The sequence below is a fragment of the Colwellia psychrerythraea genome, from assembly GCF_000764225.1.
GTDB lineage: Bacteria > Pseudomonadota > Gammaproteobacteria > Enterobacterales > Alteromonadaceae > Colwellia > Colwellia psychrerythraea_D.
Window position 1 is genome coordinate 57,672 of the sequence record NZ_JQED01000040.1, and the last position, 57,671, is coordinate 115,342.

General features: G+C 36.3%; 37 protein-coding genes and 3 pseudogenes (2 of these 40 cut by a window edge). 17 read left to right on the plus strand and 23 right to left on the minus strand.

All coding sequences use genetic code 11. The annotated features are described in order from the left end of the window. On the minus strand, positions 1-580 hold the 5' portion of the coding sequence (gene zigA / locus ND2E_RS07160; protein WP_033094617.1) for a zinc metallochaperone GTPase ZigA. It extends 626 nt beyond the left edge of the window; 580 of the gene's 1,206 nt are visible here — the first part of the coding sequence; its start codon is at positions 578-580; the stop codon falls past the left edge of the window. A gap of 305 nt (positions 581-885) precedes the next feature. Between zigA and ND2E_RS23620 the strand changes: the two are divergent. After that, positions 886-1,151: pseudogene (locus ND2E_RS23620) on the plus strand (IS3-like element ISCps2 family transposase); the annotation flags it as partial. 81 nt (positions 1,152-1,232) lie between these two features. Here ND2E_RS23620 and ND2E_RS07155 read toward each other — a convergent pair. Then, the gene (locus ND2E_RS07155; protein WP_033094618.1) at positions 1,233-1,934 is read right to left on the minus strand and encodes a hypothetical protein; all 702 of its coding nucleotides are present in this window, start codon (positions 1,932-1,934) and stop codon (positions 1,233-1,235) included. A 790-nt stretch (positions 1,935-2,724) separates the two neighbouring features. Between ND2E_RS07155 and ND2E_RS07150 the strand changes: the two genes are divergently transcribed. Further along, positions 2,725-3,057, plus strand: a complete 333-nt coding sequence (locus ND2E_RS07150) for a DUF3135 domain-containing protein (RefSeq protein WP_033094691.1) — start codon at positions 2,725-2,727, stop codon at positions 3,055-3,057. Positions 3,058-3,363: 306 nt separating this feature from the next. After that, entirely contained in the window at positions 3,364-4,308 is a 945-nt protein-coding gene (ttcA, locus tag ND2E_RS07145; protein WP_033094620.1) for a tRNA 2-thiocytidine(32) synthetase TtcA, read from the plus strand. A 149-nt stretch (positions 4,309-4,457) separates the two neighbouring features. Here the strand turns inward: ttcA and ND2E_RS07140 are convergent, their stop codons facing one another. The 6 genes and pseudogenes from ND2E_RS07140 to ND2E_RS07115 all read right to left on the minus strand — a co-directional run bounded on the left by ND2E_RS07140 (position 4,458) and on the right by ND2E_RS07115 (position 12,955). Beyond that, positions 4,458-5,336: a glucosaminidase domain-containing protein gene (locus tag ND2E_RS07140; RefSeq protein WP_033094621.1), complete on the minus strand. Its 879-nt coding sequence runs from the start codon at positions 5,334-5,336 to the stop codon at positions 4,458-4,460. A 25-nt stretch (positions 5,337-5,361) separates the two neighbouring features. Next, positions 5,362-6,189 (minus strand): hypothetical protein, encoded by an 828-nt coding sequence (locus ND2E_RS07135; protein ID WP_033094622.1) that lies wholly within the window; start codon positions 6,187-6,189, stop codon positions 5,362-5,364. Positions 6,190-6,318: 129 nt separating this feature from the next. After that, complete coding sequence (locus ND2E_RS07130) at positions 6,319-7,005, minus strand: LysE family translocator (protein WP_033094623.1); 687 nt, start codon at positions 7,003-7,005, stop codon at positions 6,319-6,321. A gap of 360 nt (positions 7,006-7,365) precedes the next feature. Next, complete coding sequence (locus ND2E_RS07125; RefSeq protein ID WP_317628128.1) at positions 7,366-7,989, minus strand: DUF1415 domain-containing protein; 624 nt, start codon at positions 7,987-7,989, stop codon at positions 7,366-7,368. A 16-nt stretch (positions 7,990-8,005) separates the two neighbouring features. Further along, a pseudogene (locus ND2E_RS22195) lies at positions 8,006-9,145 on the minus strand (ATP-binding cassette domain-containing protein); the annotation flags it as partial. A gap of 1,224 nt (positions 9,146-10,369) precedes the next feature. Further along, entirely contained in the window at positions 10,370-12,955 is a 2,586-nt protein-coding gene (locus ND2E_RS07115) for an AAA family ATPase (protein ID WP_033094624.1), read from the minus strand. Positions 12,956-13,614: 659 nt separating this feature from the next. Here ND2E_RS07115 and ND2E_RS07110 point away from each other — a divergent pair. Next, positions 13,615-13,827, plus strand: coding sequence for a hypothetical protein (locus ND2E_RS07110; protein WP_033094625.1), 213 nt, complete (start codon positions 13,615-13,617; stop codon positions 13,825-13,827). 839 nt (positions 13,828-14,666) lie between these two features. Here ND2E_RS07110 and ND2E_RS07105 read toward each other — a convergent pair. Further along, positions 14,667-15,902 carry a hypothetical protein gene (locus ND2E_RS07105; RefSeq protein WP_033094626.1) on the minus strand — a complete coding sequence of 412 codons (1,236 nt, stop codon included), beginning with the start codon at positions 15,900-15,902 and terminating at the stop codon, positions 14,667-14,669. A gap of 380 nt (positions 15,903-16,282) precedes the next feature. Here ND2E_RS07105 and ND2E_RS23130 point away from each other — a divergent pair, with 380 nt between their 5' ends. Next, entirely contained in the window at positions 16,283-16,441 is a 159-nt protein-coding gene (locus ND2E_RS23130; RefSeq protein ID WP_190277843.1) for a hypothetical protein, read from the plus strand. Positions 16,442-16,569: 128 nt separating this feature from the next. On the opposite strand, the gene ND2E_RS22445 is transcribed toward ND2E_RS23130, so the two are convergent. Continuing rightward, positions 16,570-16,980 (minus strand): DUF6957 family protein, encoded by a 411-nt coding sequence (locus tag ND2E_RS22445; RefSeq protein WP_052056706.1) that lies wholly within the window; start codon positions 16,978-16,980, stop codon positions 16,570-16,572. Between the two features lie 377 nt (positions 16,981-17,357). Further along, positions 17,358-18,311 (minus strand): hypothetical protein, encoded by a 954-nt coding sequence (locus tag ND2E_RS07095; protein WP_033094628.1) that lies wholly within the window; start codon positions 18,309-18,311, stop codon positions 17,358-17,360. A gap of 271 nt (positions 18,312-18,582) precedes the next feature. On the opposite strand from ND2E_RS07095, the gene ND2E_RS07090 reads away from it, so the two are divergent. Genes ND2E_RS07090 through ND2E_RS07065 form a run of 6 tightly spaced genes read left to right on the plus strand, consistent with a single transcriptional unit; the run spans position 18,583 to position 28,358 of the window. Then, complete coding sequence (locus ND2E_RS07090) at positions 18,583-20,853, plus strand: hypothetical protein (protein WP_033094629.1); 2,271 nt, start codon at positions 18,583-18,585, stop codon at positions 20,851-20,853. Between the two features lie 13 nt (positions 20,854-20,866). Beyond that, on the plus strand, positions 20,867-22,996 hold the full coding sequence (locus tag ND2E_RS07085) for a hypothetical protein (RefSeq protein WP_033094630.1): 2,130 nt from the start codon (positions 20,867-20,869) through the stop codon (positions 22,994-22,996). Beyond that, positions 22,989-23,948 (plus strand): AAA family ATPase, encoded by a 960-nt coding sequence (locus tag ND2E_RS07080; RefSeq protein ID WP_033094631.1) that lies wholly within the window; start codon positions 22,989-22,991, stop codon positions 23,946-23,948. The genes ND2E_RS07085 and ND2E_RS07080 overlap by 8 nt, the downstream gene beginning before the upstream one ends. After that, positions 23,948-24,727: a hypothetical protein gene (locus tag ND2E_RS07075; protein ID WP_033094632.1), complete on the plus strand. Its 780-nt coding sequence runs from the start codon at positions 23,948-23,950 to the stop codon at positions 24,725-24,727. Before ND2E_RS07080 ends, ND2E_RS07075 begins: the two co-directional genes overlap by 1 nt. Then, entirely contained in the window at positions 24,727-26,883 is a 2,157-nt protein-coding gene (locus tag ND2E_RS07070) for an AAA family ATPase (RefSeq protein ID WP_033094633.1), read from the plus strand. Before ND2E_RS07075 ends, ND2E_RS07070 begins: the two co-directional genes overlap by 1 nt. Then, positions 26,877-28,358, plus strand: coding sequence for a site-specific integrase (locus tag ND2E_RS07065; RefSeq protein ID WP_033094634.1), 1,482 nt, complete (start codon positions 26,877-26,879; stop codon positions 28,356-28,358). Before ND2E_RS07070 ends, ND2E_RS07065 begins: the two co-directional genes overlap by 7 nt. 240 nt (positions 28,359-28,598) lie before the next feature. Here ND2E_RS07065 and ND2E_RS07060 read toward each other — a convergent pair whose 3' ends face one another. The 3 genes from ND2E_RS07060 to ND2E_RS07055 form a co-directional block, all read right to left on the minus strand. Beyond that, on the minus strand, positions 28,599-29,222 hold the full coding sequence (locus ND2E_RS07060) for a VRR-NUC domain-containing protein (RefSeq protein WP_033094635.1): 624 nt from the start codon (positions 29,220-29,222) through the stop codon (positions 28,599-28,601). A gap of 114 nt (positions 29,223-29,336) precedes the next feature. Next, the gene (locus ND2E_RS22450) at positions 29,337-30,164 is read right to left on the minus strand and encodes an HNH endonuclease signature motif containing protein (RefSeq protein ID WP_395858442.1); all 828 of its coding nucleotides are present in this window, start codon (positions 30,162-30,164) and stop codon (positions 29,337-29,339) included. A 322-nt stretch (positions 30,165-30,486) separates the two neighbouring features. Beyond that, positions 30,487-30,714 carry a helix-turn-helix domain-containing protein gene (locus ND2E_RS07055; protein ID WP_033094636.1) on the minus strand — a complete coding sequence of 76 codons (228 nt, stop codon included), beginning with the start codon at positions 30,712-30,714 and terminating at the stop codon, positions 30,487-30,489. A 135-nt stretch (positions 30,715-30,849) separates the two neighbouring features. Here ND2E_RS07055 and ND2E_RS07050 point away from each other — a divergent pair, with 135 nt between their 5' ends. The 3 genes from ND2E_RS07050 to ND2E_RS0121670 are packed head-to-tail and all read left to right on the plus strand — an operon-like array spanning position 30,850 to position 33,285. Then, complete coding sequence (locus tag ND2E_RS07050; RefSeq protein ID WP_033094637.1) at positions 30,850-31,359, plus strand: hypothetical protein; 510 nt, start codon at positions 30,850-30,852, stop codon at positions 31,357-31,359. A gap of 19 nt (positions 31,360-31,378) precedes the next feature. Continuing rightward, positions 31,379-32,824: a DEAD/DEAH box helicase gene (locus tag ND2E_RS07045; protein WP_033094638.1), complete on the plus strand. Its 1,446-nt coding sequence runs from the start codon at positions 31,379-31,381 to the stop codon at positions 32,822-32,824. A 41-nt stretch (positions 32,825-32,865) separates the two neighbouring features. Beyond that, entirely contained in the window at positions 32,866-33,285 is a 420-nt protein-coding gene (locus tag ND2E_RS0121670) for a DUF6957 family protein (protein WP_052056710.1), read from the plus strand. A gap of 137 nt (positions 33,286-33,422) precedes the next feature. On the opposite strand, the gene ND2E_RS07040 is transcribed toward ND2E_RS0121670, so the two are convergent. From ND2E_RS07040 to ND2E_RS07015, 6 genes are all read right to left on the minus strand, one after another. Beyond that, positions 33,423-36,620: a type I restriction endonuclease subunit R gene (locus tag ND2E_RS07040; protein ID WP_033094639.1), complete on the minus strand. Its 3,198-nt coding sequence runs from the start codon at positions 36,618-36,620 to the stop codon at positions 33,423-33,425. Next, complete coding sequence (locus ND2E_RS07035; protein WP_033094640.1) at positions 36,617-38,047, minus strand: hypothetical protein; 1,431 nt, start codon at positions 38,045-38,047, stop codon at positions 36,617-36,619. Before ND2E_RS07035 ends, ND2E_RS07040 begins: the two co-directional genes overlap by 4 nt. Next, the gene (locus ND2E_RS07030) at positions 38,047-43,050 is read right to left on the minus strand and encodes an AAA domain-containing protein (protein WP_033094641.1); all 5,004 of its coding nucleotides are present in this window, start codon (positions 43,048-43,050) and stop codon (positions 38,047-38,049) included. The genes ND2E_RS07035 and ND2E_RS07030 overlap by 1 nt, the downstream gene beginning before the upstream one ends. 93 nt (positions 43,051-43,143) lie before the next feature. Further along, positions 43,144-45,873, minus strand: a complete 2,730-nt coding sequence (locus ND2E_RS07025; RefSeq protein WP_033094642.1) for a TrlF family AAA-like ATPase — start codon at positions 45,871-45,873, stop codon at positions 43,144-43,146. Continuing rightward, the gene (locus ND2E_RS07020; RefSeq protein ID WP_033094643.1) at positions 45,870-47,096 is read right to left on the minus strand and encodes a restriction endonuclease subunit S; all 1,227 of its coding nucleotides are present in this window, start codon (positions 47,094-47,096) and stop codon (positions 45,870-45,872) included. Before ND2E_RS07020 ends, ND2E_RS07025 begins: the two co-directional genes overlap by 4 nt. Then, positions 47,096-48,733 (minus strand): class I SAM-dependent DNA methyltransferase, encoded by a 1,638-nt coding sequence (locus ND2E_RS07015; RefSeq protein ID WP_033094644.1) that lies wholly within the window; start codon positions 48,731-48,733, stop codon positions 47,096-47,098. Before ND2E_RS07015 ends, ND2E_RS07020 begins: the two co-directional genes overlap by 1 nt. Before the next feature lie 376 nt (positions 48,734-49,109). Here ND2E_RS07015 and ND2E_RS07010 point away from each other — a divergent pair, with 376 nt between their 5' ends. Continuing rightward, entirely contained in the window at positions 49,110-50,921 is a 1,812-nt protein-coding gene (locus tag ND2E_RS07010) for an ABCB family ABC transporter ATP-binding protein/permease (RefSeq protein ID WP_033094645.1), read from the plus strand. Between the two features lie 161 nt (positions 50,922-51,082). On the opposite strand, the pseudogene ND2E_RS07005 reads toward ND2E_RS07010, so the two are convergent. The 3 genes and pseudogenes from ND2E_RS07005 to ND2E_RS06995 form a co-directional block, all read right to left on the minus strand. After that, positions 51,083-51,769 (minus strand): annotated as a pseudogene (locus ND2E_RS07005) (ABC transporter transmembrane domain-containing protein); the annotation flags it as partial. A gap of 249 nt (positions 51,770-52,018) precedes the next feature. Continuing rightward, entirely contained in the window at positions 52,019-53,734 is a 1,716-nt protein-coding gene (locus ND2E_RS07000) for an alkaline phosphatase family protein (RefSeq protein ID WP_033094646.1), read from the minus strand. 349 nt (positions 53,735-54,083) lie between these two features. Next, entirely contained in the window at positions 54,084-55,058 is a 975-nt protein-coding gene (locus ND2E_RS06995) for a helix-turn-helix domain-containing protein (RefSeq protein WP_033094647.1), read from the minus strand. 361 nt (positions 55,059-55,419) lie between these two features. On the opposite strand from ND2E_RS06995, the gene ND2E_RS06990 reads away from it, so the two are divergent. Together ND2E_RS06990 and ND2E_RS06985 are read left to right on the plus strand one after the other, a co-directional pair. After that, positions 55,420-56,988, plus strand: coding sequence for an arylsulfatase (locus ND2E_RS06990; RefSeq protein WP_223303641.1), 1,569 nt, complete (start codon positions 55,420-55,422; stop codon positions 56,986-56,988). A gap of 295 nt (positions 56,989-57,283) precedes the next feature. Further along, positions 57,284-57,671 carry the 5' portion of an arylsulfatase gene (locus tag ND2E_RS06985; RefSeq protein ID WP_033094649.1) on the plus strand. The gene runs 1,151 nt beyond the window's last position, so the window shows 388 of its 1,539 coding nt (coding positions 1-388); the start codon lies at positions 57,284-57,286; its stop codon lies beyond the right edge, outside the window.

Consider the following 57,671-nt stretch of genomic DNA (forward strand, 5'->3'; position numbering starts at 1 on the left):
AACTGATTAAATCCGTTTTACTGATCAGAATCACATCAGCAAACTCCACTTGGTCAACCAATAAATCGGCGACGCTACGCTCATCTTCTTCACCTAATGATTCACCTGTCTCTTGTAGATACTTTGCCTCTTCATAATCTGTTAAAAAATTAACGGCATCAACGACAGTCACCATGGTATCAAGGTCCGCAACATCAGATAGTGAAACACCCTCTTCATCGGCAAATGTAAACGTTTCTGCGACAGGTAGTGGTTCAGAAATTCCTGTTGATTCAATTACTAGGTAATCAAAACGTCCTTCCTGTGCTAGCTTAGTCACTTCTTCCAGTAAATCTTCACGAAGCGTACAACAAATACAGCCGTTGCTCATTTCTACCAGTTTTTCTTCACTGCGATTTAAAGAAACATCATTCTGAACAATCGCCGAATCTATATTAATTTCACTCATATCGTTGACGATAACAGCAACTTTCTTTCCATCACGATTATTCAATATATGGCTTAGTACAGTTGTTTTACCCGCACCCAAAAATCCAGAAAGTACAGTGACTGGCAGTTTGTTAATTTTTTTACTTTGCATTTACTTTGTTCCAGGACGTCAATTAAACTGTTATGTTATAACATAACAGTTTAAATGTGAATTTAGTATTAGTTTTTAAAAGCTAGTTTTTCAACAAAAGAAGTTTTATGGCAAACTTAACCTAAATGTCAGGTTACTTTCATCAAGTTAACTTATCGAGTTACACAAACATTAAATAATCCTTGCCAGCAATCTCGTCTTACCCTGTTTTCGTGAACAAATTCCACTGGTTATAGATATTCAACAGGAGGTGTTTCTGACAAAAGGTAAAAATTATCAATGTCAACCTGCTGAGCTCAAACGAATGGTATGATGAATTTAGCTTAAGGTGACTTAACTTTTACAGGCAGTAAGCAGGCTCTAAATACTGAGTTTCTCAAGTTATAAACGAGTTTATGAAAGTAAAAAAGGAACGGATGTTTTTACTAAGTGTCGTGGTATTCTTCGATTGGAATCCGATTAAAGTTTAGTTGTATTAAGCGACACCCTGGCGGATACCCCGTAAACATGATGTACAATACTCAAGACTTCAAATATTTCACGCTGTGACTATTATTCTTGGCTTAGCAGACAAACATTATGCTAACTGAGAAATATCAGCATAAAGCCTCTATAGGTTGTAAAACATTAATTTGTTCTTTGCAATTTTGCATCAGTACAATTTATAAACACGTCGGTATCCATCAATTAGATAAATTTTATTAAAATTATGTTCTAATTTTAATAAGTCATAGGCTCCCCGGTATGAATCCACATCAGCCATGCAATAGGTATTAAAGAGCGCGAGCCAATATTCATCAGCATCGCTATTAATATTTGTATTAGCATTGCATTTTTGATTCTTAATGATAATCCTGTTTTCTAACAAAAATTGGGTATTTTCCTGAATGTTTGTCGAAGCAAATTGAGTGGCTATTAATTGAACTACTTTTTGCTTTGGTGGGTGTTGACACTTATATAAATTAATCGATACCACATAACCTAAAATGTCTATCACTGCCTTATGCGTTTTAGTCGCAATCATATTCAGAATTATCCGGGTAAGCTCTTTTTTAAATTCATTAATCCTCTTAATTGGGCTCGGAATAACCAGATGAATCCATCGGTTTTTAGGGATCAGGCTACCTATTTCTTCATTTAATTGTTCAACGACATTAGAAATTGGCACATCGTCTGCCAACCTTGAACGCCGTTTGCCATTTTCATTAATATGCTCAACCAGTTTGGTAACTTCTACAGCAATTCTGCGATTATTTAGTAGTAAATAACCGTCTGGCGGGTCTTCTCCATCGATGTATTTACCACCGAATTTAGATGCTAGGGTCGCAAGAACATATTCTTCATCTGGTCTCATGATGTATCCTAAAAGCATATCCGTACATGATGAAAACAATACGGCAAGGGATATATTAACTGTTAACGAGTCTTTGATTCTAATGTATGAATGGTAGATTTAACCATTCATAATGGCATGTTTTCGTGCTCAAATAATATCGATAACGGGGCTAATACCTCACGTATTCATATACAAAACTAATCAATTCATATTGTTAGTATAGGATATTGGGCCATTTTTTTCGTGCAGCAGTTTTTGCTTAGTTGAACATAGTGAACAATGCTGCTTCGCGTAGACTTGCGCCCTACTCTTATTCGCTATTGTGGGGGGTATTATTTATTTACTGTGTAACTCACTGACAGAAAGCCTGTAAGTGATTTAGCCTGCCATTTATTTTCGATTTGTTTACCTTATCAATTGTTAGAAAGCCTTTTGAATAAGTAACCTGAACTCGGCTTAACAAATGTTGATCTAGCAGCTATTTTTCCTAACTTCTGCGTTAAATTGACTTGCAATAGAACAGCTATTGACGCGAAATTTTCCTTAATTACGAAAAACTATCAAGCCAGAAACTTATAAAAGTAATTTATGCCTATATTTCAATTGGTTAAACATCTCTTAAACTGAGTTCAGTTTAAGTAATGTATTTTAAATACCTGCAACCAAATACGGCGCAGAATTTTCCATATCTGAGAGAAAACAATAATTGAACTATACTTAATACAAGGAAGCACAATTAATTATTGTCAGTACTATAAGGATGAAAAACAAAGTAGTCACTTTGATGCAATCTTATGAGGTATTCACTATGAATCATGATCTCCTTCCAGACTATGATACGCTTAGGGATTTAGCTGAAAACTCACCCGATAAACTTGAATCCATTCTGCGAAAAAATATCGAAGCAATCATAGAAAAAACATCTGGAAATCATCGGCGACGTTTGCAAGGATTACAATTTCAAATAGATGCACAAAGGCAGCTGGCCAAAAACCCTGTCGATTCCTGCATTCGAATATCACGAATGATGCATGAGTCTTTTCTTGAATTAAATAGAGCGTTAACAAATTTCAATAACAGCCAGCCAATATGCGATAAGAAAAAGGATTCTTATATCATCTACTTAACGGATAGAAAGTAACATCTGCTCCTTAGATTATGTGTTCACATATTCCAGGAGCTTTTGTCATTCTGGCCGTGCTTAAAGGAGGGTTTTTCATTATTTGCAGCATTATCAATCAGCTTGTTCAATCTCAGAGCCCACTAAAATCGATGTAAACCGTGAGATTTATATGAAAAAAGTTAAGTCATTACTGAGTTTTGAGGTTGAAGATAATGAAATTATTAAATATTTAAACTATCTAAAAATGATCATTTCACTAGTACAATTGATATTATCAAACTGCTATAATTCTCGCCGTTAATTCCCTTCAATAAAGTAAAGAACATGACAGAAGCACAGCTAACCTTAGCCACAACAAAACTATCGCCAACTCAAAAAACACAGTTTGTAAAATTAGAAAAGAAACTCCGACGTAATGTTGGTCAAGCCATTGCGCAATATAATATGATTGAAGATGGCGACAAAGTGATGGTGTGCTTATCTGGTGGCAAAGACAGTTATGCCATGCTTAGTATTCTTATGCGATTAAAAGAATCTGCTCCGATTCATTTTGACATCATTGCTGTTAATTTAGATCAAAAGCAACCTGGCTTTCCTGAGCATATTTTACCTGAATACCTCGAAAAACTTGGTATCGAATATCATATTATTGAAGAAAATACCTATGGTATTGTTAAAGACAAAGTACCTGAAGGTAAAACAACGTGTAGTTTGTGCTCTAGATTACGTCGGGCTGTTTTATACAAAGCAGCTAAAAATATTGGTGCGACTAAAATAGCACTTGGTCATCATCGTGATGACATGATTGAAACACTTATGCTGAATATGTTTTATGGCGGTAAAATGAAGGCAATGCCAGCAAAGCTTGTCTCAGATAATGGTGAGCACGTGGTTATTCGTCCATTAGCTTTTTGTAAAGAAAGCGAACTTATTCAGTACAGTGAATTTAAACAGTTCCCTATTATTCCATGTAACTTGTGTGGCTCTCAGCCAAACATGCAAAGACAAAATATCAAACGTATGTTAAATGACTGGCATACTCAATTCCCTGGCAGAATTGAATCTATGTTCACCGCGATGCAAAATGTTGTTCCTTCTCATTTGTGTGACAGCGAGTTATTTGATTTTAAGAGTATTAACAGTACATCTGGTATTATTAATGGAGGTGATACAGCCTTCGATGAAGCCGTGATTGAAACACCTGACAACTTATCTCGTAAAGTTCACCTTAATACTGATCAGCAGCTCAATGTAGTTGAAGTAAAGTAATTGCTAGCTATTTGATCAACTGTTTAAAAAGAAACACGACAACTAAAACGGCCAATGTTTATTACATTGGCCGTTTTTGATTTAATCATTTTTTATGATTATTTACCCCAGCAAAATCAAAGTACTAAATACTGAGAAATTATAATTAATTACTCCGCTGAAGCTGTCTGTTCACTACTTGGTTTAATGAAGTAACGTTGATTATGTCTTAACATATCGGTTAAATCTAACACGTACTGTGCGCCGCGTTCAGAATATGGTAATAGACCCGTTGCTAGGATTTCGGCATCAAGTGGCTGGTCTTGTGCTCTTAACTCTGCACGAATCGTTCTAAATACATGATAAGCATTATGCTTATTTATGTTATTAAAATAGCCAGAAACGGCAGCTTCAACACTTTGAAATGCTGCGACTTCATGCTTAGCGCCCGTATTTCTTCCTCCTGGCACCATGCCACAGCCCGTTCGATAACACCAAATACCAAAAAAGTTCAAACCGATGCGGGCAAAACGTGATGTTCCCCACGCCGATTCATTGGCAGCTTGTACTAATACTAATGACGTTGGGATAACGTCAACTCGTACCAACAAATCATTGATTTGTTGTAAGGTTGAAGCTTCCTTATTAATTCGATAAGCCTTAATTAGCCCTTGCAGTGAATTTTCTTCATCTGCGGTAAGTCCTAAACCAAGAGAGATCTGCTCATGCCAAAACTCAAGTTTCGATCTATCCTCGGCCAATTCATTATTTTTAGCTTCAATGGCTGGGCGAATAAAAGCAAAGAATCGGCGTTTTTTAGTTGGAATATCATAAATAGCACCAAAATCAGGTAAATCTACCTGATGCAAAGGCTTCTCTTTTACCTTCACTTTTTCAACAACTTGAGCCACAGCCTTATCAGCTTTAGGTTTAGCTGCCACCTCTACTACAGCAACTAAAGGTTTAGGTACTAAAAAAGTAAAAGGTGCAACTATTGCTATAAGTAACGCAAGACATAAAATAGAGCGAATGAATAACTTTGTTTTCATAAAAGTTCCTTATTTATGATGAAAATTAAGCTGAAAAAGTATCATCTGAACCATTCTGATCAGAGTCGGTATTAGCAGCATGACTTAAACCATTTTCAACATTTTTTTGTTCCATAAAAACACCAAATATCTCACGATACAAGACGCCTTTAATATTGTAATACCAAGGCGCTAAATAAGATAAACCAAATAAAAATAACATAACAGCAAGCGGTGCAAAACTCGACTCAATTAATAATGCAATAGGAAAAGTCAAAGCAATTAGGGTGAGAAATAGAACTAAATAAATAGCCAATAACGAAACTATCTTAAAGCGTAAAGCTTTAACAGATAAAACAATAGCTTGCACTGGAGTAAGTCTTTTTTCTACCACTAAAGGAATAGTTAATGATAGAAGAACGGCTAAAAATATACCCGGTATTATGTAGAATTGAAAACCAATACCAATCAATAGAGACGTTAAGAGTGCGCACAAAGCAACCCAGCTGCCACGATGTAAAAACGAAAAAATCATTTTACTTCGCGTTGGTTTTTTAACTGCGTGGAACACTCCCATCATTTCAATGCCAGCCATAAAAGGCCAAACGGCAATAGTTACGATAACATTAATCAATTGCAGTAACTCTGGGTCATTGATAACTAGTTCAATACCACCAAAAAAACTGCTGGAAATAAAGGAGACGACCATGCCAAACACTGACACTAAAATCAGCGCTATGTTAATAGACATTCTTGACTGCAATGTTTGCTGCCATGCCTCGGTCAAAATAGCCTTAACATCAATTGAGTATTCACCTTTTACAGCACGCTCAACACTACCACCAATGGATACAATTATATTTTCTTCTGGCAAAGCTAACCCTTTTTAATTCATTAAAACTGCATTTGTAACCTATTATACTGGAAATGAAAACAGATTGCTCTCTGCTCAATTTAACAACAATTTGACAAGGATTACTCAAAGTGAATAAAAAAAATATACTTAAGTAAGATCACTTAATACGAGTTGGATCGCCAAAAATAATAAAATCACGCCCATAAGTCGGTCAAGAATATAACCTTTACGTTGTAATAGGTACCGTACTTTATCTTGCGTTAGCATATAGGACAGGAAGCAAAACCATGCTGCAGTGGCTGCAACTAAATAAACACCATAAGCAATTTTAATACTCATTAGTGTTTCTGGGGCAATAACGACTGAAAATAAACTCACAAAAAACAGCGTTGCTTTAACATTTAAGGCATTAATTAAAAAACCATTTAAAAAAGCTTTTTTAACCGACTGATTATCGGCGGATGCAGCTAACTTGCTCAGTTCATTTTGGGATAATGACTTATCATCAGACTGTTGGTAATCGGAGAGTGGTGATTCCTTTTCAGGATTTTTAGCACGCAGACAGTGCCAAGCTATGTAACAAAAGTAACTTGCCGCGATATATTTTAATGCGGTAAATAAACGCTCATCACTGGCAATTAAAAGACCAATACCAACCAAAGAATAAGTAACGTGCACGATAATACCCGCAGCAATACCAAAGCTAGTATAAATAGCGATGCGACGGTTGTATCGTATACTTTGTTTTAAAATAAGGGCAAAGTCGGGACCGGGACTTGCTACAGCCAAAAAGTGGACCATAGCGATAAGTAAGAATTGTTCTAAAACTTGCATATTTAAGTAAGCGTTTTTATGAAAATTACATTATTTTACCTTAGAATTTTAATTTCGCGACATTAGGTTACAAAAATTATATGTTAACGGTGTAAGCAATTAACTACTTATTGTTATTCTCTCGATAGATTGTTGTACTAAGATAACGCGGTAAAACGCCCAGAGCTCTTCAAAACAATTAAAACGATATTCTTTGCCGTGGTAACTGGTTTTCATACACTGACCTATGCATGTTAAATAACGAACAAACAGTGTATAAGTTTCAACCAACCAATGCCGTTAACCAAACGTAATTTAGCGTGTTGATTGGTTATCTCTTTATATTGTCAAAATTTTCTAAGTTTATTTTGCAAATCTCTGCTATTTTTGTGGATGAGCTTGATGAATTCGTTTTAACACGTTTTGAAAGTAGTTACTGCCCTTTTGCTTTGCTAACGCCATATTTTGTTCTGGTATTTTTTCAGGTTCCTTATAAATAGCTAAGACTTTTGCCATACTTTCTTCCCGTATAATATGCAGCATTGGATAAGGTGATCGGTTAGTAAAATTAGTGGCATCATCAAAATCTTCACCAGAGAAACAATATTCTGGATGCATGCTTGCAAGTTGAAATACGCCTTCAAATCCAGATTCGATCAGTAAATCATTGGCATAATCAACTAAATCAAGGTAGCGATCAAAGTTGCGAAATCCTTCTGCAAAAATAACTAAGGTTGTTTCGATCTCATCATGTTCTTGTAAATAATGGCATTGTTCTATCAAAGTATGCAAAGCAGGTTTGATTTGCTCAGTCTCAGACCTTTGATAACGAATGGTATTATTAACAAATTCTTTCTTCGCAAACGGACAAAAATTGAGCCCGATTATGATTTCATCTAACCATTGTTTTGTTGCCTCAACTTCAACGGATGATTGTTGGTTTTGTAGTTGTTCTGTTTCTTTATTCATAACTTTATACTCTAACACTACTTTTATTGTATTCATTCATGACTCACCAGCTTTAAGATTGCTGTAATTGCCACATGTTACTGTATTGTCCTTTAAGGGCGAGTAATTGTTGATGATTACCTTGCTCAACTATCTCCCCATGGCTCATCACGATAATATTATCACTATCAATAATGGTTGATAAACGATGAGCGATTACTAAACTCGTTCTACTTTTAGTGACTTCGTTAATTGCTGTTAAGATAGCCTGTTCTGAGTGACTATCAAGGGAAGATGTCGCCTCGTCAAACACTAATATTTGTGGATTTTTTAAGATCGTTCTGGCTATGGCTACTCGCTGTTTTTCACCACCAGATAGTTTTAGGCCTCGCTCTCCCACGACCGTATCTAATCCATCAGGCAAACTGCTAATAAATTCAGATAAATGTGCAAGTTCGATGGCCTTTAAAACTTCATCTTTACTGGCTGTAGGACAACCGTACTGTACATTGTTAAATAATGTATCATTAAACAGTACGGTATCTTGCGGGACTATACCTATATGGCTACGTAGTGACTGTTGGCTTACTTGACTGATATCTTGCTCATTAATATTGATATTGCCAGAGTTAACATCATAAAAGCGAAATAATAACTTCACTAAAGTAGATTTTCCCGAACCACTTTGACCTACCACCGCGACCTTTTCACCGGCATTTACACTAAAAGTAATCCCTTTAATAATAGGCCGCTTAGTATTGTAAGCAAAAGTAATATTATTAAACATAATACTGGCTTGGTTATTTGAATTCCTCCCCTGCTCTGCCAAATTTAACATCGCTGCATTGGGAACATCTTGTACCTTAGGCAACTTAGCTAATAAACCAAATAAGTTCTCAATATTTGCCAGTGAGCCTTTAATTTCTCGATAGACAAAACCTAAAAAGTTTAGCGGCATAAACAATTGCATCATAAAAGCATTGATTAACACGAAATCTCCGAGCGTCATCAGCCCTGCTGCAACATCATTCGCCGCCAGTGCCAACATAGCGGTCATCGCTAAGGCGATAATCAGTGCTTGCCCACCATTTAACGCAAATAACGATAATCGGTTCTTAACTTTAGCCTGCTCCCAAGTTGCAAGCTGCTGGTCATACGCTTGTGCTTCAAATTCTTCATTGGTGAAATATTTAAAAATGTCATCTTTAATTAACACTTGACTATAAGTCTTGATAGAAACATTGATTTTACTAAGAAATAAATGTTTATCATTGTTTTGTATTGAAAACTAACCATAGTCTCTTTTTAAGTTACTCGTCACGTTTTCTATAATAATAAACATGTATGGATATTATAAATGCAAGAAACAATATTGATGGCCCAGATCTAACAATGTTGGAAATAGGTAAATAAAATTGTTCTTGGGAAAAATGATACCTTTTAACAAAACTCGATAAATCAGTATCCCCACAGTGGGCTGCCCCATTAATGCAGTTGGTATTTTGATGCACTGCAAGGCTCTCTAAAGCAGATTTTAAATCATTATATGTAAGCCAAATAACAAAGAACGTAACTAATAGGTAAAAAAAAATATACCACTTTGATATAGATACCTTGGTGCTATCTTTTAAATTTTTTGTTTTTTTATTAACCTTGCATCTAATTTACTCCAAACCTGTATCGGGCTTACTGTCGCCCATACAATACACCATATATTAAGTACCGCATTGTCCTCATATTTATTCAAAGCAACTCCTGACTTATAACTTGTGACTTGACACCTAATAACAGGCTTAATTTGTTGGCTAGAATTAGATATAAATAAGCAAAAGCCAACTACTTTAAGTCTCTGTTTATTTTCTTAGCCTGCAATTAAAATATTTTAGCAGACGAGTTAATTCCTTTATAGTTATAAATAGCATTAGCTCTTTTTACTAACCTTTTTTATCTGTGTGTTTTAAAAATTATGCGTGAGTTCCAGTTTAATTTGAAAAAAATCCAGCTTGGTTAAACTCTGCAAAAAGGCTGTATATAAAATAATGATAAAGATAACTCTAAAGTTAATCTAAAAAGCTGGGTAATCACATATAAATAGACTTTGATGTGCAAACTACGTCTGTTTGTACCAAAAAGAGGTGTTTATGACTAAAGACCAAAGATACCCTGCTCATTTCAAGTGTATGCGTTAATGAAGAGTTAGGGTGCAGCGATAGGCAACTGAGGTGCTAGGTAGACGAGTTCAGGCTTAATGGCGATAAACCATTTACGCCCAATAAACATATTCGTAATGATGAATTTGATGAAGCTTAGAAAAGAACTTAGCTCAAATCTAACCTGACAGACACCGTTATCAAAAAGGGTAACTGTCAGCTCAAGTCTGAGCTACTACAAACTAGGACTGCCAATCGCTACTGTTAGCGGCATTGGAATAAGTAGCTTACGTTCGCTTCCTATCTTTTTGCAAGTGAGCTAAGTAATTCTTAATGGCTTCTAAATCTGCTACTACCTCATCAATTGTTGGGTATGGATGCCCCATGCCCGTCGCAGTATCATGGCCGCTAAAGTTATTACAGCATTTATCATAAGCAGAATTAATCATATCAAAGTCGAGCTGATTTATATCATCAAGACGAGTTAGTCGCTGAATGTGTATACCACGCTCAAATCTATTAACGACCTTGTTAAGTAACTTTTCTTCTACCAATCGCTCCCAAGCTTCTCTTAGTAAACTATAAAACGGGCGAGTAGCATTCCTAAACTCTGTTTCAGTTCCTTTAGCGCGTATACTCTTCAAACCTTGTAGCTTGATATTTAATACCCCTATGCGCTTGCTAGTTGTTAAAGCATCCCAAGGAGGGTTTGTTCTAACTAAGCCTGCGTAATCTCTTGACCTCTCTAAACTTATATAACCGATCTTATCTTGCGACATCCTCTCAGCAGCTTCGAGGAGTAGCTTATAGAAAACAATATCATGAGTAAATATAACTACTTGCCTTTCTAACGACTCTCTTACTAACCTGTCAGCTACTCTAGCGCTCCACTGATGGCTCAAAGAGTTTACAGGATCATCAAATATTACCGCAGATTCCCTAGCATCGGCTTTCATTTCAGCTAAAAAGCTAGCAATTGCTATACATCGTTGCTCGCCTTCGCTTGCAACCTTTGCCACTACTGACTCTCCTGAATTAGAAAGTAGTAGTTTGAATTGCTGATGACCACCCTTATTCCTAGTTTTAACTTCAATAGTAAACCTATTGAAGCCGAAGGCGTTAAGCTCTGATTGGAATGACTGCTTTAATGGCTCGATTACGCCATCAGAATAAATGCTGGAGGATAAAGTCGATACACTACGAGTATTACATTCTTGTTTGATTAGTTGAAGTATAGTAACTGTATGTAGTCTCTTGATGTTACTGAGGATATTTTCTCGATGGTCTACAATGTACTTCCTGTCTTGTATCGTTATCAGCTCAGCATCTTTTTGTGCTATGAATTTGGCTTGGCTATCATCATCAGTAATTTTCCCTATCTGTTGATCCAACTCAGTAATTAAACCTGCTAAATCTGTATATGCCAAAAGGCCAAATACTTCTAATGAAGCTGGTAACTCCTTCATTAAAAAGCTGCTCTTTCTGTCTGTCAATAGAGTGACCAACTCTTCTAATCTGACTTTAAGTCCATTTTTAATATTTTCCGATTCATTAAGAGCTGACTCATATTGACTAATATTCAGGTTTAGCGTGTTTACCGCCTGTTTAGCAGTTGCTAGTGCTTGATATGCCGCTCTAGCATCTTTTGCTGCACTATTCTGTATGAAGGCTTCAAATTCTTGTAACTTACTGGCACAGTCTATACCTATATCCTGCAAACATAATGGACAGGAATCGCCTGTATTTGGTGGGAATTCAATTTCTTTGCCTTCTTTTTGAATAAACACTTTTGCAGCAGCCCATAACTGGCTCCATTCAGAGTTGCCAATATTATCAAAAGGTAGATTGGATAGCGTTTGTAACCTTAATTTATCTACAGTTTCCTGCTTAGAAATGTAATCAAGTTCAAGTTGTTTTAGTCGGTCAAACTCTTGTGCATTTAGCAACTTTAGCGGTAATGAAAAAAAGTTAACCAGAGGTGTCAATAGCTGCTTTTTATTTAGTAAGCCTGCTTTAATTTGAGCTGGCGATTGAGCTTTATATTGAATTAATTCGGCTTTACGGGCCTCAATAGAGTCTATCTCTTCTTGAGTTGCACAATGAGCATTAACCTCTTGCTCAGTCTCTAAGCCTGATAGCTTACTTAAAAATATAGATGCGGGACTTCCAGATGGTAGAGGAGGTATCGATACTAAGCCATTAGTACCCATAGTATCTTCTTCGATTAGTCTTTTTATACCATCAGCTGCTTTGGTCAATTCTGTTAAAAGGTTTAAGCCAACTGGTTTATAGCCTAACGCATCTTCACCTGATAAATAATGATGAGCGGATGCAGTATCAAATACTCTGATAGACTTGGCATCTTTATCAGGCTTAGACTCAGGAGTCCAAGAAATACTTCGCGTAGCGCCATTTACTTCGACAGTTATTGAAGCTTGGGGCTGCTTATTATTGGTGGTAAAAACATTACCACTAATAGGTTTTAAAATGCCCCTAGTTAAACATGCATGCTTTAAAATGGATGCATAGCTAGACTTGCCCGCACCATTATCACCGTAACCAATCGTTAAACCATTAGACTCAAAGTCAAGGCTCTGTTGCTCAGCCAAGGCAGCCACACCTTCAACGTCACTCAGGATATTTAGATTCACTGGATGCTCTTCTGAAGTGAAGCCCGTTATATCTATAGGTGATGCAAAAGAGTCATATTTGGGGTGCTTTGGAATTAAGCCATATTCACCTTGCGAGGTGTTAAAGAGAAAATGAATATTATCATCAGTTAAACTGCCATTTTGTAAAGTAATTTTAATAGCTAACTGCCACCAAAGTGGCTTATCTGTAACCCAACCAACTATCCTTTCCACTGGAGTCATAATTCAATCCTTTAACATTCAAAATTAAGAATCATTCTAAAACAGTCAAGAGAAATTTGTATACTAAATCGTTAATAAGAGTTTGATTAGTTGTGCCAAATCAAAATATTGAGGTAACCTTGGTCTCTATGGTGTAACTAGTAATGACAGCTCAATAACAGACGAACAACCATCAATGCATATTCAGCGTACATACTTGTCTGTGAACCATTAGGGAAAGTATTTGCTAAAGCCTGCGTAACTTAATAAAAATTTTACGCAACAAAAAGTTTTTTGCTTATTAAAACCTAAGATTAAGTTTTAATCGGGTTTATCCCCCCCCCTATAAAAAGCTCTTTTGATAAAGACATGATTTCTAGCAATATATAAATTAATCCAGCAACTTCAGCTACCTTCATTACTCGACTCTGTTCATTAAACTTTTTCAAAACCACACCACCCATACTTAAAAATCACAACACAATAGTAATAACTTTAAATTTGTTGGGTATCGGATTCTCGTTTCTAAAACGAGAGAGACAACTGCTTACCAATACACAAAAGATCACAATTTTTAGGAAATCTGGAAGCGAGGTATTAACATTTATCGAAACCAACAATCACAGGATGAAACGAAATTGAAAAAAAATTTAGATATTGAAAAACTTGAAAGAACTTTGATGAACGCTTCAAAAGTGCAAATAGATGGATGTTTTTATACTGTCATCAGCTATGAAGAACAGTCTAAAATACTGAGGACGGTTTTTAATTTTATCAACGGTGACCGTATGGGTGAAATTGATGAGGTCGAGTTTTCACTGTCTGATCTAATCGAGGCACGGTATGTCGAAATTTTTACTCACCAATTCTATTGTAAATTTTGGCAACCCTAGATATGGCTATGTGGCTTTTGACGAAACCTAGTTTATATTGACTTACTAGAAGCAATCTAAATCTAGGTTATCCCTTTCCATTCATGTCAGCAGGCTAGCCTTACCAATTTATGATACCAAAATGATGCAGCCCAAATAAAGACCTCCACCTTTAATTCAATCATTGGAATATTAGGTAATATGAAAGCTCTGGTGGTTAGTTCCATAATGGAACCAACCACTCATTATGATTGCAACGCATTTAAATATATATTCCTCCTTTGGTCACAGCACCATCATTGTTTGGTGGCATTGGAAGGTAGAATTAGTACGCTGCGGAAGTTTTATCATTCCAACTGCGTTTGTTATGTACGTTCGGCACTAAAGTTTTCCCCAATAACATAGGATGTCCCTGCTTTGAGAGCTTCAAAGTCGGGTAATCGCAGACCGTCCGCCTGTAGACACAGTAATCTTTTGTTTACTCCGTAGATCACTTATTAAAACCTAAGTTTAGATAATCACTTTCCCATGTAAACCTAAACAACATGCCTATTTGGGTGAACGTAAAAAGTCAGCCATAATCAATAGTATGCATTTGCAAAAAAGCACACGGGCGGTCTGCTATGGAATGCATGCCCCTCTTCTAGTTATGATTATTGGGATTACTTTTATCATCAATCATTGTGATTTCGAACTGTAGCATTAAGCGCCAGTAGGCATTTAAGCAGGCTTACTGGTGGTAGCTTATCAGGGAAAAGAATATTAAAAAGTTGTAGAAAAACCTCCTTCGATATATCTAAACCACATAAAAAAAGAGCGCATATAGCGCTCTTGTGATATTGGAAATAATTAAGTTTCTATTACCCTATATAATCATTCCTTACTGTTTTAAGAAGATGATAGTAGGCCAGCGGAGTATTTTCGACTGATATTGTGTAACCTTTATTGATTAGAGAAAGTTCTCGCTTGGCTGCTGTACATTGAGCATAATCTTCTAGGTTAGCTACACCAAAAGTTAAGTTTTGTCCGTCATCACATCCGTCACGGCTATCGCTTCTCAAATTACTGATCATTGAATTTAATAGTCGCTCATTAATTTTATTATTTGGGATTAGGGAGAACCATCCCTCATCTTTAGATTTCAACATAAGCTTGTCAATTGCAATTACAGTGCTTTCGTTGTGTCTCTTGACTAGTAACGAAGACAGGTTGCTTTTTAGTTTCGTGTTCTTGATTTTTTTCCATTCACTTGGATCATCGAAAACCATTTTATCGGGTAAGATCCAAGACGTTAAAGTATAGGGTTGCTGTGATTCATTATCTAACACAACAAACCTATGGTTTCTTGCCCCAAAATGAACTGCTGAACCTTTTCTGCCTAGTTCGTTGTATTTAATGTTTGAATCTATAATGCTGCCATCGATTAAGGTAGCGGCCATACCTATATAGCCTTCTTTAGATTTAGTCCTTCTTATTTCTTTATAATCTTCAAGGTATGTGAATTTGTTTACCCCATTTTCGACTTCTTGTTCAAGAACAATTGGATGACTAGTGTTTAATGAGCCTATTCTTAAAAGCCTATATTTAACATTATTGAAATAAATCCAACCTGTAGGGCCATTCAATTTTATTTTTTTAGCAAATAATTTTTTTCGTTCAGCTTTAGCCTCTTTTGTCTGTCGTTTTAAAGCTAAAGTCTTTGGTGATTCAAGGGTAAATCTCCAATATTCGGCTTTAGCTCTAGATATGACATTATTTTCCCTATCTATGCATTCCGCCATAATCTCATTCTGGTTTACTAGCTCCATGTTAGATTTAATTGTATTTCCAGTGGCTTTACAAAAACGACTAAAACCATCTATAAATGCTCTATTATTGCCCCAACCATCCCAGTCGATATAGTTACCAGTATGAAGAGATTTTTTTCCTTTGAAAAATGGTTGTAACCATAATTCATACAGCTTTTCGTAATCCTTATTAGCTGCCTCTAATATTTCATTTGTAAGTTGAAGCATAGGAGTTTTTTTTGGTGAGGTAGAGGCACACGAACACAAGATACTAGACATCAGTACCAAACTAAAAATTCTTAATTTCATTACATTCCTTATTGATTGATTTTTATCCAATTGATTTGTATGGTAATTATATTAAATGTTATAGCACCAGCAATAAAGAGTGATTATCCTAATAGTTATAATTTAACCCTAATTAATTGTGTCTAGCCAATCCGTCTCCAAATTACGCCTCACTTTGCGCGTCCTCACCTCCAACCTAAAAGGCATCAGATTTCCAAAAATCTACAAAAAGTTGTAGATAAGAAAATGAGCTTTGATAATGACCATGTAAAACACCACTGGCAAAATCGCAATTAACTTAGGATGTAATCATGAATTTAGAAATAGCTAAAATCGTAACAAATCACTTTCAATATAAGGGTATTTCCGTCGAGCTATTACTTGGTTATTCAGGTAGGGGTATGTATAGTAAGAAAACAGCTGCGGTAAGCGGCGACTTTGGCATCGAAGATGTATGGAAATTGGTTATAAAATATCGAGAGGAAATTGCATCTCACGTTGAACTAGACTCTATCGACCTACGTTGGGATCAGTTTGGCCTAGGGGCAGTTGTTTACTAGCTAAGTAACATTGAATTTAATAGCATAGCGATGCTGTATGCATTGCTATGCCTTAAACTTTCTTACTACTTTAGTCAGTTGAAACTTCCTGTTATATCTCTAGGTTGTCCATTTATGGCTAGGACTCGTCAAAAAAATGAGGATGCATCTTCCGCTGATATTTGCTTTTGCATTCCTTCACCAACAGCAATATAAAACGTATTACCTGTTTCAAAGATACAATTGTCATAGACAGCCAGAATTGGGGAAGAGCGTACCCATCCCCCTACAGGAAAGCGGCCCAACTCATCTTCGATAACATGGTCAGCTTTTAGCATTATGACCTCTGGATGCTCGCCACTGTCAATCAGCGGTGATTGGATTTGCCAGAGACACCAGGCTTTTGCGGCACAATAGGTTTTACTTCCATTAATTTTTCGGTAAATGTTAATTTGATAGGGGAGACTAGACTCTTCACAGCCAAAACCTACAGTTTCACCATCGTTTTTAAATGCCTTTGCTAACTTAGCTATTACAACGATATAGTCATAGTTATCCACAATTACTATTTTGCCAATACTTCTCAGTAAAGTTTTGTACTTCCCCCTTTGCTATATAGCCTAATAAAAAGTTGCACCATTAAATTGAGTAACTTTTGTTCGTTTAGCTTCCTTGCAAATACATCATGTTCTGATATTCTTTGATAATTAGCCCTCAAACGGCCTATATAATTGAGCTTTCAATTTTTCATGAAATGCCAGTTTCATGTTAACTTGGATTTTATGTGCTCAATTTATCGTTAATCTGGATTTAAAAAAAGACCGTCTGGATTTCGACCTCTAAGTTACTGATTCCATTAAGAACAGAATTTCACTTTAAACCGGATCTCACATGTGCCCTTGCTACCTTACCTAGTGTCTTGTAATGCCGATTAATTTCAAACTTCTAATTGTCGATTAGATGTGAATAAATCAAACATAAACTGAAGATGTGTTTTATCTCTTATATTTGTCTTTACATCAGCCATTGTCTGATTTAAGACACACAAAATGCCATGCGTATTGTCTGTTAATGCTACTCCCTTGCGTATATTCTCAAAGTCCTGTTTTATTTCTTTCTCGTCAGCTTTTAGTAGCCAGTAAACTAAAACTGATTCATTAGCAGAACTTCCATACAAACACATCGTTCTAATTACAGTAGATAGGTACTCTAGCCGCTTGATATGTTCAGAGGCCGTTTTCGTATCTAATAGATTATCAGCAAGCTCACTATTGCCAAGCATAAATTTGACGATTAGATCATATGATTCTTTAGGGATCAGATCGAGCGGCGCACTTATACTGCAAATGGTTAGTAAAGACAAAATTTCTAGAACCAACGCAGTGATATGTGAAATACAAATGAAGCCATGTTGGTGAAGTTTTATCAGGGAAAGTAAAACCGCTAATGCGGTTAAGCTACGCTGTTTTGTTATGACTTGAAAGTCCCGTGGGTTCAAATTGGTTTTTATAGTGTATGGATTTCTTTTATCAAAGAGTATTCCTCTAATGGTTGGTGGCGTTTTCAATAAGAAGTCAATGTAGAATTTAGGCTCATCTTTTAGTTCAGAGAGTACCTCCCAGAAAGGTTCATCTAGTATGTAATTACATTGTTTAAATTTGGTTGAGATAAGTAACAGTGTTTGTGCATTTGGCGTTTTATTCGTTGGATAAGAAAAATATCTGTCCCATTTATTGTTTCTTATATCTGAATCATTTAAATCCTTAGGAAGCTGCGCCAATGCTTTTTGTAATTGGTAACCACACGGTTTGATATGTGCACTTCGACATACATTAACCACATAGCAGAAATATTTCAATCGCTCACTGATGGACATCTTTTTTCTTCCCACTTTTTCCTTCCTATTTTGTTATTCACTAAGAAAATATCACATGAAATAAATACTAACCAGATGAAAAATAATAAATTAATAAATAATAATGTAGGCCAGAAATAACGATATTGAAAGTCTATTTAAACATAAATATTAATGATTAACTTCAATGAGCAGTAATGACGAATGTATGACTTACAGCATGCGTTTGGATTTCAAATAGAAATGTGAAGAAGTTATAACAAGTGGTGACTATCACTTATTTTATTAATATTGTGGACAAGATAGCATGGCAAGAAAAAACCGTTTCTCAAAAAATAAGATAGTAGTAAAAAAAAATATCATTACAGATGAGAATAATACGTTTGATGGTCTTCCGACATTTGAACCAGATAACGATGGGGTTGTAAGTCTTGAAATAATTAAAAGTAACGGTAAAAATGCCACAATAATATTCAACAGTAATAAACAAATAATTTGCCGTAAACTACCAAGAAATGAAAGGGGAGGAATAGTAATTCCCACTTGGTATTACCCCTTGTACCAATTCAATCCTGATATTGCCACAGAACTTGCTCGTGTTTGTTTATCTATTCTAAAAGAATCAAATTACCATTCAAATTTAACTAAACCATTCAATTATTTAACAGAGTATTTCATATCAAAGAACATTTCATCACTAGAAGCTATAACTCTATTAGTTTTCAATAACATGATTGAACAAATTGATAGTTCGCGCCCATCAATATTATGCCAGGGGATCAAAAGAGTGCTAGCAATATGCCCATCAATAAGTGAAAGAATCAAAAAAGATATTCAAGCATATGTGTATGCGCCGTCAAAGAAAAAGAAGACAGAAAAATCTTTTGCTGAGCGTTTAGCAAATTCGAACCTAAAAAACGATTATTCTGAATATGTTATGTTTCAAGTTTATGCTTACACTAACGCTAGCATAATTGAGGTTGAAGCAACCATAAAAAGTACACGCGAGTTTATTGAAGGTAGTGAAGATAAAAGTGTTGGCTTTTTTCATAAAGGGGGGGCAGAACACTATAAATCATTAATAATGCGAGGTAATAAGGAAAGCTTCGATAAGGCTTTTCAAATTGAACTTGCAGATACATACCGTGTGAACAATGCTATAGACATCATAAAAGCAAGTCTAACTATTAAACAGTGGGCTGAGTTCAAGAAAAAAGTATTAATGTCAGAGTACGACAACCTTAACTCTGAATGTTGGCCTATCAATATAAAGAATAACCCCGATGTTCTTTATCTTTGTAATAAAGTTATCCCTATCACTCTAGGTAACGTAAGTAGCATTAAAAGAACTTTTTTCAATCAAGCTGAGACACAGGAAGGTATTTACGGTGATCTACTTTATAGAAAACGACTTCATGCCTGGAGGACAAAACAGTTCAGGGAAAAATATAGACTACACCAGTTAAATAAATATCAAATTAATTTCATATTTTTCAGTTTCTATAACTTAAAGGAAACGGGTACATATAACGGAGACTCTCTTCACACAATTTTACTGGGCAGAACATTGCATTTTGACTATTTATTAATGCAATTATTGCTTGCTGAATCAGGTCGCAACAAAGAAGTTGCGCATTCGATTCCCAACAAGATAAACGGTTCAAGTATTTTAGATAATGAAGACCGCTTCTCCACAGAAAAATCTGTTGAGTTGATTGGCTCAAAGAAAAGGGGCCACATTAATACTGGCGGTGAACAGCCAGAGTCATTAAGCATCCCTAAAAGCACTCCCCTTTTCAGATTTATGAAGCTCTTTGATGACGTAAGAGATCAACAGCTCCCATATAGACTAACTTTTTTTACTGAAACTGATGTTTTTGCTAGATGGCAAAGAAAATATGCATCCCAAACAGGTATAAAAGAGAAAAATGGCACACCTGTAAAAACAATCGATACAACCAAATTTAGAAAAGTATTTGCTGGTGAGATGTTACAAAAGTGGATGAAGAAGATAAAAAACAAAGATGATTTAATAAAAGCTGTTGCGGGGGATCTTCAAAACACAATACCTCTAACTTACCTACTCCAGTCATCAACTGTAGAATCGATGTTAACTACAGCTATAGTTGCTTTGCAACTAAAGTTCATTGAACACCATCAAAAAGTTTCCGTACAAATAAAAATCAATGAGAAGCCGAGTTCAGGAGTCCGAGTAAAACGGTTTCTATGTGATTGTATCGATCCTGAGAATCCAGATTATGCTGAAAATTTAGATGTGAGCTATTGCAAGCAATTTGACAATTGTCTAGGTTGCTCCAAAGCTGAAGTATACCAAGAGCACCTACCTTATATCATCTATCGTTGTTTTCAATATGAAAATATTTTAAAGCTTAACCGTAGTTTATATGATGCTGCCTATGCACTTAAGCATATCCGCGCAAAACAAGTCATAAATTCTTTTATCCTAAAGGCGAGTAATGGAGAAAAACTTCACAACGCATCTTTTGAGCACGCTTTAGATGCTTGGGAAGATCCTAACAATTTCTTGTTGCCACCATTACTTCACTCAAACGCTTAATAAGGCAAGATAGATGGAGCTTTTAGACCATAGCTTATTAGATCAACATACCGTAGAAAGTTTCTATTCAAAGTTTCCAAAAGAAGAGAGAACAGATATTGGAATCAAACAATGGAAGCTACTTTTTAGGCTTGAGACAGCATTTAATAAAAAACCTATGACAGAGTTTTTAGGTAACGTAGGTTTTTTAGATGACAAATGGCCTATATCTGAAACTTACACCATAGACTGGAAAGCAGATCAGTTTTTAGCCAGTAAAAATAGTTACCCATTAATTTTACTATTAAAAATAACTATTTATCATCACGTTCAAACGCTAAAACAAAACCCAAGTATTTTTCATAGCAACATGTCCATGTTTATGGAAGTGTTCGGAAAACAATTCGCACGAGAGGGAATCTTGACCGCTAGTATTAATGAGCCATTTGTTCCAGCACTAGTTATAACTGAAGAGAAGCTGGCTCATTATATCAGTAATGCTATAACCGATGGCTGTGTATTTTCTTCAAATCTACTTAGTTTTTTGAGAAAAGTTATCACTACTCCACAGTCACAATTTGATGAAGCTAGTTTTCTTAATATTGAGTGTGAACTCCCTTGGCGCAATCACAAACGTAAAAATGGACTAAAAAGCGAAGATGTTTATTTAAACAGCCTACTCGATGAAAAAAAACAACGTAAAAAAGCAAAATCATATATGGCTTTCTCCGAAGAGGTTTGTGAAAAAACATTAGATTTCGTAATTCCATTAGTAACTGAACATTCACAGACTCTTAAGAAAATTTTTGATATAGCAGACAACAAAAATAGTCAACAACCCAAAAATCAAAAAATATTCACAGCAGAAGCGCGCGATAAAATATTGATACATAGTGAATTATTAGAAAGCATAAAGCCTATAAAGTTACACGGGGGATATAACTTCCCGTTTGCATATATAAATGAACTTTATGAGATTGTTCAAGGTGCCGCACTCTGGATAATTTTTCTTACAACAGCATTAAGAAATGAAGATGTTAGAAAAAACCTCCTGCGCAAATGCTATGAGTCTGACGATGAATCTGATTTAGTTTATTACATAGTCACTGATATTTCTAAAACAGATCAAAAGGACTACTTGGTGCCAGTCCCAGAGATTACAGTTAAAGCTATCGATTTTCTTAACTCTATCAATTACGCCCCAGAGAACATAACTCACCTTGTAGTTAGGAGAACACTCAACCGTGGTGGAAGTCCTGCAAAAACTTGGCATTACACCAATGGAGACCAAGTAAACACTCTCCTACGTAAAGTCGCAGGTATTGTTGGTGTGGATGTGCTGGATGGTTTAGAAGAAAGTGATAATCCAGAAGGTATGGCGCATCGCTGTCGCGCAACGATGGCGGGATGGATAGGCACAAATTCTCCACTGGCAGTAATGATTATACGGAGGCTTTTCGGCCATACAAACGGCATAATGCCTGAGCAATACCTTCAAGGAAATAAAGCAGTTCAAGAAACCCGTGATGAAATTCAGCAAAAGACCTATCATGATTTGTCTAACTCCATAGCTGATGCCGTTGTCAATAATAATGTAGGTGGGAGCATGAAGCGGAATATCCAAGATGGTAAGGAACATATCAAACAACGAATCATCGAGGAAGCAGAGGTTAATAATGAGTCTTTAACACAAGGAGAGATTCGCCTGCGATTAAGAGATCGAATCGCTCATATTCTATTTCATCGCCTTAAGAATGGTGAAATACTTGGACTTCAAACACCATTAGCTTTTGTCTGCATGCGTAACCCAGCATCAGCGAATGATGCCCCTTGCGCCATAGATTCAAATAAAAGAACGCTACTTCAGAAGAATATAAGCAAGTCATTTGCAAAAGGACTTCAAATGTCAGGCCTTCCAGAGCTAGATAATTGTAAAGGGCCTTTATGTAAACATGCTTTGTTGTTCAATAGTCCGATTACCAAATTACTATTAGAACAATTTAACTATTACGCTGCTTACCTCAAAGGGATAAAGCAAACAGATATTAATTTAGATGAAGAAGCAGAAAGGTTTATTAACTTGTACTCAGCTCCTTTAGCAGATGTTTATCCCGAAATAATGGAGAAAATATCTACAGAGCAATCGGAGATCCAGCATGACTAATATAAAGTTTACTGATGATACTGAAAGGCTCAAAGCACTCGAACTTGTATTTATAGAACAATCAGCCCAGGCAATGGTTTTAAAAAAGATTCGTGGTATTAGCACAATGAAAAAGATTTGCGAAATCGCTGGGGTTGATACAACTTACGTCTACTGTCACAAAAATCCTAGTGCTGAAGATAAAATTAAATATGAGGATTTTCAGCGTAGAGTAAACTTATTTGCCAAGACATTTAAAGATTATAAATCACAAATATCAGATGCAGAAGAGGATTACGAAACACAGTTGGAGATAGCTACAGAACAAATGTTCATGCTCCAAGTCGAAAAAAGTGAACTGATGAATAAATTACATCAAAGAAATAACAAAATAAATGATTTAAGTGCCGAATTAACTCACCATCAACTAATACAAAGTAGCGATAAAATGTTATCGCCAACAGAGCAACTCAATGACAATACGATCAATGTTATTTCTCCAGATAAAACTTTAATGCATAACGACCAATATGAGTTTTACGATAGTGAACTTCGTGAAAATGCATGGACGGAGGCCAAGGAGGAATTTCAACAACTAATGCGTCGTAAAATACCTCAACGAGTTTATATATGCATAGGATTACCTTGTTCAGGTAAATCAGACTGGGTAGAAAATAAAAAAGGGATTGCAAAGGATCGTCACGCAGTAATCATAGATGCGACAAACTTAACAGCTGGTGAAAGAGCACAGTGGATCACACTGGCTCGTAAGGCTATTGATGTAAAAATCTGTGCGGTACGTTTAGTTACTGACTTTTCGACAATAAAAGAACGCAACTCTAGCTCAAAACGTTTAACGCAAAATAAGTTCATCGAATTTGAGGTGTTAGAAAAAAAGCGCAAACAACTAAAAGAAGTAGAAATAATTTTTGAGGATTTTGATGAGATGCTTGTTATTAGAGAAAACTCATAATGACTGTACACATTAATATAGATGAGCTTTTGAGAAAATATGAGTTGGGTGTAATCAGCAAAAAAGATTTGGGCACATTACGACGCCATAAATTGATAAGTGTACTCGATGACATAATTAAATCTTCACCAATTCAGGCGATTAAATGGTTAGACAAAAAACGATCAAAAATAAGTACAGCGAAACTTGCCGAGTCCGTTGGCTTTGATACTCAAACAGACACAATTCGCCAATCTTTTAAAGCTCTTGTCTCACAATACGAAGATGAACTTCGAAAAAATGGCATTATTACAACTGATAAAAAAACGAATATTGAAGTTGGTGAGGGTAATGTCAAAGCATTCTCAACATTTCTCAATAACCGTTTAAAAGATAATAGTTATTACTGGCCTAAAAATAATAAAGGAGGTATTTACCGCCGGATAATTTGGGCTTACTTCATTGACGTATCACCAGAACTGGTTAAAAGTGCTCCGTCATTCTTCACGCGTAATATTGCTATCAAAACTCAATTGGAAGAAATTGACTTAATGATAGTTAATGATCAAATAAAAACACTAGATTACTCATCAGCCTCCGCCCTTGATGAAATGTCTGACACCATGTTATCTCGTGCATTATCTAATATCCGTTTAGAGTTGAAAAACACAAAAACTGAGTTGTTTTTACTACGTGAACAAAACGCTGATTTTGAACAACAACTAAAAGAATATGAATCCAAAGAAAAAGCTCTAATAGCGAAAGGAATTAATGCATTTAAAGCAGGAAGTTCTCACTAATGAAAAAGTTATCCTCACTTGCTAAAACAAAGGGCACAGTCACTAAAATATTGCTTGAATCACATATGCATCAGATTATTAGCATCAAAACAAAATCAAAATCAATACGAGCTGTGATAACTAATCCATATCAATATGTTGAATGCAATGACCATATAAGCATTTCCGGAGTAATCGAGTATCACAAAAAGTACGGAGAACAGCTAATAACCATTGATGTAGATATTTCACCTGTTACTAATGACATGCTGGTAGACTTCTTATCTGTCGGTATAGGGGTTGGTAAAACACTAGCCAAACGCCTTATAACGACTTTCCCTAATGACCTTATAATTCGGCTTGAATCCAACGACATTTCGTCCCTCACAAAAATCAATAGGATTTCTCCTTCACTTGCCACAATCATCTGTAACAACTTTAATCGAGTAGGAGGGAAGCTGAAATTATTAAAGTGGTTAGATACTATATTGCCTTTTACAAGTGCTAATGAAAAGAATCGACTTAAATCAATCGCTAAAATGGCATACAGCCATTACGGAGAATCAACAGTCAACAAATTAATTGAAGACCCTTACCGTATATGGTCTTTTTCATCATTTAACGATGCAGAGTTACTGGCTTCGCATTTAAAAATATCTAAGTCCGACAAGCGACGCCTTATTTGTGCTGTTGAAGAGGTTATGTTTAATGCTTTGAAGCGTGGAAATACACAAGTTTTACCTTTAGAGTTTCAAGACGAATTAGCATGCTTGGTTGGTAATGAATTAGTCATTTCTGCAATTTTTGAATCAATACATAGTGCTAGTGAAAAACACCCCCGATTTGTAGTTACCGAACCAAAACATCCCATAAATATAGATGAACGTAGTCGTTTGTACAACAAACGGTTTGCTCTCCCCTCCGCAGTCAAAATGGAAAATTATGTCAAATACCAGTTACTTGAGCGAATCCAATCAAATATCCTCCAAATAAATATTTCGAGTACAGAGCTAGATGGTTATGTACTAACCAATAATCACCGCCTGAGTAAGCAACAAAAAGAAGCTGTAAGAATGGTCTTGGCTAATGCTGTTAGCGCTATCAGTGGAGGCGCAGGCACTGGTAAAACATCAGTATTACAATGCATAACTGATTTTGTTAAACAATCTGGTAATCATACCCTTCAAGTAGCTTTGTCTGGGAAAGCTGCACAACGTATCTCTCAACAGACAAGAAAGGCAGCAACCACTATCGAGTCGTTACTAGTTAAAATCAATAAAGATAAAAACTACTTGAATCAGTTCCCTGTGCCATTACTTCTAATTGATGAAGCATCAATGGTCGATTTACAATCTATGACTCGACTCTTAAAGGCTTTCGAAGGACGCCCTGCCCGCCTAATATTCGTTGGAGACTGGGCACAACTACCACCCGTAGGAGTCGGCCTCATTTATCATAGAGTAATGCAATCAAGCATTTTAAAAAAAATAGTGCTTACAGAAAACTTTCGTTCAAGCCCTTTTATTACAGATGTAGCCGAGAGTGTAAAAAGAGGAGAGTTTTTTGAGGAAAATGAACAAGTTAAAATCATACAGTGTATCAGTAGTAAGGAACTTGTATCTACAGCACATCGCCAGTATGAACTTCACCTTCAATCAGGCTCATTACATATTATTACTGCAAAAAAACTTACAGTCACTGCTATTAATGTTGCCTTGCATAACACATTGACGGCATATCGAAAGGTAATCAAGAGCGCTCCACAATTCAAGGTTGGTGACAAGGTAATATACAAGCGAAACCAATTGGAAACCCTAGGCATAGCAAATGGCTCAACAGGTGTAGTTACTGGTGGTGATGAGCAACAGATCTTAGTCAATTTCGACAGAGAAGGAGATATTCAGATTCCTGTTGATTATATATCTGATACCAATACTGGAGAGTATTTATTACAACTTTCCTATGCGATGACATGTCATTCAGCACAAGGTTCGGAGTTTGATACGGTGATAATTGTGATTGAAGATATTACTCTGGTTGAACGTAGTTGGCTTTATACCGCTATTACTAGAGCAAAAAGGAAGGTGATTTTAATAACGGCATATGGTGCGATAGCTAATGCATTAAATCGTGGATTTAGGTTTGAAAATATTAACGTTGGATTCGAATTATGCTAAATGTTATTCAATTAAATAATAATGATACTAATAGAGCCGCTTATAGCGAGGATCAGAAAAGATATAACGCCATAAAAGCAAGGTCTATTAAAGAGCAGACAGGAATAGTTAAAAAAGTAACTTCTACTAAGGCAAAATTACCTATGCTTGTTTGCGACTTTGGCTTTTTACATGAACATGCTAACAACTTTTTACTTACACGATACAACAATCCCGATTTTTTTAACGTGCTAGTAAAAAAGAATGCAGGTAGGAAAGCTTTTAAATCAATAACCTTAATAACCATGAATAATATGGCTGATCATATGAGAAATTGGCTAAATATTTGTGCTCATCAAGGCTGTAGTTATTTAGATGTAAATATGGATTTTTTTAATACCGTACTAAAAATAATGCGAGATTCTGATGATGATGACTTTGTAGCTGAATCATCAATTGCTGTATATTTAGAAACTTGGCGATTATTCTACGAGTACCTCGACTTGATGAATATCAACCATAACATTGAATTCCCCGCTAAGATCCGCCAAGAGAGAGAAAGAAGTAAGGAAGAGGATAACTCCGATATTTTAAACCATACAAGGCGCAATAATAAATCAACAATTTTGATTGACCCTTTGCTAGATAATAAGCGTATGAAAAAGATCACTAATTATACTAGTCAGGTTCTTACTGAATATCAGTTGCAGCAACTAATTATTGAATTAAATAAAATTGACCGTGTTTATGCTGTTATGGCTCACGTCCAGTTAGATACGCTAATGAGAATTAACGAGGTGGTACATCACTTCCCATACAAAGGAAATAGTAGAAACCCAAATTGGATGAACGGGGCACAAATGATGTTATCAGTAAAAACATCACAACCCTTGAGCTTTATCGGAAAAGGCCAAGTAGACCGTGAGATTGATGTTGATATCAGAACAATGAAATTAATTGAGAATAAATATATAACAGCTAAATCAAAAGGCTCTGATATTACAATATATGACCAACGTAAGAATTTATTCCTCACTAAATATCTGACATCTAAAAATGGTAAAGAATCTAAGTATTCATCTACTAGCGATGTTCTTTGGTTAAGCGCTTCAGGTAGACCAATTTCAAAAGCAATGTATAGAAAAGCATTTTCTAAGGCTGCTAAAGCTCTAAGAAATCGGGGAATTATTGATTGCAGAATTTATCTAAGACCACACGGTATGCGCCATACAGGTGCTACACTCAGGTTAATAAAATACAGTAAAGAAACTGGAGTAAAGATTTGTACGGGAAATATTGATCCTATTCACATTTTTCTTCAAGACTTACTCGGTCACGCGAGTCAAAAAACAACAAAGCTATATATATCAACAATAACAAAACTAAAAATTGGTAATCTTGCCAAGAAAACCATTTTGAAGCATGAGGATTTATGGGCAGATGATATAAAAAATAACCCAATGCTTGCAAAAGGCGTTGACGCTATTAAATCATAGTTTTAGTTATTTACTTATAAGTAACTATATTTAGTAGTGTGCTTATACCAGAAGTTAACTAAAGCTGACAGGCAAAAACAAGCTACATTTTGGACTAAATTATGAAGCTAAAGACGTTCATAAAACAAACCGTTCTTTGCTAATAACAAACCTTCGGCAACGGCCACAATTATAGGGAAATAAATATGGGACAAAAAAGCTACGTAGGAACTAACAGCCAACTGAATTTTGTCCTTGCTATTATTTACCTGAGACTTTAAGTACACTAAATACACAAGGGAGAATTGAGTCCATCTCAGGAATGGTTTTCATCTGGCTTTTCTTGAGTTTATCTGTCGTTTTGACCTCAACAAATCTTATTTCATTATCCTTAATAATAGTTAAATCGGGCCAACCTTTACGAAAGTCATAAGGGTCTTCTGAGATTTTTTTAGCTACGTTAATAAAATCATTTGTATCTAGCGCATCAAATAGAGCAACCGCAAGATTAACAGATAGATCAGGATATTTACTCCTAATATATGGGGTATTGATAATTTCTTGAAAATTCGTAATAAATTCAACTTTACTTGTTTGCCTAATAGAACTGATAAGAGAGCTTGTATGCTCATTAAGCATTGTCAATTGAGCCTCAAGGTAACGACTACATGCATCACTTCTATCATTGAAGATATTTAATTCAGCTAATTTATCTAGCATTAATGCTTTAATTACATTTAAAATCAACCCCCCTTCATAGCAATAACCAACATACCCCTGTTTCTCAAAGAATTCGAGGGCTGCTTTTTCAGGTATACCTGAATAACTTAAAACTACTTCCTCATACAATAGCGATAACTTTTCACATTGTTTTATAAGTGACATAAATTTAGGCTCCATCGATGAGAACTAACACACCGTTTAGAGGGAAAGATTGTTGGCTAAAATTAGCGTCCAAAGAACAAAAGCCAACTGTTTTTTTTCTTTTAAACTTGATTACTAAAATTTCATTGGCGTGTATGCATTCAAATCAACCTCTTTATAGTTTGTTCTCAAAAAATTAGTAAGGTCAGTATATGACTGTGTGAAACTTATAGATAAATTTTCTAATTTCAACTTTAAGCTAGCAATACTTTCATACGGGAGATACTTTGTGTCCAAGTTGAGTAGATTATTATCATCTGACGAAGTAAAGTTAGCTTGCTCTCGTCCATCAATTACAGAAACACCTGTAATTACCCCCCATAACTCATAATACTGCGAAATAAAGTTATAAAATTTATTTTGGAGCATTGAATCATTTAATGGGTAGAGGTGTGGAATATCTATTTGAGATGTCTCTAAAATATCACTAACCTTGCTAAAATCTATATTTATAACGTTGGGCAGTAGATAAATAAAACTTAAAAGCTGCGTAAATGGCACAAAATTCATAAAGTAACTTAAGAATTCACAGTCATTCTTAAACTCTTGAGGTAAACGCACAAAAGTTGATGATACTTTATTTTCATGTTCTTCCTTTATCGATAAGAGCCGATCTACAGTGTAATATTCAGTATTTTTATCTACTGCGGTATGATCGTTTGCACAAAGCAGAATCAGATTTTGATACGTATTTAGGTTTTCTAAATTAGTATCTCCTCTAGGCCCTTGGTTGCTTTTAGCGATGATGTGTGCCATTTCCCCTATATGCACTTTATTTTCAAACACATCTACTTCACATATGTTACAGCGGCCTGCCGAGAGGCCATATAATTTTTTATTTCGGGGTTTGTAATGCTCATACCTGAACCTTAATTTAATATTGCGTAATTTGTGCTTTTTCAGCTAACAAACAGCTCATATTTTTTATTGCTTTATTAATAACAAAATATGTAACGTATTACTACCAATACATTTTCCCAAGGAAAACCAACTTATTTTAAGATATAAATCCATAATCAGCTCATTTTCTTGAATACAGAGAAAACAGGTTTCTGGAACCATATATCTATGTATTTCCAGTTATATTAAATCCCGTTAAAGAGCCTGAGCAGACTATAGCTTTACTAAAAATCAATATAGATTGAATCAATAAGCACTGGGGTCAGAACCCCTAAGTGGGAATAATTTTTAGGTAGCTTAAGCTACCTTCCTTTCAATGCCATTTTTAATCATTTGAAAGATCAATTTCTGGCATTAAATCAGCAGGTTGGCATTTAAGTGCCTTTGCTATTTTAAAAAGCTTATCAAGGGAGATATTCACTTCACCTCTATCGATACGCCCAATATAGCTTCTATCGATATCTGTCAGCTTTGATAATGCATCCTGAGAAATGTTTTTTTCTCCCCTAAGAACCCTTAGTTTTTCTGCAAATTTTTGTATTAGGTCGCTCATTGGATAAACCTCAGATCCAAATGAGCAACTATTTCATATTGCGGATTATAATATCACGGTTTATAATCCCTCGGATTATAAACACACACGATCATCAATTGTCCACTTGGTTGGTTGTTTAATATGGAGTTTTGTATGAAATTAAATAACCTTGTTGCGCAAATTGTTGTTGCACCCAATTTTGATCACTTTTCTACTGTGGAAGTTAGGTCTGCTTATTTGGCTTTGAATGAAGACAAGTCAATTGATCCAAACGATGCCCGTAGGTTCGTTTATACTGAGCTTTTAAAACTGGTTAATAAGGGATGGTTGAAGAAGTCTGTATCAAAGAAAAAAGAGATCACTTCGTTTATTAAAACTGAGATGTTTGAGCCTGACGCTATCGATGTAAATCCAAACGTTGATATGGCGAACAATGAAAAAGCGCTTTTTGAAGCTACAGACTGTTTAAATGAAACGTTGGTTAACAGATTAAACAATTATAAAAATGAGCTAATCACAGGGCTTGGTGAGGCTGAAGAATACAAACGACTTTGCGAACAGTTCCCTAAACTCAAGTCTACATTACAACCACGATACAATGAAGTGCGAGAACACAACAGCAAGCTCCTCGGTAGCATTAAAGCCGTTGAAAACCTCATATAAAACAAGCAGTAGGTATTAAATGAAATTAAGAGATTGGCAAGCTGAATGCATCGATTTAGCTTTAGATAAATATACTAGTGGAAAAGACCACTTTTTAGCATTAGCTACGCCTGGGGCAGGTAAAACCATTATGGCTTCGGCTCTTGCAAATGAATTAATGAACCGAGATCTTGTGGATATTGTTATATGCTTTTCCCCGTCATCAGTCGTCTGTGTTGATTTTAGCCAAGAATTAGAAAGCGTAATAGGTGAGAAGTTTGACGGTTTGTTAGGTTCAAAAGGACAATCACTGACTTACCAAACTTTGCTTCACCTAGATGCTGATTTCTGGGCGCTTTTTCATAAATACCGTGTATTCGTCATATTTGATGAAATTCACCATTGCTGTGGTTCAAAAGTTGAAAATGCTAATTCCTGGGGAGAGCAAATACTTCTACATATTAAAAACAAAGCTGAGTTCACTCTTGCCATGACAGGCACACCTTGGCGCTCAGATACCGCTCCTATCGTTCTTTCTGATTACTTGAATCCTAACAACAAAATTCAGTGCGATTACGTTTACGGGCTTTCTGAGGCTATTAGAGATGATGTTTGTCGCACCCCTCAGATTATAGCAATTGATAATGACGATATTTCTCTTACTTGCGACAAAGAAAGTAAATCGTTTAACTGCTTTAAAGATTTGTTATCTCAGTCGGCGTTCCCTTATCTGGAAATAATTCAAAATGAGCAGTTGTTGTTGCATGTCATTCAACAAGCTAACGACAAACTAGATAAAATTCGACTTAGTAGCCCATCCGCAGGTGGACTAATTGTTGCGGCATCAGTTGAGCATGCGACTCAAATTTTAGACCTGTTAGCTAAGCGCTTTAATGAAGCCGCTACCATCATTACATATCGAGAAGACGAACCAACAAAACTAATTCATCAGTACAAACAATCTAGCTCTAAATGGGTTGTATCTGTTGGGATGATTAGCGAAGGAACAAATATTCCTCGTCTACAGGTGACCTGTCACCTTACTAGAATAAAAACCGAAATGCATTTCAGGCAAATACTGGGGCGTAATTTAAGAGCAACCGATGCTATAAATCAGGAGGCTTTCTTGTTCATGCCTGCTGAACCAAAGCTCGTTGAGTACGCATATCGAGTAGCTCAGGATATCCCTCTTGAAGCCAATGTTGTTAAGTTTGAAAAAATGAGTGCCAACTTTAAGGCCAAACAAAATAATGAGAACTCCGATTTAGATGATGCTGATAATAAAGCGGTTGATGAAACATCGGATAAGACAGTTGATACTAAAATAAAAACAGTCGATTTTGGCGAGTTTGAAAATAGTGCAGACATGAAGAGTTCAACTTCAAATAAAAAGAATGCTCTAACAGATAGCTACGAAAGCATGATGAATATATTTGGCAGGTTCAAGCAAGAAACCCTTGAACTTGGGTTAACAGCCATAGAGTAGTCGCATAGCTATTTACAATCCAATTTTAAAAAGAGGTATTTATGAAAACAACACCAACTGCACATCTCAATAATTTAGTGTCAGCATTTAATCATGAGGGAGATCTTTTTGATGCTGGTTGTGATGAATGCGATATTGATTTATACAAAAGTAAGAGCCGTAAGTTATTTCCTTACAAGTCAATTTGCGTGGTTAAGAGCTGGATGTGGTGGGATTTTGAAGTTACCGAGGAACAAAGTAGTTTATTAAAACAGAATGGACAACATGCGTCTCTGATAAAGGCAGATAATGTTATTGATGATGAAACGGGACGCTTTCGCTCTGGTGACTGGGTAAGAAGCTCTCCACTCGTCAGCTTCACCGAAAACTGTATCTTTGAAACCCAGAACACTGTGTACTTGTTAGTAGGTAAAGGCTCAAGGAAAACAGTATCGCTAGATACTGCAATAGCTTTTGTTTAGGCTAAATCACGTGAGATTTGATTTAAACTACTACATTTAAAGATAGGCCAAGACCTTATCTAATACCGATTATTTTCACTATTAAGGCTTAAAACGTCCACTATAGTGGTTTTATTCACTATTAAAAAAAGCATTAGTTAATGGCTATACACACTCTGCCCTTGCCCAGGGTATTTTTCAAAGATGTGCATATAAACCTCGCTACAGGTTTTCGGCCACAAATCATCGTCATAGGATTCAGGCAAGCTGTCTAATACTTCCTCAATCATATTTTTAACTCTAGCTTTGGTTCGCTGCTTCTTGCGCCAATCAATAACCAATATTTCCTGCATTTTGTCAGTTAGTTCTTTGGCTATTTCTTTAACCTTATTACGCTCTTTGTCAGTGAGCGGTGCGTCTTGAATCATCAAGTCGTATACAGCTAGTTCTTCTTCGGTTAAGCCTTCACGCACTGTACGTTTTTCTTCATGCTCTAGGTCTGTAATAAATTCTTTTAAAGTCAAAAAGAACTCTTCTGCGGTATAAGCACCAAGGTTGTATTGTTCAACCAACTCTAAGAACTTTTGTTGTAAGTCTTGGCGAGCTTTATTTTTTAATACCATTGGCTGTAGTTTACGTTCAATAAGGTTTTTTAGGCGCTCAGCATCAGATTGTTTTGGTTTTTCAACTTTTGCCACCATTGTCGCAAGTGCATCAAAATCTATATCAGCAATGTTTATTGGCTCAGGTAAGTTACTCTTGATATGAATAGTTGATATTGACTCATCAAGTAATTCATTCACCTGATTCCTAGCTACATCAAGCACGTCTTCATCATCTATAGATAAACCAGACTTTAATCGCATTTGTGAGTAAATAATATTAATGGCTATACGATGGGGAACATACTGATTAGCACTATCATCAGGCATTATGGCCTTAAAGATTCGATTTATTTGGCGAACAAAAGCTGTAAATTCTTCTTTGTTTTTAGGCTCTAATAGAATTTCGCTAGCGCAATCTAACAATGATAATTTGGCAAAACCATCAGCAGGTGCAGAAATGATCCCTGCTAAGTCTATATCTATTGAGTTTAAGAACACTTGTAACTCACCAGTAGCTATACCGAGTGCTGTAACTAATTCAGATTTATCTTTTGCGGGACTATCTACATTATAATTGGCACCTCCTTCAGCAACACCGCCACCATACATACCAAGCGCTTGTTGAAGAGAGCTAAAAATATTGATGTAGTCAACAATTTGCCCCGCAGATTTACCCGCATAAACTCGGTTGGCACGTGCAATGGTTTGCATTAACGTGTGGCTCTTTAAAGGTTTATCTAGATAAAGAGTAGAAACCGCAGGTGCATCAAAACCTGTAAGCCACATTGCACAAACAAATACTATTCGTAAATCATCTTCAGGGTCTTTAAATTTCTCATCAATCTTTTCTTTCAGGAAGCGTTCTCGGTGTGGTTTGTAGTTAAGACCTTTTTTCTCAAGGCGCTCATCATCATTTTGACCACCCGAAACAACAACCGCCATATCAATTGAGGTCATATGATCTATTTGGAAGTTAAACTTATTTAAACGACTTCCCGTTGCATACTTAGCTTGAGTTTTTAAGCTAGACAGCTTAGTTTTCCATGCAGATTGAACTTTGTCATACATTTTAATGGTGGTTGCTTTATCAATAGATACAACCATTGCTTTACCAAGCTTCCCATCAGAAAATGGTGCGCGATTTATATAGTGCTCAACTAAGTCTTTAGCTACAGTTTCTAAACGGTCATCACGAGTAATAATATGATAGGCTTTTGAAAATTCAGTTTCTAATCGTGCTTCTTGTTCATCCGTTAAATCTGCCTCATCTAGTATTTCAGCTATCTCATCACCAATATCTTCATTGGCTAATGACACCTCAGGAACGCGATTTTCATAATACAACGGTAGAGTTGCACCATCATCAACAGCATCAGAAAAATTATAAATACTGATGTAATCACCAAATACCTCTTGGGTTTTGGCTTCCCCTGCAAGCAATGGAGTACCTGTAAATGCCATAAACGATGCATTAGGCATGGCATTACGCATATTCATTGCTAAAGAGTCGTACTGGCTCCTGTGGGCTTCATCTGTGATCACAATAATATCATCACGTTCAGATAAAACCGGATAGTTACCTTTTTCGTCACCTTTAAACTTTTGAATTAAAGTAAAAACAAAGCGATGATCTTCACTAAGTAATGACTTTAATTGAATACCAGACTCGGCCTGGCAATTTTCAGTAACTATACCTGCGGCATTAAAAGTTTTATAAATTTGATCATCAAGATCTGTTCTGTCGGTAACTAAAACAAACGTCCAGTTTCCTGTATATTTACGAAAAGCCTTTTTACAGAAAAACACCATCGAAAAGCTTTTTCCGCTACCTTGAGTGTGCCAAAACACACCTAGCTGCCCTGTTCGTTCTTTTACATTAGTTAAGCCAGAAAGCGCTTGATTAACACCAAGGTATTGATGGTACTTAGCAATAATTTTTACCGTATGTTTAGTTTTAACAAACAGTACGTAGTTTTCAATAATATCGAGTAAGCGGTTTTGCTCACACACACCGCGAATAACAACTTCTAGACTAACCCTACGCTCTTCAGATTCACTCTCTATTTTTTTCCATTCTGCAAAGTGCTCCCATTGACTTGATATAGAGCCAACCTTTGATTGCACACCGTTTGATAACAGAATTAACTGGTTGAAGGTAAACAACTGTGGAATTGTTTTCCGGTAATCGGCAAGGTTGTCTTTGTATGCGGTTAATAGGTTCTTGTGGCTAGCCTTAAGCTCTACAAATACAAATGGAAGGCCATTTACAAAACCAAGTAAATCAGGGCGACGTGTTTCAATCTCACCAGTTATGCTCATTTGGCTACATAAAAGAAAATCATTTTCTAAAGCGTTATTCCAATCAACATAACGAACAACACAATCTTCTTCACCTTCAGCCTCGGTAGTGAAAACATAGCCATTTTGTAATAACTCATATACAACTTCATTAGCTGACACTGGAGTCATAGCACTTCTATCTCGCGCTATTTCATCAATGGCTTCTTGAATTATAAGTTTATTAACATCGGGGTTTAGCTTTAGTAGTACGGCCTTTAATCTAGCGAAAAGCACAACATCATTACGCGTTTCTCTGCCAAAGAATAATGGATTGCTTTGTAATGACTCGTTATTCTCTGAGTCAAAAGCAGAGCCAAAAACCTCATCCCAACAAGTTACTGTTTCCCAGTTAAGCTCTGAAAACAATTGTATTGCTGGTTGTTCAACTAAAGCATCTTCCGTATATGTCATAACTTTGAAATAACTCCTAAATCTCGACTATCTTCATGAGAAGATTTTATCATCAAATACTGATTTATCTCTTCTGCAACGCGATCTACTAACACCTTGCTTTTGCTAATGAATCCAACTGGAATTGGAACAGGGTATTTATCAGGTAAACTAACATAATAAGTTACAGAAACTAATTCATCCTGAAGTAAAACGACCTCTACAGCCCCGCCTAAAAAACCTTCTATATATCCATTAACATGACTAAGATGATTAGGCAGTTCATCTTTCCATCGACGAGATGCACGACCATCTCTTTTCGAAGATAATGGCACAAACAATGTTGGTTTATACAAAGTTTTTTGCTTTTTCCCTTTCGTTTTAGCACCACTAATTAGTGAGTCAAAACAGCTTAACAAAGCGTTATTTCGCCCCCATAGACCCTCACTCGGAGCAAGCCATGTTAATGACTTAACTCCATCTTGATGCTTACTGGTTACCCTATGCTTTGCCAACTCAAATTGTTTACTAAATTTTTCCCAATTATTACGAGAATATAGCGAGCCAACAAAAGGTATGAAATCACCATTATCATTGCTACGTGACTGTTCTAGTTGTGTAAATTTATCAACGTTTAAGCCTTGCTCATTAATGAACGACCCCGTATGGGTATCGCCCATTGATTCAATAGCTAGAATAATCTCACGCAAATTATTGCTGACTCTCGTATTATCTAGAGCTTGTTCTATTGCTACTAATGCAAGTTCATCGGTATCAAGCTGTTCAATTTCATCAGCTTCAACTGCTTCCCCTTGATTATCCATCAAAAACTTAAACTTAACTCGAAATGGTTCTGTTCCTATTTGTTTTAACGAATCAATCTTATAGATATTGGGACGCCCTGTACCTTCAGACTCCCTTACATTGGTTATATATTCCTTATCTAATAACGCATGAAATTGTTTCTGGAAGGCTTTTTCAGCCAATTTTGCTCTATTTGCAATTAATTCACTTTTAGCATCAATTCTAATTCCACAACTCCACTTGTCATTTAAGCGCCTACTGTGGGTTGAAACACAATTAAAGTCGGTGACCTCAAAACCAAGCACTGTCCCTGTGGTAACAACATCTGATACTTGAGGGGATTCCCCTAATTTTGGAAAATAGCCACATGCTTTGGCTGTTAGAGCAACTTGTCCTTGTTCATTGTATGTTAACTCCTCACGTTCTATAAGATCACGTATCGCTTCTTTAGCTTCGCGCTCAGTGAGTCCTAAAAAACCTGATATTTCAATAGGCTTCATCGGAGATAAGTGAGCTAACCTCAGAACGAACTCACGGATAAAAGATAAACCGCGTTTACTGATATAGGAGTAGCGTATATTGAATCTATATGAAGGAATAAGAAAATCAATTTCGTTATAAACTATGTTTGAATGCTCAGCCATTATCTTCTCACTCCCTTGCTACGCTTTGTTTTTATGTTCAATACTTTATAAATGGACTGTTCAGTTTGCGATTCAATATACTCAATTACCTTTCCTAGAGGCTTATTGGAATTTTTACCGCGCCACATTTGAGATGCTCCAACAATAACTAAACGATCCATCGCACGTGATAATGCCACATTAATTCTATTAGGAAGTCTTAAAAAACCACAACTAAGGTCGGTACAGCTTCTAGTAATAGAAAGAATAATAATTCTATTCTCTTTACCTTGGTAACTATCAACAGTATCAATTTTCACCAAAGCTTTAAAATCATCATCCCATGATTGTTCATTGAATCTTTTTCTAATCAAACGTTTTTGTTCACCGTACATACAAATGACACCAATAGCTGGCTCTGTGTCTTTAACTGTTTTTGCCAGTGCATTAGTAAAATTATCGCTATTGGCAATTTCCTTAAGCAAACTAATGACTTCATCGGCTTCTGCACGGTTAGACAAGCTGCCTGCCTTACTTTTAGTATGATGTGAAACTTTGCCAAGAGGTGTAGTATCAAGCCAAGTAACTACGCTTTGTAATGCTTTAGGCACGTTCTGATATATATCAGGAATTTTTCTCTTTCCTGTTGCTAACTCACTATTATAAAAACATTGAGATACTAAATCGCCAATCGGCTTAGCCATCCGATATTGAGTTAATAATTTTGCCCCTGCTTCCTTTCCATAATTAGACTCAAAAGCTCGTTCAAAATCACTCTGTAATAAATCTTCCGAATCATTAACCACAAGACCTAACTTTCTAGCTATCGCTTTTTTATGAGGTTCAGAATAGAGTGGCGGAAGCTGTTTATGATCTCCAACAAGCAATACACGCTTCCCAGATTGCATTGCAATAGCTAGTTCACTCGCTATTGAGCGAGCAGCTTCATCAATAATTACCCAGTCATATTGGTTTTCACTAATCCCAATATGATGTTGGCCTATACCAACACAAGTCCCTGTAACCAATTGGCGAGAGCGAGCAAAAAACTCATCATAATTGACTCTATCAGCAGCTAGAACATCTAACATATCACGAGATATTTTAGCTAATGCACGTGCTTTAACTTCTTCATCAGGTCTAATTGAATATTCTGTTTGTAGCTTTTTCCAAACTAGGTTTTTTATATCAGCTAATTCAACTGTATTCATGTCTATTGAAAAATCTTCTTTCAAAGAAGAATCGACTACGGACTTCAGCTCATTGTAGGACTTAGTTAAACCCTTTTTGTCTGCCTCTGCTTGTTTTTTCGTGTCTAATGATTCAGATAAATGCGCTAGTTCATCTATTTGCTTAAATAGCTTTAATTCAATTCGAGTAATGGCAGACAAGTATTCAGGATCTAAACCAAGTGCCTGACTTAGACTGGCTGTTCTATAGGTTGATTCAGCAGAAAACAGTTCTCGTTTTTCTGTAATAATAGCATTAGAGTAAACATCTTTAAGTCCATCTGAGACTACACTTTCACGGTTACTAAACCGCACAACATCAAGAGGTGTCTTCAAGTTCAAACAATGCTTTCTAATCCTTTCTGCCGCAGTATTAACTGCCTCATGTGACTGGCTAACCAACAGAACATTATTAACTTGCTGCTTTTCAACTAGGTAATGTACAAATGCCGCAATAAATTCAGTTTTACCTGTACCAGGAGGCCCTTGTAATAAAGATAATGGCCCATAATTCACCAACTTTTGAAAAGCTTCCCTTTGTTGGCTATTCAAACTGATTTCATTTCCATGATCATCGGTGCGGTCATACCGCTCAAAATCAGAGTCAGTAACCTCTATGTCATAACAAGATGAGGTTAACGCGCTTTTCGGCTCAAAGTAATCAACTAAACGGCTAATGGTACTTTCTTTCGCCAAAATACGCTCTAGCGCATTTTTACGCTTAGTGAACGAAGCCTTATCAGCCTTACTTCTGAAATAGATGATATCATTTTCATCAAGACGCTTAGCGCGGTTTCTAATTTTCCCTAACCGAACCTCATTTGAAGTAGAGGGTTTTAATAAAACCTCCCCTAAAATATCCTCTTTTTCACCATCAGATAAAAGTGCTTCAATCACATCAGTTTTAGTAAAAGAAGCAAGTGGATCTTTTTCTGATTTGTGGTGCAAAATAAGTTGATTATCTTGATCTTTAGGTGACTGCGTTTCAATTAATTCAATATTGGGATGTGACTCTGTTTCCGTATCTAATATGCTCTGCCACAATTGATGAGTTTTAATTTCATTAATCTCATCAACAACTTCAATTTCATTTGGTTCATCGATATTGACTGGAGCAATTCCATCACCAAATATCGAGTCAAATGCCTTAGAATCATCCAGTTTCAACTCTTCAGTTGATACATCACTTACATCATTTTGCTCAGGTCTAAGTACAAATTCAACTGCTCGTGAAAGTTCCTCATTATTACTAAGTCGTCTATTTAAAGCATCTAAATTAGGTCGTCTAGAGGAGCTAATTTTCAGACCAAAGGGAATTTCTAGATTTGCCGACTCAATATCTCTTCTACCTACAGATGAGCGTATTCTTGGTGCAAAACCTAGTCTAAAGCCTTGTTCAAAAGGACTGTAAATAATCGGTACATTACCACCCACGCCCTTAAAGGTGATCCTAGCTTCATTTGGATTTTTGGTATCTTTCTCTATTTCTAGGTATACCTTACCGTTGTCAGGATAAATAGTTAACTCTTCAAAGTTTCCAAGTGTTGTAATCTCAACAAGATCGAAACTTTCGTCATTTATTGGAGAGTTAATCGCATCCTTAAATCGTTCTAAACTTTTAAAGCCATAATCATGATCTTCTAACTCAACAGTTATGGCTTTGCTTAGTACCGGATATTTTTCACTAAGCTCAGCCCACTCTATCCCTAACAGCTCTGCACTTAAGCGCATAACTGCATAGTTATCTCGCTCGAAAGCAGTGCAACTATCAATATTCTCAGGACTATAGCGATGATTTTTACTCTCATTGCCATCACCACAAAAATCAGGAATATCAATCAACCAAACAGAATTTTCATCAAGATCTACCAACACATTTTCTGGATGTAAGTCACCATGAGAAATATGTAAGCCGTGCAAGTGCTCAACAGACGAAAGTAAGTTTTTAACAAGTTCAAGATGATTAGTTAATACTGGTATTTCCCCCCAGTTAATTCCATCAACTTGCTCCATTACCAAAAACAAACTCCCACTACGGGTAGCAAGGCCAAACTCATGAACGCGCGGAATATACGGAGGTGATAATGATTTAAGTTTGGCTAAACGCTCTAAAAAGTGCAGTGTTTTATAACCTAATTGCACGTTATCACTGGTTGGGTTGATATTAAGCCATTCCTTTACAACTAAACCATTAGATAAATAAACTTCCTTATCATCTGTTTCACTCAGAAATTCATCTTCTGGATATTGGCGACTTATTTTTATATTTTGTTTATAAATTTCAAGCGCTGATATATCAAAATCTAAGTTTTGTTCTATCTTAGGCTCTGCAATTTTAAGAGCATCAAACAGTGCTCGCGCATCAGTTAAATCTTGTGCTAATGCTCGTGATAAAATGCTAGCGTACCAATGAGTGTCCTGTTCTATATTCGATTGAAGACCTTTAAGACTTTTTGGAGAAAGTCGTTTACCTTGCAGAATATGCCAAGCAAGAATAGCTAAGGCATAAACATCCATTTTGAATGGTGTTGTTTGATCATTAGCCTTCATTTCGAATGGAGTTAAACCATCATTAACAGAAAGTATTTGACGATAGTCGCCAACAGTCCCTAATGGTTGGTGATATGCCGAAATAAAGTTTGAAAGTGCAATTTCTTTGGATGGCGAGACCCAAATACTGTGATCGCCCAAGTCACGGTGAGCAATCTTTAATTCATGTAAATCAGCAAACTTAGCGAATAGTAGTTTAACTACGTTAAGTCTGTCTGCTTCAGTGAACGACACACAAAACTTACCAATAAACTCATTAAACCGAACATGGCTTGGTGGCAACTCATATAGCTCTGAATACTGCGCAGTTACATCATCTTTTTGTACGCTTGTTAACGACGTCAGGCAGTATTTATATAAATCATAATTTTGGTGTTTTATAAGACCTAAAATTGTGCGCTCGCGCGATATTATCTTAAACCGTCCTTCTGACGTTTTAGCATTTTGTCCTGAAACCTGATTAAAATCCCATAAGCGTAATAAAGCCTCATCTTTAGCTGAGACTTCTGATACTGCTGAAAACTCTTTATAAGCACCTTTAGGATGTGAAAACAGTTCATCAATTGCTTTATAGCCATTAATGACAATGTGCTTGTGTTGTATATTTGAATCTTTTCGATCAAACAGCTTATCAAAAATATGAAAATCTTGATTTAATACCTTTTGCTTTGAGTGTTTGGGTTCGAACTTTTTATTGAAATGCCCTTCATTTTTCATTTTTAAAAATGACTCTAAAGACATTGTATGCTCTTTATCGGTTTCTGGAAGCTTATCAATGCAAGCGTTCCCTGTCATAACAACCAAAAAGTGCACAAAAGGACGAAAGCCTTTGTTCGAAAATTGGTTTTTATATTTATCCAATTTTCTTTCTAATAAATACTTCTTATTACGAGTAACGCTAACAGGCGAGCGACCCATCTCTTGGTTATTCTTATACCATTTATCACCACGAGCTGTTATTTCACCAAAGTTCCAATCTTTAAGCTCAATGATAAGCACGTTGCAATGTGTCACAATAACCAGATCAAACTCACCCTCTTGACCTTTATCAACAAAGCGAAAACCAGCATAACCTTTCCAAGGAAATATGCTGTTGTTTTTTACTTGTGCTAACTGCTCTTTTAGAGAACTATTTTGTACTGGTTTTTTCGTCTTTTTATTGTTGTTTTGAAAATGCTTTTCAATTTTTTCTATCGCATCAACTTCATGGGCTAATAAGCCGCCTTCCCATAGCTCGATTTCCAAATCGTACTCCTAAGTAAATCCTAAATTTTAATCTGACATATAATTATATTGTTGGTTATTATAAAGTGTCTTTCTTGTATGCAATTTTTGCCTCTATATATCTCTTAATCGTTTATAGCGCTTATCAAAGGCTATTGCGCCACCTTCCATAATTTCACATACATGATCCCTAACACTTTGTTCGCAAAGCCCACCGGAATCTAATACTTGAACTTGACCACCACGAAATTGAAGAACATTTACAAATTCTGCATCACCATTAACAACTATATTAGGATTGTGAGTTACCATAATAATTTGGCGGCGCTTTTTATTTTCATGTATTTGAGAAACAATCAATTGATAAATCAGGGCATTATCTAAATCATCTTCAGGTTGATCAACAATAATAGGATTGTTTCCATGACTTAATAAAAATGCCAATATTGCAGCAGCCTTCTGTCCTGCGGAGCCTTTTTCTATATTTTCAAATTTTCCACGCTCAATATCTTTGGCATATTCAACAACAAGGTGGTCTTCAGGCCACCAAGTCATTAGACGATCTATTGTTTCGGGTTGACGTTCAAATTTCTGAGCTAGGGCTGTTTTTAATCTTGAATCTATACGGTAGTCTTCAATTTCATTCCCTAAAGCTAGGCTTACGACTGCTTCTTTCGATTTTTCAGTATGCCTAACCTTTGTTTTAAAACTATCATTATCAAAAACAGAATCGCCAGATATTAATGGGTATAACAAGCTTTCTGTTTGATCATCTTGATATATTGAAGTAGCAAAACTTGTTTCAACACCAATATTATTTCGAAATTGCTGCTCAACATTTACTTTGCTTGAAAATGGTAGCAAGCTCATTCTCACATACTTATTATCGCCAATTACATTTCTAATAAATTTTTGACGATTTTTTTGTAAAGTTCGACGATATATATAGAGTTTTTTCAAACTTATATCACGCTGTAACTTCTTTTCTTCTAATTGAGCTTCTACGTTATTAAGAGCCTCTATTTTCTCATTCAATTCATTTCGTTGGGTTAACCAAGCTTCATATTGCTCAGGATTTAGCTCCTCACCTCTATTTTCGTATTCAGCTACAACTTGATTATAGCTATCTTCTGTTATCACTCCTTGAGTAAACCAAGTTGAAGAAGCAATCTGTAGTTCTCTTGTTTCTTCTGCATCTTTTACTGTTTGCATCAAATTGGTTAGCTCGGCTTGAACTTGTACCAGCTTACTTGTAAAAGTTTGCTGAATAGCTTCAAGTTCAACAATATTAGTGGGTTTATCTTCACCTTCTTCAATCAATTTCATTTCAGTAAAGTTAGAATCAATTGCTTTATCAATTGCATCTGTTAGATCAGTTATTTCAGCGGCTTTATTAATAACTTGACGCTCGGTAACTAATTTTTGATATGCATTGAAGACATCTTTATGTCCTCCCTGCTCGAAACTATCGATATCACTATTTAAGTCATCCAATTGCCCTTGAAGAGTTCCTTTACTATCCAACCGTAGATTAATTTGACGTACATCCCTGCTCAAAGCCAAAAACTGATCTAGCTCAGTATCATAATCATGCTTCCAAGAAGTAAAGTTAACTTCGATAGAGCGGTCAATTATTTCCAGTAAACTATTGGCGTTGGATGCTAAGGCGTTAATTTGCTTTTGGCTATAAAGACTTACATGAAAACGATCTTCAGGTTTGCCGTTATCAACGGCCCACTGGTTGTCATGGTATTTTTGAATATATGGCTGAACACCTTGTTCCCAAACGGATTGGTAGTTTTCATCCCTACGATTTAGATCAACACAAATTCGAGTATCTTGCTTAGTTACTCCATTTTTAAAAGAACTGACTTCCGCTTGAATTTGACTTAAGTCAGATATTTCATTTTCACGGCCTAAAGCTAACCTTACTGACTCTATGAATGTTGATTTACCGGAACCTCTTCCCCCAATGATTGCGTTAAAAAGAGGATGTAGTTTAAATTCTGCTGGTTGACCTGGAATTCGGCCACAGTGATTCATTTGAGAAATGCTAAGTTTAGAAAGGAATAAGTCAGGAACAGTGTTTGGATCATCTTCACCATTATCTACACAAAAACTGTCATCATGAAGTGCTAACTTTAATCCAGCAATTGAAGGTGCACTCATTTTGATCCAAGAGAAGCGCTTACCAAGCCTTGAGCATTGATGGGCATCAGAGCCTTGAACTTTAGCTAAGTGAGCACAAGCTTTTGTTAATTCAGAATTGACACCATTCAAAAATTTCAAATTAACAAATTCAGCCGCTTCAATTTTACCTAGCCAACTTTCAAGCTCTTGGTTAGTATTGGTAATACCGTGTAATAGCCCTTTCGGGCCATCAATATGGGCTGGTATCGCAACACCACCAGCACTTTGTATAATATCTATTACATTATCAACAGATTCGGTTGCGCAGGTCTCCTCAGCATCACCATGACCTTCTGTAATACCACATTGGCCGAGTACAGCAGATACCTTTGCTGAGTTATTAGTTGGATCAAAAATAGCCAAAATATGGACGCGCGCTTGTCCTGTACTTACAGTTATCTCACACGCTGGAAATAAACAAATAGGCCGATACCATTCAGCAGTCTCATCAAATTCGGCATAAGTTGCTTTTAAACGATCAATCCACTCACCAGAAACATGATCTGCTATAGCAACACAGTCTATATTTTCTGCCATTAATGCTTTAAGCCAATCTGTTTCACTCTCTTCTGGTTTTTTATAATCTGATGAAGCCGGAGTGTGAGTATGAAAATCAAATTTATACCAACGGCTTCCTAAATGTTCATTACTCATAGTTCAATCTTCCCTGATATTAATTTAGGTAACAGCATGTCGCGCTGTTTTTTAAGGTTTCTATTCTTAAGACTTAAGACTCTGATTTGTTCAATCGCTGGTTTCACAACAGAATTAAACTTTTCAATAATATCTTGAGTTGGAATATAAACTGGAAATTCTTTTAAAACATCCCAACTAGCACGAGGCATCTTACTGCCTTGAGATGTTTGTACTGCTTGAGCAACAAATTCATTTGAGAAAGTAACCATCGCTACTAAAGCGTGGTGCTCTTTATTTTTTGGTGAAAGAACGAATGTATCAGAAGAACTAAGGCCATCAATTTGTGCTACTCCCACTTTATGGAAGTTAGGTCTTATTTTACCAAATAATATATCTCCACGGTTGAAAGCTAACTTATTACTACCGATTTCGGATACTTCTTCCCATTCAGACAATGCAATTGATTTACGAGGAAAGTGCTCCAACCCCATATATGGCGTTTTCTCTGATACACAGCCTTTCTTGATCGTATTTCTTTTGAAGTTGACAAGTTCAATCAGTGGCTTAACTTCCCAACCTTCGGGGGTTTGACTTAGTGATGAGTCGGTGAGTTTTGTTTTTCCATCAGCATCGAGGTTATCGTCATAATCTGGGTAGCGGAAGTTAACAAACCATTCGCGGTAAAGAGATTGCGCCATTTCTTCTAAAATGGCGATACGACGGTTATTGTTTTCGATTAGGTTGTCGTAGTTTAAAAGAGTTGAGGAGACTCTAGAAACAATATGACGATCATTAGGAACTTTAAGCTTGAATGTCCTTAACTTATCTAGACTCAGGTTATCTTGAGTAGTCCCCTGAGAAATACTCTGCATTTCTCGTTTTATGTAATCAATGTAATACTTAATGAAATACACATCGACTAGTTCTTCATTCGGGATAAAGCCAACAATACTATCAGGAAAGCAAGCATCGATCTTTAATACGGCCGTCTCAGCAATATTCGCAGCAATAGTAATGACGAGTGTTTCTTTTTCCCACAATTTACTTTGAGCTAAACCTTTATCACTATAAGTTTGCTCAAAACTATTGATGTATAAATTGGCAGCCTTAACATCGCCTGTTTGTACAAACGGATATTTTCCACCATATAATTTCGGATCGTTACGAGGCCGATGTTTAGATTTACCACGCCCTAAAAACCCCAACTCATCTAAGTTAAATTCCGAAAACTCCCAGCCCATTAGATAGACTCCAATACTTTAGCAGTATTGATCGCTATATCGGATTCTAACTGATGAGCTTCAGCATTCAACACTTCCAGTTCTTCTTGTAGTGCTTCTAACTTGGCAGCAAAATCTTCATCATGCTCTTGTTCACCTTCAGCAACACCGACATAACGACCAGGGTTTAAGCTGTAACCTTGCTCGATTATTTCCGCTTTGGTTGCTACTTTACAAAGGCCAGCAATATTCTGGTAGGTAAAGTTGCCATTGTCACTCTTGAAAAAGTTATCAAGCGAGTAACTGCCATCATTACCTGTATCTGGATGTGTTTCTAGGTAGGTGTTATCAATGTCTTGTCCACGGTATAAACGCACAATATTGGCTATAAAGTTAAGTTGTTCGCTGGTGTAATCACGCACTGCACGTGTAACTTGGCGGAATATATGACGAGCATCAATAAACAATACTTTGTCTTTGTTCTTGGCGGGTTTATTTTTATCTAAAAACCATAAGGCACAAGGTAAAGTAACGGTATAAAAGAAGTTGCTTGATACAGCTACCATTACATCAACACCATCATCTTCAATCAATTGTTGACGAATTTCCATTTCAGAGCCACGGGCATCGCTGGCAGAGTTCGCCATAACAAAACCAGCACGACCTTTTTTGTTCAATGCTGCATAAAACATCTGAATCCAAAGGTAATTACCGTTGTCGTTACGTGGCATACCATAAGGGAAACGTTGTTTATCACCTTCTAAGCGATCTTTTTGAATTTCGTTTACGTTAAAAGGAGGATTCGCCATTACTCTGTCAAACTGTCCGTATTGCTTGCCATCAATGATTTCGCCTTTGGCTAGGTCAAACGGGTCTTCGTAATAAGAGTTACCTTCACGAATATCACCTTGTAGGCCATGAACTGCTAGGTTCATTTTTGATAAACGTACCGTATCGCCTGTTTTCTCTTGGCCGAATATCGATAACTCATCAGAAGCCGATTTGTTATGACTAGCTACGAAGTCAGCGGAGCTGACAAACATACCGCCGCTACCACAGGCTGCGTCAAAGACTTTACCGTGGTAGGGTTCAATAACTTCTGTAATTAAGCGTACTAATGCTGATGGAGTGAAAAACTCACCACCGCCCTGACCTTCAGTTTTGGCAAACTCGTTAAGAAAGTATTCGTAAATACGGCCAAAAATGTCTGAGCCTAAACCAAAATCAATGGCCGTAAAGTTTTTTAGCAAGCCTTTTAAAATATCGTTATCAAAACGGGTATAGGTTTTTGGTAATGCATCTTTAATAGCTTCGTTTTCAGCTTCTAACGCTTTCATGGCGTTATTTACATTTACGCCTATATTTGAGCCTTCTGGTAATGCAAGAAGGTTTGAGTACAAGGCATCATCAGGTACAGACATTGCACCCTCTGCTTGGATTTTTGATTTGATGTCACCACCACCGCGACGACGGGAGCTGGTAGCTGCTTCAATGCGTTCTTTCGCTTGGGTAAAACGATACTCAGCATATTTGAGGAAGATTAAGCCTAATATGGGGCGCGAGTATTCTTGTGCTGTAAGGCCAGTATTGGCACGGAGAGAGTCGGCAGCCGACCATAAACGTTTTTCTAATGCTTCTATTTTCTTGAAATCTGCCATAGTTCCTGAGGCCCTGAGGTATCCTAATTTCTTTAGTTAAACGAGTGTATCAAATTGGTCATAAAAATATACGGATAGAAGTGTTAATTGTTTGATCTAGTGTACTAATATCAATAAAGACAAAATATTGAACAACCTCTGCCATTAATATTAAATACAAACTTAGATAGATATTTATTAGCCATTCAGCGATCAGTTTTCTTCTATTAGCTTAAAGTCTGATAACATGAAGAATAAATTTTAAAAACATACTAGTTTAAAATCTGTAAGTGCATTTTAAAACATCCAGAGTCGATTCATAATAATCATGAACCACACTCACTCATTACCAAGTCCTTTATTTTAAAATTATTAATCATGGTGGTAAAAAACAACAATGCGTAAACATCAATTTAGCAATACTGAGGCTGCACATTTTAACTGGCGTATAATAAAAGAAATATGGCCGTACCTTCTTGAGCATAAAAAACGAGTTTCTATAGCAATCATATTCATGGTTTTAGCCAAAGTAGCAAGTGTATGCCTGCCATTTGTACTTAAATATATTGTTGATGATATTGATATTTCACAGGACAAACCTGGCTCTTTATTAGTTCTGCCTGTTGCGTTGGTATTAGCCTACGGCCTAGTACGCTTCTCTAATGTTTTATTTGGTGAAATTCGAGATACGCTATTTGGTCGAGTGACAGAAAGAGCCATTAGGCGAATTAGTTTAAAGGTTTTTCAACATTTACACAGCCTTGACTTAGAATTTCATTTAAACCGTAGAACAGGTGGTGTTTCAAGAGATATTGAACGTGGGACATCAGGCATTAATTTCCTTATGCGCTTTATGGTTTTTAATATCGTGCCCACGTTGTTAGAAATCAGTTTAGTTATCGGGATCTTATTTTATAACTATGGCTTTGGCTTTGCCGCTATCACGTTTGTAGCCATTTTTCTTTATGTGGGTTTTTCGGTGGTGACTACAGAATGGCGCACTACTTTTGTCAGAGAAGCTAATAAAGCAGATTCTGCAAGTGGTAATCATGCTGTCGATTCATTACTTAACTATGAGACGACAAAATATTTTTCAAATGAAGAATTTGAAGCACAAAGATATGACAAAGAATTAGCTCAATGGGAGGTAGCAAAGCGAAAAAATAGGCTGTCACTATTTGCACTAAACGGTGGGCAGGCTTTAATCATAGCTTGTGCTATTACCGCGATGATGATGCTAGCTGCGAATAACGTTATTGAAGGAACAATGACTTTAGGTGATTTTGTTCTAATAAACGCCTTTATGATGCAAATATTTTTACCCTTAAACTTTCTTGGTTTTGTTTATAGGGAGATTAAGGGGTCACTGGCAAATATAGAAAACTTATTTAGCTTACTGTCAGTAAAAGCAGAAGTTATCGAAGATGAAAATGCTAAAGCACTTATTGTTACTAACGGAAGAATTGATTTTAACAATATTTCATTTAACTATAAAAAAGAGCGCAAGATAATAACTAATTTAAATTTCAGTATCCTACCTGGTGAAAAGGTTGCTGTTGTAGGTGCTAGCGGTGGTGGTAAATCAACCTTAGTTAAATTGTTATTTCGCTTTTATGACGTTAATAGTGGCTCTATCTGTATTGATAACCAAGATATTCGAAACGTAACTTTAAAGTCTTTACGACAAGCAATTGGGATAGTGCCTCAAGATACTGTGTTATTTAATGATACGATACTAGAAAACGTTAGATATGGTAATCCTGAATCGACAGATGCCGATGTTATGAATGCTATAAGAATGGCCCATTTAGATGATTTAATAAAATCTTTACCTGATGGTGTTAATACCACAGTTGGGGAAAGAGGCTTGAAATTAAGCGGTGGAGAAAGACAAAGAGTTTCTATTGCGAGAACAATTCTTAAAAACCCACCTATTTTAGTATTTGACGAAGCTACATCATCATTAGATAGCCATTCTGAACAGGCAATTCTTAAAGCAATAAAAGAGCTATCACTAAATGCTACTAGCTTTGTTATTGCTCATAGGCTTTCAACAATAATTGATGCCGATAGGATTATTGTGGTCGAGGATGGTACTATTATTGAGCAAGGGACTCACTCAGAATTGCTAGGTAATAAGCGCTCTTATAATGAACTTTGGAATGCTCAGCAAAGTAAAGAAGAAAAGAATCAACACTTAAAATCGTAGAATTCGTGCTTTGTATTTTTTAAAGGGTAAATAGCAGAATAAAATGGGAACACTTAACGTGTTTTAGTGGTGAAATAAGTGTTGATAGAGTTAGTCGTTAAGAATCTGTTCTATCTACGCTTTTTTGATTTCAACAGTTAACAGGGCAACATTTCACTTGCGGTTTCATAATTAAGTAAACTGTCAATAGCGCGGGTATTGCTTGAAGAGTCAGCAATGTTAGCAGCGCGAACATAACGTGTTCGAAGCTCAGTTGCAAAAACTGAATAAGCAATATAGGTTATAATTGAGAAGAGCGTTATTACCGCATACCATATACCGTATTTAACAAATAAAATAGAAATCACCATCACTATTTCTAACAGGGTAGGTACAATATTAAAAACCATAAAGCGCATTAAAAAATTGATACCCGAAGTACCTCGGTCAATGTCACGAGACAACCCACCCGTTTGCCTATTTAGGTGAAAATCTAAGTCAAGAGAATGAAGATGACGAAAGACTTTTAAGCCAATACGCCTTATAGCGCGTTCTGTCACTCGACCAAATAGCGTGTCTCTTATTTCAGCGAACACAACTATCGACAATCTAACTAAGCCATACGCCGCGACTAAACCTAACGGAACAATTAATAAAGCGGACGCGTCACTTGCATTATTAGCGTCTAACGTATCAACAATATCTTTTAGTATAAAAGGCAAGTAAACGCTGGCTATTTTCGTTAACACTAAACACGACATCGCAAAGGCAATACGTTTTTTATACTCAAAGAGGTAGGGTAAAATAAGCTTGAATGCTTGCCAGTTGATAGAGCTGACTTCTTGGTCGGGGTAACTAGATCGGCGCATGATATTTCTTTTGCGGTAAAACCTTAATTTTAAATTAGAAAACGAATTTAGCCTAATCATTAAGATAATTAGTTTGTATTAAACCGTTCATTTTTCTTCAAATTAACTTTAACCTCGTCAATGTAGTAACTGATTAAGCCGTTAAAATAAAATAAGCAGAATAACAACCAAGTTACTCTGCTTATTTATTGGATATAGATTTTATCAGGACTTACTCAAGCTAGTGATATCTCACTGCACTATTTTGCATTAATCTGTATCGAGAACCTTTTCTAATATTTTCCCTTGCGCGCCAGAAGGTGCTTTAATACCCAGCACTGCTGATAATGTTACGGCAATATCCGTAGTACTCACGCGATCATAGACTGTATCATCATCAATATTATAGCCGGCAAAGATTAGCGGTACAAAAGTATCATAACCCCAAGGTGAACCATGGGTCGCAGCAACGGTTAAACCTTCCATATCTGCGACAAAACGATGAGCTTCAAGTACAACATAGACATCACCAGAACGGTTTTGGCTGTGATTATTAATCACCAAAGTATGTAAATAATCTTGGGGAGTATTGCCTGTTTCGATATCAGAGCTAGTGACGGCAAGCGCAACACCATCAAATTTTGAAACTTCTACGGCAACCGCTTTTTGAACTTGTTCAAGAGAAAGTTTACGTTTAGCAATTAAATCTCGGTCGAGGTAAATGTAGGGATGAAAATAACTTTTAATAAGCGCAGTATCAAAACCGAACTGCTTCTTAAGGGCTTTCATGCTGGGCGCTTTGTCCCACTCTGTAGGTGAAACGACCTTTGTTTTCATCCCCAAGGAAGATAAATAAGCAGGCACTTCAGCCGCCCCATGATCTGCAGCTAAGACAATAAGCGTATTTTCTAATCCTACATTTTTATCAATAAAGGTAATTAACTTGGCTAAGGTGCGGTCTAGTCTTAGCATGTTATCTTCGGCTTCTAAACTAGAAGGACCAAAAATGTGACTGACATAATCAGTTGAAGAAAAACTGACTGATAAATAGTCAGTTACCTCGTCCTGGCCTAACTGCTCATTTGTAACTACGGCTTTAGCAAAATCTAAGGTAAGTTCATCTCCTGCAGGACTTAAGGTCAGAAAAGTATTGAAATAGCCATTACTCATATCACCATATTGATGAGGGAAAGTTCGACCAAAACCGGGAAATTTAGTTTCCCATGCCTGATCGTCTTGTTTCGCAAAAACATATTTCGCTTGAGGTTGGCTTAACTCCCATGTCTTTTGATGATATTTTTTGCTGGGAGTTGCAGCATTCCACTTTGATACCCACTCGGGATATTTATCATAATAATATTCACTGCTAACAAACTCACCTGATTTTTTAGAGAACCAAAAAGCTTTGCCCATATGCCCGGCCATCGAAATAGCGCCTCTATCTTTTACCGATACACCAAAAACTTTTGCTTTCCCATTCGACGCAATTTTCAATTCATCACTAAAGGTAGATACTTGAATATTATTAGGTGAGCGACCAGAAGATTTTGCCGTACGCTGAGTGGGGTCAATTTCTGTTTGTTGATTAACCCCGGCATTTGCTGATAACAATGGATAATCGGCATCTTCAACGTTATAAACTAATCGTTGCAACTTATCATCAAACCAGACATTACCAATCATACCATGTACTGCTGGCAAGGCTCCGGTAGCGAGAGTTGCATGCCCAACAATAGTTTCAGTGTTTGCGTGATTATGTTGTGCATCCTTGTAAACTAAACCTTCATCGAGCAAATATCTAAAGCCACCTTCCCCCATTTTATCTAAATAGGCGGTTGGCATATCCCCACGTAATTGATCGACGGTGATTTGTAAAATGAGTTTTGGCTTATCTACTTTTGCAAACGCGACGTTGCAGCTTAAAACCGCTGCTGTAGTTAATGCCACTGCAAGGTCACGTCTCTTGTTTATTTTCACTGTTATCATTTTTAATAATCCTTTATTACCTATTAATTAACACTTCGAAAATATGAAATGATTATAAATTTGTACAAACTAACTTAACAACTTATTGCTATAACGGAACAAACACCATGAATGCTTGGAGCAATAATGTGCTAAAAGAGAGTAGTCTTATCTGGCCCAAATAATTTTCAATAAATTATCATGTTACCCTGTTGAATAATATGCAATTTCCGTAACATGCTAAATAATCCAGAAAATAAATTATTGTTGCATATCACTGCCATAGGCTGGCATGCAAGACAGGGAAACCTCAGCAGGGTTAAATTGATTTAATAAGTAGACAAGTATCTCAATCGCTTCTTTAATGAGATTAACTCGCTTTCCTAAGCGTTGTAGAAGGTAATTCTTGAAAGAGTTGACGGTACTCACTGGCAAAACGTCCTAATTCAATAAACCCCCAATTGAGTGCGACATCAACTACTTTATTGCTATCACATTGATTTATTAACAAATCACGTCTTACACCATTTAAGCGTAATAACCTTAAATAACGTATAGGCGTCACTCCTAAGTATTCTTTAAAACCATATTGTAGATTTCGCTCACTCAATTTAGCTATTTTGCACAATTCTGGAATTGTTGGCACACTGTCTCCATAACTGTGCAAGTAGTCCATGACCTGACGTACACCTTCGCAGCGTTTTGATTGGTTTACTCGCCTTTCATTACATGGGGTTGTTTCTTGAAGCACGTTAAAAGCCAGTTTTAAAATAGTATCATTTATCATGCGTAATGAGTTTTCGGTTTTTACAACCTCTGGTTTTGCTTGTATTAGGTTAATAATATTATTTACCCCTGTCGCATATTGCGTTAATGCAAGGGGCTCTGTCAGGCAGGCTTTACTCACTAACCAGTCACTTGGAATTTCTTGACCAGTCAATAATTGAATATCACAGGCAAACATTTCTCTATCAAAGACAGCAGCAATAACATTCAAGTTGTTTTTAAAGTTTACATCCCAATCGCCACCAGTGGCTTGAAGGATCGCATTTTGCTCAATGTGTTTACCACAAAATTTAGAATCATCTTTATTCGAAAGCAATGCAGCAAAAGGCACAAAATTACTCGCAGGGGTTGCTTCTATTAATGCACCAACATTAAGTTTTTCACGAAAAACTTGTAATTTCCCTAAATTAATCTCTAAATAATCACCTTGTAACTTCCCTGCATATAACTGGGTATAGCGCCGGTTCTTATTCACCTGAAATTGAGCCAACTCATCAATATCCGAGGTCGACATACCTCTTACTTGGTTATTACTATGAATTACTTTTTGAAGTTCCATTACTTTTTAAAAGTCCTTTTCTATAAATCAATCAGTTGATTTATCGCACTAACTATAACGAAATCCTTTCGGAAATTGCATACTTAAATGTTAACCGAGTTAATATAATGTAGCAATAACAAAGCGTCACCACATAACTAAGTAACTGTACAACGCATTCAATATCGACTTATTCACCACAGATACTTAATCTAAATCGACATTGAAAGGCTAAATTGTAAGCAACTATTCGCCAAGATAATTCCACACGTTTACACAACTATTAGTTTATCGCCTGTGAATATCAATGAACAAGTAAAATAATATTATCGTATTTTTCACCATAATAATTAGAATTTTGACTGTAAATAAAAGGACGACTATGAAAATGAATAATCCGCTTAAGAAGTTTGCACTAGGCGTGGGTATGCTTGCCCTCGCCACCAGTGCAGCCGCCACAACCAATAAAGCTAAACCGAATGTTTTAGCAATTTGGGGCGATGATATAGGTTATTACAACATCAGTGCTTATAACCAAGGCATGATGGGCTATCAGACACCAAACATCGATAGAATAGCTGATGAAGGTGCATTGTTCACTCATCACTATGCACAGCAAAGTTGTACTGCAGGTCGCGCTTCATTCATTTTAGGTCAAGAACCTTTTAGAACCGGCTTATTAACTATTGGTATGCCCGGTTCAAACCATGGTATTCCGGATTGGACACCTACCATTGCAGACCTGTTAAAAGAAAAAGGTTATATGACGGCACAATTTGGAAAAAACCATTTAGGCGATCAAGATAAACATTTACCAACCAATCATGGTTTCGATGAATTTTTCGGTAACTTATATCACTTAAATGCTGAAGAAGAGCCAGAAACCTATTATTACCCTAAAGATAAAGAATTCCATAAAAAATATGGTCCTCGAGGTGTTATCCATTCTTTTGCCGATGGAAAAATAGAAAACACGGGTTCTATGACGCGTAAACGTATGGAAACAGCTGATGAAGAGTTTCTAGCTGGTACATTAAAATTTATTGATAAAGCGCATAAAGCAAAAAAGCCTTTCTTTATATGGCATAGCTCAACTCGTATGCATGTATGGACGCGTTTGCAAGAAAAATACCGTGGTAAGTCAGGCATAGGTCTAACGGCTGATGGAATGTTAGAGCATGATGATCAAGTAGGTATTTTACTTGATAAATTAGACGATTTAAAAATTGCTGACAATACCATTGTGATCTATTCAACCGACAACGGTGCTGAAAAATTCACTTGGCCTGATGGCGGAACATCTCCATTTAGAGGCGAAAAAGGCACAACAACTGAAGGCGGGATGCGTGTTCCCCAACTCGTTCGCTGGCCTGGTACCATTAAAGCAGGTAGTAAATACAATAACATGATGTCTCATGAAGATTGGATGCCGACACTATTAGCCGCTGCTGGTGAGCCAAATATAGTTAGTAAACTTAAAAAAGGTCACAAAGCTAACGGTAAGAAATGGACAATTCATCCTGATGGACACAACTTCTTGCCTTTCTTTAAAGGCCAAGAAAAAACATCACCACGCACGAGTAAATTATATTTTAATGCCGCCGGTGATTTGAATGCTGTACGTTGGAATGAGTGGAAAATTGCTTTTGCAGAAGAAGAAGGTGGCATTAGCACTGCATATCGTAAAGTCCCTGCATGGCCAACTATTACCAATTTACATGCAGATCCCTTTGAAACGGCTGCAAAAGAATCTGGAATGTACTTGCGTTGGTATGCGGATAACATGTGGTTATTTGTCCCTGCACAACAACAAGTTGCACAGTTCATGTCAACTATTGACAAATATCCTTTCCAAGAGGGAAGTAGCTTAAGTGCAAGTAACATTGGTTACAAAAGCATTAGAACGCAGGCTGCATTAAAGAAAATACAGCAATTAAGCCCAAACCGATAATTGCTGCTTTGTTAATTTTTTGTCCATAATGGCTAAAGCCCAATAATTATTGGGCTTTTTTTCTTTTCAATAACAATTGCGATATTTAACCGGTTAAGAAAAAAATACTCATTACATATATTGTTAAATCAAGTGAACTTAGTCACTAAACACTTCGTATAAGTTACTGTTAAATTATTGCATTTATTATGAAATAACATCATATTAATAATGCATTGTTCGTTATTTATACGGCCATTGTTATTTTTGCAGATAAATAATTGCATGTTTCTTTGTTGATCAAAAGGAAGAAAAAATGATTAAAAATAGATTAAAAATGTTGCTGCTGGGTGCAAGCATAATCGCAACGGCATCTGCAACAGCAGCAGAAAAGCCGAATATTTTATTTTTCTGGGGCGATGATATAGGGCGTACAAATATCAGTGCCTATAGTCACGGTATAATGGGCTTTAAAACCCCTAACATCGATCGCATTGCTAAAGAAGGTATGATGTTCACCGATTATTACGCCGATCAAAGCTGTACTGCTGGTCGTTCAACGTTTATCACCGGCCAATCAGGGTTACGTACAGGCATGACAAAAGTAGGCTTACCCGGCGCTAACGAAGGTATTCAAGACAGAGATATTACTATTGCCGAAATGTTAAAGGCTAAGGGCTATACCACAGGTCAATTTGGAAAAA

Coding starts and splice junctions, on each gene's coding strand:
- ND2E_RS07155 (WP_033094618.1), bottom strand. CDS start 1,934: ATGAGACCAGATGAAGAATATGTTCTTGCGACCCTAGCATCTAAATTC.
- ND2E_RS07150 (WP_033094691.1), top strand. CDS start 2,725: ATGAATCATGATCTCCTTCCAGACTATGATACGCTTAGGGATTTAGCT.
- ttcA (WP_033094620.1), top strand. CDS start 3,364: ATGACAGAAGCACAGCTAACCTTAGCCACAACAAAACTATCGCCAACT.
- ND2E_RS07140 (WP_033094621.1), bottom strand. CDS start 5,336: ATGAAAACAAAGTTATTCATTCGCTCTATTTTATGTCTTGCGTTACTT.
- ND2E_RS07130 (WP_033094623.1), bottom strand. CDS start 7,005: ATGCAAGTTTTAGAACAATTCTTACTTATCGCTATGGTCCACTTTTTG.
- ND2E_RS07125 (WP_317628128.1), bottom strand. CDS start 7,989: ATGAATACAATAAAAGTAGTGTTAGAGTATAAAGTTATGAATAAAGAA.
- ND2E_RS07115 (WP_033094624.1), bottom strand. CDS start 12,955: ATGACTCCAGTGGAAAGGATAGTTGGTTGGGTTACAGATAAGCCACTT.
- ND2E_RS07110 (WP_033094625.1), top strand. CDS start 13,615: ATGAACGCTTCAAAAGTGCAAATAGATGGATGTTTTTATACTGTCATC.
- ND2E_RS07105 (WP_033094626.1), bottom strand. CDS start 15,902: ATGAAATTAAGAATTTTTAGTTTGGTACTGATGTCTAGTATCTTGTGT.
- ND2E_RS23130 (WP_190277843.1), top strand. CDS start 16,283: ATGTATAGTAAGAAAACAGCTGCGGTAAGCGGCGACTTTGGCATCGAA.
- ND2E_RS07090 (WP_033094629.1), top strand. CDS start 18,583: ATGGCAAGAAAAAACCGTTTCTCAAAAAATAAGATAGTAGTAAAAAAA.
- ND2E_RS07085 (WP_033094630.1), top strand. CDS start 20,867: ATGGAGCTTTTAGACCATAGCTTATTAGATCAACATACCGTAGAAAGT.
- ND2E_RS07080 (WP_033094631.1), top strand. CDS start 22,989: ATGACTAATATAAAGTTTACTGATGATACTGAAAGGCTCAAAGCACTC.
- ND2E_RS07075 (WP_033094632.1), top strand. CDS start 23,948: ATGACTGTACACATTAATATAGATGAGCTTTTGAGAAAATATGAGTTG.
- ND2E_RS07070 (WP_033094633.1), top strand. CDS start 24,727: ATGAAAAAGTTATCCTCACTTGCTAAAACAAAGGGCACAGTCACTAAA.
- ND2E_RS07065 (WP_033094634.1), top strand. CDS start 26,877: ATGCTAAATGTTATTCAATTAAATAATAATGATACTAATAGAGCCGCT.
- ND2E_RS07060 (WP_033094635.1), bottom strand. CDS start 29,222: ATGTCACTTATAAAACAATGTGAAAAGTTATCGCTATTGTATGAGGAA.
- ND2E_RS07055 (WP_033094636.1), bottom strand. CDS start 30,714: ATGAGCGACCTAATACAAAAATTTGCAGAAAAACTAAGGGTTCTTAGG.
- ND2E_RS07050 (WP_033094637.1), top strand. CDS start 30,850: ATGAAATTAAATAACCTTGTTGCGCAAATTGTTGTTGCACCCAATTTT.
- ND2E_RS07045 (WP_033094638.1), top strand. CDS start 31,379: ATGAAATTAAGAGATTGGCAAGCTGAATGCATCGATTTAGCTTTAGAT.
- ND2E_RS0121670 (WP_052056710.1), top strand. CDS start 32,866: ATGAAAACAACACCAACTGCACATCTCAATAATTTAGTGTCAGCATTT.
- ND2E_RS07040 (WP_033094639.1), bottom strand. CDS start 36,620: ATGACATATACGGAAGATGCTTTAGTTGAACAACCAGCAATACAATTG.
- ND2E_RS07035 (WP_033094640.1), bottom strand. CDS start 38,047: ATGGCTGAGCATTCAAACATAGTTTATAACGAAATTGATTTTCTTATT.
- ND2E_RS07025 (WP_033094642.1), bottom strand. CDS start 45,873: ATGAGTAATGAACATTTAGGAAGCCGTTGGTATAAATTTGATTTTCAT.
- ND2E_RS07020 (WP_033094643.1), bottom strand. CDS start 47,096: ATGGGCTGGGAGTTTTCGGAATTTAACTTAGATGAGTTGGGGTTTTTA.
- ND2E_RS07015 (WP_033094644.1), bottom strand. CDS start 48,733: ATGGCAGATTTCAAGAAAATAGAAGCATTAGAAAAACGTTTATGGTCG.
- ND2E_RS07010 (WP_033094645.1), top strand. CDS start 49,110: ATGCGTAAACATCAATTTAGCAATACTGAGGCTGCACATTTTAACTGG.
- ND2E_RS07000 (WP_033094646.1), bottom strand. CDS start 53,734: ATGATAACAGTGAAAATAAACAAGAGACGTGACCTTGCAGTGGCATTA.
- ND2E_RS06995 (WP_033094647.1), bottom strand. CDS start 55,058: ATGGAACTTCAAAAAGTAATTCATAGTAATAACCAAGTAAGAGGTATG.
- ND2E_RS06990 (WP_223303641.1), top strand. CDS start 55,420: ATGAAAATGAATAATCCGCTTAAGAAGTTTGCACTAGGCGTGGGTATG.